50 protein-coding genes, 2 pseudogenes and 2 riboswitches (1 of these 54 cut by a window edge) are annotated in these 57,378 nt (G+C 72.8%); of the genes and pseudogenes, 30 read left to right on the plus strand and 22 right to left on the minus strand.

From position 1 onward, the window contains the following. The 8 genes from LJB74_RS10705 to LJB74_RS10740 all read left to right on the plus strand — a co-directional run. On the plus strand, positions 1-30 hold the 3' end of the coding sequence (locus LJB74_RS10705; protein WP_259308517.1) for an alpha-glucosidase. It extends 1,731 nt beyond the left edge of the window; the window shows 30 of its 1,761 coding nt (coding positions 1,732-1,761); its start codon lies beyond the left edge, outside the window; it ends in the stop codon at positions 28-30. Between the two features lie 17 nt (positions 31-47). After that, positions 48-1,178 (plus strand): lactate/malate family dehydrogenase, encoded by a 1,131-nt coding sequence (locus tag LJB74_RS10710; protein ID WP_259308518.1) that lies wholly within the window; start codon positions 48-50, stop codon positions 1,176-1,178. Beyond that, positions 1,175-1,747 carry an ACT domain-containing protein gene (locus LJB74_RS10715; protein ID WP_259308519.1) on the plus strand — a complete coding sequence of 191 codons (573 nt, stop codon included), beginning with the start codon at positions 1,175-1,177 and terminating at the stop codon, positions 1,745-1,747. The genes LJB74_RS10710 and LJB74_RS10715 overlap by 4 nt, the downstream gene beginning before the upstream one ends. 66 nt (positions 1,748-1,813) lie before the next feature. Continuing rightward, a riboswitch (glycine riboswitch) is annotated at positions 1,814-1,906 on the plus strand. Positions 1,907-2,126: 220 nt separating this feature from the next. Next, positions 2,127-5,006 (plus strand): aminomethyl-transferring glycine dehydrogenase, encoded by a 2,880-nt coding sequence (gene gcvP / locus LJB74_RS10720; RefSeq protein ID WP_259310339.1) that lies wholly within the window; start codon positions 2,127-2,129, stop codon positions 5,004-5,006. Positions 5,007-5,049: 43 nt separating this feature from the next. Beyond that, positions 5,050-6,228, plus strand: a complete 1,179-nt coding sequence (gene gcvT / locus LJB74_RS10725; protein WP_259308520.1) for a glycine cleavage system aminomethyltransferase GcvT — start codon at positions 5,050-5,052, stop codon at positions 6,226-6,228. Between the two features lie 154 nt (positions 6,229-6,382). Next, on the plus strand, positions 6,383-6,757 hold the full coding sequence (gene gcvH, locus LJB74_RS10730) for a glycine cleavage system protein GcvH (RefSeq protein ID WP_259308521.1): 375 nt from the start codon (positions 6,383-6,385) through the stop codon (positions 6,755-6,757). Positions 6,758-7,002: 245 nt separating this feature from the next. Further along, a complete protein-coding gene (locus tag LJB74_RS10735; RefSeq protein ID WP_259308522.1) occupies positions 7,003-7,230 on the plus strand; it encodes a helix-turn-helix transcriptional regulator in 228 nt (75 codons plus the stop codon). 147 nt (positions 7,231-7,377) lie between these two features. After that, positions 7,378-7,845 carry a (deoxy)nucleoside triphosphate pyrophosphohydrolase gene (locus LJB74_RS10740; RefSeq protein ID WP_259308523.1) on the plus strand — a complete coding sequence of 156 codons (468 nt, stop codon included), beginning with the start codon at positions 7,378-7,380 and terminating at the stop codon, positions 7,843-7,845. Between the two features lie 123 nt (positions 7,846-7,968). On the opposite strand, the gene LJB74_RS10745 is transcribed toward LJB74_RS10740, so the two are convergent. After that, positions 7,969-8,793 carry a hypothetical protein gene (locus LJB74_RS10745; protein WP_259308524.1) on the minus strand — a complete coding sequence of 275 codons (825 nt, stop codon included), beginning with the start codon at positions 8,791-8,793 and terminating at the stop codon, positions 7,969-7,971. Beyond that, positions 8,790-9,356: an RNA polymerase sigma factor gene (locus LJB74_RS10750; RefSeq protein WP_259308525.1), complete on the minus strand. Its 567-nt coding sequence runs from the start codon at positions 9,354-9,356 to the stop codon at positions 8,790-8,792. Before LJB74_RS10750 ends, LJB74_RS10745 begins: the two co-directional genes overlap by 4 nt. Positions 9,357-9,836: 480 nt before the next feature. On the opposite strand from LJB74_RS10750, the gene LJB74_RS10755 reads away from it, so the two are divergent. Further along, on the plus strand, positions 9,837-10,286 hold the full coding sequence (locus LJB74_RS10755; RefSeq protein WP_259308526.1) for an Hsp20/alpha crystallin family protein: 450 nt from the start codon (positions 9,837-9,839) through the stop codon (positions 10,284-10,286). Between the two features lie 89 nt (positions 10,287-10,375). Here the strand turns inward: LJB74_RS10755 and metE are convergent, their stop codons facing one another. The 8 genes and pseudogenes from metE to LJB74_RS10790 form a co-directional block, all read right to left on the minus strand. Continuing rightward, entirely contained in the window at positions 10,376-12,727 is a 2,352-nt protein-coding gene (metE, locus tag LJB74_RS10760; RefSeq protein WP_259308527.1) for a 5-methyltetrahydropteroyltriglutamate--homocysteine S-methyltransferase, read from the minus strand. Position 12,728: 1 nt separating this feature from the next. Continuing rightward, positions 12,729-13,712, minus strand: coding sequence for a methylenetetrahydrofolate reductase (locus LJB74_RS10765; protein ID WP_259308528.1), 984 nt, complete (start codon positions 13,710-13,712; stop codon positions 12,729-12,731). 79 nt (positions 13,713-13,791) lie between these two features. Next, positions 13,792-13,885, minus strand: a riboswitch (SAM riboswitch). Positions 13,886-14,134: 249 nt separating this feature from the next. Further along, positions 14,135-14,737, minus strand: coding sequence for a DNA-3-methyladenine glycosylase I (locus LJB74_RS10770; protein ID WP_259310340.1), 603 nt, complete (start codon positions 14,735-14,737; stop codon positions 14,135-14,137). A gap of 17 nt (positions 14,738-14,754) precedes the next feature. Continuing rightward, the gene (locus LJB74_RS10775) at positions 14,755-14,949 is read right to left on the minus strand and encodes a hypothetical protein (protein WP_259308529.1); all 195 of its coding nucleotides are present in this window, start codon (positions 14,947-14,949) and stop codon (positions 14,755-14,757) included. A 78-nt stretch (positions 14,950-15,027) separates the two neighbouring features. Further along, positions 15,028-15,240, minus strand: a complete 213-nt coding sequence (locus LJB74_RS10780; protein WP_259308530.1) for a hypothetical protein — start codon at positions 15,238-15,240, stop codon at positions 15,028-15,030. An 85-nt stretch (positions 15,241-15,325) separates the two neighbouring features. Further along, positions 15,326-18,324: pseudogene (locus LJB74_RS20860) on the minus strand (DUF3418 domain-containing protein); the annotation flags it as partial. Between the two features lie 313 nt (positions 18,325-18,637). After that, positions 18,638-19,966, minus strand: coding sequence for a helicase-related protein (locus LJB74_RS20865; protein ID WP_396125228.1), 1,329 nt, complete (start codon positions 19,964-19,966; stop codon positions 18,638-18,640). A 661-nt stretch (positions 19,967-20,627) separates the two neighbouring features. Continuing rightward, entirely contained in the window at positions 20,628-21,479 is an 852-nt protein-coding gene (locus LJB74_RS10790) for a class I SAM-dependent methyltransferase (RefSeq protein WP_259308531.1), read from the minus strand. Between the two features lie 533 nt (positions 21,480-22,012). On the opposite strand from LJB74_RS10790, the gene LJB74_RS10795 reads away from it, so the two are divergent. After that, entirely contained in the window at positions 22,013-22,534 is a 522-nt protein-coding gene (locus tag LJB74_RS10795; protein WP_259308532.1) for a hypothetical protein, read from the plus strand. 118 nt (positions 22,535-22,652) lie between these two features. Here LJB74_RS10795 and LJB74_RS10800 read toward each other — a convergent pair whose 3' ends face one another. The 3 genes from LJB74_RS10800 to LJB74_RS10810 all read right to left on the minus strand — a co-directional run bounded on the left by LJB74_RS10800 (position 22,653) and on the right by LJB74_RS10810 (position 24,772). Continuing rightward, positions 22,653-22,991, minus strand: a complete 339-nt coding sequence (locus LJB74_RS10800; RefSeq protein ID WP_259308533.1) for a P-II family nitrogen regulator — start codon at positions 22,989-22,991, stop codon at positions 22,653-22,655. Continuing rightward, positions 22,991-24,286: an ammonium transporter gene (locus LJB74_RS10805; RefSeq protein WP_259308534.1), complete on the minus strand. Its 1,296-nt coding sequence runs from the start codon at positions 24,284-24,286 to the stop codon at positions 22,991-22,993. Before LJB74_RS10805 ends, LJB74_RS10800 begins: the two co-directional genes overlap by 1 nt. A 180-nt stretch (positions 24,287-24,466) precedes the next feature. Next, positions 24,467-24,772 (minus strand): hypothetical protein, encoded by a 306-nt coding sequence (locus tag LJB74_RS10810; protein ID WP_259308535.1) that lies wholly within the window; start codon positions 24,770-24,772, stop codon positions 24,467-24,469. 295 nt (positions 24,773-25,067) lie between these two features. On the opposite strand from LJB74_RS10810, the gene LJB74_RS10815 reads away from it, so the two are divergent. The 5 genes from LJB74_RS10815 to LJB74_RS10835 all read left to right on the plus strand — a co-directional run bounded on the left by LJB74_RS10815 (position 25,068) and on the right by LJB74_RS10835 (position 31,565). Beyond that, positions 25,068-25,913 carry a universal stress protein gene (locus LJB74_RS10815; protein WP_259308536.1) on the plus strand — a complete coding sequence of 282 codons (846 nt, stop codon included), beginning with the start codon at positions 25,068-25,070 and terminating at the stop codon, positions 25,911-25,913. Positions 25,914-26,013: 100 nt separating this feature from the next. Beyond that, entirely contained in the window at positions 26,014-26,508 is a 495-nt protein-coding gene (locus LJB74_RS10820) for an aminoacyl-tRNA deacylase (protein WP_259308537.1), read from the plus strand. Then, entirely contained in the window at positions 26,501-26,857 is a 357-nt protein-coding gene (locus tag LJB74_RS10825) for an STAS domain-containing protein (RefSeq protein WP_259308538.1), read from the plus strand. The genes LJB74_RS10820 and LJB74_RS10825 overlap by 8 nt, the downstream gene beginning before the upstream one ends. Before the next feature lie 242 nt (positions 26,858-27,099). After that, entirely contained in the window at positions 27,100-28,362 is a 1,263-nt protein-coding gene (locus LJB74_RS10830; protein ID WP_259308539.1) for an exonuclease SbcCD subunit D, read from the plus strand. Next, positions 28,362-31,565: an SMC family ATPase gene (locus tag LJB74_RS10835; RefSeq protein ID WP_259308540.1), complete on the plus strand. Its 3,204-nt coding sequence runs from the start codon at positions 28,362-28,364 to the stop codon at positions 31,563-31,565. Before LJB74_RS10830 ends, LJB74_RS10835 begins: the two co-directional genes overlap by 1 nt. Before the next feature lie 107 nt (positions 31,566-31,672). Here the strand turns inward: LJB74_RS10835 and LJB74_RS10840 are convergent, their stop codons facing one another. Together LJB74_RS10840 and LJB74_RS10845 are read right to left on the minus strand one after the other, a co-directional pair. Continuing rightward, entirely contained in the window at positions 31,673-32,092 is a 420-nt protein-coding gene (locus tag LJB74_RS10840; protein WP_259308541.1) for a hypothetical protein, read from the minus strand. Positions 32,093-32,124: 32 nt separating this feature from the next. Next, on the minus strand, positions 32,125-33,582 hold the full coding sequence (locus tag LJB74_RS10845; protein WP_259308542.1) for an MFS transporter: 1,458 nt from the start codon (positions 33,580-33,582) through the stop codon (positions 32,125-32,127). 82 nt (positions 33,583-33,664) lie between these two features. Between LJB74_RS10845 and soxR the strand changes: the two genes are divergently transcribed. The 7 genes and pseudogenes from soxR to LJB74_RS10880 all read left to right on the plus strand — a co-directional run bounded on the left by soxR (position 33,665) and on the right by LJB74_RS10880 (position 43,073). Continuing rightward, a complete protein-coding gene (gene soxR, locus LJB74_RS10850) occupies positions 33,665-34,123 on the plus strand; it encodes a redox-sensitive transcriptional activator SoxR (protein WP_259308543.1) in 459 nt (152 codons plus the stop codon). Positions 34,124-34,308: 185 nt separating this feature from the next. Then, positions 34,309-34,650 carry a hypothetical protein gene (locus LJB74_RS10855; protein ID WP_259308544.1) on the plus strand — a complete coding sequence of 114 codons (342 nt, stop codon included), beginning with the start codon at positions 34,309-34,311 and terminating at the stop codon, positions 34,648-34,650. A gap of 9 nt (positions 34,651-34,659) precedes the next feature. Further along, positions 34,660-35,409, plus strand: a complete 750-nt coding sequence (locus LJB74_RS10860; RefSeq protein WP_259308545.1) for a M50 family metallopeptidase — start codon at positions 34,660-34,662, stop codon at positions 35,407-35,409. Between the two features lie 117 nt (positions 35,410-35,526). After that, the gene (locus LJB74_RS10865) at positions 35,527-36,264 is read left to right on the plus strand and encodes an MIP/aquaporin family protein (protein WP_259308546.1); all 738 of its coding nucleotides are present in this window, start codon (positions 35,527-35,529) and stop codon (positions 36,262-36,264) included. A gap of 1,230 nt (positions 36,265-37,494) precedes the next feature. Further along, positions 37,495-38,658 (plus strand): annotated as a pseudogene (locus LJB74_RS10870) (DUF4011 domain-containing protein); the annotation flags it as partial. Between the two features lie 2,338 nt (positions 38,659-40,996). After that, positions 40,997-41,974 carry an AAA domain-containing protein gene (locus LJB74_RS10875; RefSeq protein ID WP_259310341.1) on the plus strand — a complete coding sequence of 326 codons (978 nt, stop codon included), beginning with the start codon at positions 40,997-40,999 and terminating at the stop codon, positions 41,972-41,974. A gap of 7 nt (positions 41,975-41,981) precedes the next feature. Continuing rightward, the gene (locus tag LJB74_RS10880) at positions 41,982-43,073 is read left to right on the plus strand and encodes a diguanylate cyclase (RefSeq protein ID WP_259308547.1); all 1,092 of its coding nucleotides are present in this window, start codon (positions 41,982-41,984) and stop codon (positions 43,071-43,073) included. 98 nt (positions 43,074-43,171) lie between these two features. On the opposite strand, the gene LJB74_RS10885 is transcribed toward LJB74_RS10880, so the two are convergent. Together LJB74_RS10885 and LJB74_RS10890 are read right to left on the minus strand one after the other, a co-directional pair. Then, complete coding sequence (locus tag LJB74_RS10885) at positions 43,172-44,113, minus strand: FKBP-type peptidyl-prolyl cis-trans isomerase (RefSeq protein WP_259308548.1); 942 nt, start codon at positions 44,111-44,113, stop codon at positions 43,172-43,174. 104 nt (positions 44,114-44,217) lie between these two features. Then, positions 44,218-44,577 (minus strand): helix-turn-helix domain-containing protein, encoded by a 360-nt coding sequence (locus tag LJB74_RS10890; protein WP_259308549.1) that lies wholly within the window; start codon positions 44,575-44,577, stop codon positions 44,218-44,220. 103 nt (positions 44,578-44,680) lie between these two features. On the opposite strand from LJB74_RS10890, the gene LJB74_RS10895 reads away from it, so the two are divergent. Together LJB74_RS10895 and LJB74_RS10900 are read left to right on the plus strand one after the other, a co-directional pair. Then, positions 44,681-45,544 carry an SDR family oxidoreductase gene (locus tag LJB74_RS10895; protein WP_259308550.1) on the plus strand — a complete coding sequence of 288 codons (864 nt, stop codon included), beginning with the start codon at positions 44,681-44,683 and terminating at the stop codon, positions 45,542-45,544. A gap of 62 nt (positions 45,545-45,606) precedes the next feature. Then, positions 45,607-46,728 carry a VIT1/CCC1 family protein gene (locus LJB74_RS10900; RefSeq protein WP_259308551.1) on the plus strand — a complete coding sequence of 374 codons (1,122 nt, stop codon included), beginning with the start codon at positions 45,607-45,609 and terminating at the stop codon, positions 46,726-46,728. A gap of 133 nt (positions 46,729-46,861) precedes the next feature. Here LJB74_RS10900 and LJB74_RS10905 read toward each other — a convergent pair whose 3' ends face one another. Further along, entirely contained in the window at positions 46,862-47,848 is a 987-nt protein-coding gene (locus LJB74_RS10905; RefSeq protein ID WP_259308552.1) for an alpha/beta hydrolase, read from the minus strand. Between the two features lie 201 nt (positions 47,849-48,049). Between LJB74_RS10905 and LJB74_RS10910 the strand changes: the two genes are divergently transcribed. Then, complete coding sequence (locus tag LJB74_RS10910; RefSeq protein WP_259308553.1) at positions 48,050-48,355, plus strand: YtxH domain-containing protein; 306 nt, start codon at positions 48,050-48,052, stop codon at positions 48,353-48,355. A gap of 6 nt (positions 48,356-48,361) precedes the next feature. Further along, positions 48,362-49,642 carry an MFS transporter gene (locus LJB74_RS10915; protein ID WP_259308554.1) on the plus strand — a complete coding sequence of 427 codons (1,281 nt, stop codon included), beginning with the start codon at positions 48,362-48,364 and terminating at the stop codon, positions 49,640-49,642. Positions 49,643-49,729: 87 nt separating this feature from the next. Here the strand turns inward: LJB74_RS10915 and LJB74_RS10920 are convergent, their stop codons facing one another. Next, positions 49,730-51,139, minus strand: coding sequence for a GntP family permease (locus LJB74_RS10920; RefSeq protein ID WP_259308555.1), 1,410 nt, complete (start codon positions 51,137-51,139; stop codon positions 49,730-49,732). Positions 51,140-51,176: 37 nt separating this feature from the next. After that, on the minus strand, positions 51,177-51,716 hold the full coding sequence (locus tag LJB74_RS10925; protein ID WP_259308556.1) for a gluconokinase: 540 nt from the start codon (positions 51,714-51,716) through the stop codon (positions 51,177-51,179). A gap of 251 nt (positions 51,717-51,967) precedes the next feature. Between LJB74_RS10925 and LJB74_RS10930 the strand changes: the two genes are divergently transcribed. Further along, on the plus strand, positions 51,968-52,675 hold the full coding sequence (locus LJB74_RS10930; protein ID WP_259308557.1) for a FadR/GntR family transcriptional regulator: 708 nt from the start codon (positions 51,968-51,970) through the stop codon (positions 52,673-52,675). Between the two features lie 59 nt (positions 52,676-52,734). On the opposite strand, the gene LJB74_RS10935 is transcribed toward LJB74_RS10930, so the two are convergent. Then, positions 52,735-53,037, minus strand: a complete 303-nt coding sequence (locus tag LJB74_RS10935) for a hypothetical protein (RefSeq protein ID WP_259308558.1) — start codon at positions 53,035-53,037, stop codon at positions 52,735-52,737. 281 nt (positions 53,038-53,318) lie between these two features. Here LJB74_RS10935 and LJB74_RS10940 point away from each other — a divergent pair, with 281 nt between their 5' ends. From LJB74_RS10940 to LJB74_RS10950, 3 genes are all read left to right on the plus strand, one after another. Next, positions 53,319-53,978, plus strand: a complete 660-nt coding sequence (locus tag LJB74_RS10940) for an AbiV family abortive infection protein (RefSeq protein ID WP_259308559.1) — start codon at positions 53,319-53,321, stop codon at positions 53,976-53,978. Positions 53,979-54,185: 207 nt separating this feature from the next. Continuing rightward, the gene (locus LJB74_RS10945) at positions 54,186-54,695 is read left to right on the plus strand and encodes a DUF6334 family protein (protein WP_259310342.1); all 510 of its coding nucleotides are present in this window, start codon (positions 54,186-54,188) and stop codon (positions 54,693-54,695) included. A 240-nt stretch (positions 54,696-54,935) separates the two neighbouring features. Continuing rightward, on the plus strand, positions 54,936-55,700 hold the full coding sequence (locus LJB74_RS10950; RefSeq protein ID WP_259308560.1) for a class I SAM-dependent methyltransferase: 765 nt from the start codon (positions 54,936-54,938) through the stop codon (positions 55,698-55,700). 389 nt (positions 55,701-56,089) lie between these two features. On the opposite strand, the gene LJB74_RS10955 is transcribed toward LJB74_RS10950, so the two are convergent. Continuing rightward, positions 56,090-57,355, minus strand: coding sequence for an MFS transporter (locus LJB74_RS10955; protein ID WP_259308561.1), 1,266 nt, complete (start codon positions 57,353-57,355; stop codon positions 56,090-56,092). Positions 57,356-57,378: the final 23 nt, after the last annotated feature.

Consider the following 57,378-nt stretch of genomic DNA (forward strand, 5'->3'; position numbering starts at 1 on the left):
CTCCGTCGGCAACATTCCCGTCACGCATAACCCGTACGCTCCGCTGCATGGACGTCGCAGTGCTCGGTGCCACAGGTGATGTCGGGCGGCAGGTCTGCACGCAGCTGATCGAGCGTCGGGTGCTCCCGACGTCGTCGCGCCTGCAGCTCGTCGGCCGTCCCGACGGCGGGTCGGCGCGTGCGACGCACGGGCTGCGCGCGGACCTCGTCGACGCGTACGACGAGCACGCGCCGCTGATCGACGTCGCCCTCAGCCCGGACGACGTCGTCGCGGACGTCGTCGTGGTCGCCGCGGGGCGCACCTCGCCGCCGAGACCCGGGGTGACCACCGATCGGGCCGCGCTCGCGGCGGACAACCATGCGGTGTTCGCGGCCTACGCGGAGGCGCTCGCGCGCAACGGTTCGGGCCACGAGGTGGTCGTCGTGGTCTCCAACCCGGTCGAGCTCGGGGTCGCCGTGCTCGCCGAGGCGCTCGGCCGGCACCGGGTGATCGGCATGGGCGCGTGGCTCGACACGCTGCGGTTCCGGCGCGAGGTCGCGGTGTCACTCGGGGTCCGACGGCACCGGGTCGGCGGGTTCGTCGCCGGGCAGCACGGTGACGACCTGGTGCCGCTGTGGTCGACCGTGCGGGTCAGCGGACTCGACGCGGACGAGCGTCGTCGTGCGGTCGCGGGCCTGCGTCGCGGGCGCTCGCTCGACGGGTTCGCTGCCGAGATCGACGCCGCGAAGGCCACCCTCGGCGAGCTCGTGGTCACCGACATCGCCGCGGCGTTCCAGCTGATCGAGACCTGGCCGCCGGACCTGCGCGTCCTCGCGCGGCCGTGGCTCACCCACCAGAGCGGCGCCAAGACCGCGGCCGGCAGCGCCAACGCGACGGTCGACCTCGTCGACACGGTGCTCGACGGGCGGGACATCGTCGTCGCCGGTCAGGTCGCGCTCGACGGCGAGGCGAGCATCGGTGGTCGACCCCTGCACGGGGTGCTCGGGGTGCCTGTGGTGCTCGGGCCGGAGGGGTGGACGCGCGTGCTGCTCGACGAGCCCGACCCGGACGAGGCACGGCGGCTCGCGACGACGGCCGGACGCATCGACGCGATGCTCGCACCGTGGGGTCTGGGCGCCGGGGCAGGCGCCGGGGCAGGCGCCGACATTCGCACGAGCGCGGACGGGAGCGCGTCATGACCGGCTCGACCGACCTGACCGGCTCGACCGACCTGACCGGCTCGACCGACCGGACCGGCTCGACCGACCTGACGGGCGTGACGGGCGTGACGGGCACTGATCCCCGCTGGGTCGCGTTCGTGACCGGCGCCGACCGCGCGGGCACCCTCACGGCGCTGACGAACGTGTTCTCGACCCGCGGCGTGAACTTCGAGTCGCTCTCGGCCGCCAGCGTCGAGGGGGACGCCGGGCTGATCGTCGTGACGTTCGTCGCCAGCGAGCGGCGCCGACGCCTGCTCATCCGGACCGTCGAGCGGCTCGCCGTCGTGCGGTCGGTCGAGGCCTATGCCGCGGACGACGTGACCGTGCGGGCTGCGGGAGTGGTGCAGCTGCCGCGTGGCGTCGCCTTCGCGCCGCCGACCGGGGTCGACGTGCGCTGGTCGGGAGACTCGGCGGCCGGGCGACCGGTGCTGGTCGAGGGCACGCTGGCGGACGTCGAGCGCGTCGTCGCCGATGTGCGCGCCCACGGGGCGCTGGCCGCCGCGATGGTGATCCTGCCGCCGGTCCCGGACGCCGCGCCGCCCACGTGACGAGCACCACTCTTGCCGTGGCCGCGGTGCGGCTACGCTGTCCCCACAACTGAAGACCATGCTGCTCGAACTGCGGCGGGAGAGCTCCCGCACGTTGCGCGACGCCGAAGGAGCAACCCTCCCCGGGAAACTCTCAGGCCCCCGTACCGCCGCGGCGAGGCAACTCTGAAAAGCAGCCGTCCCGCATCACCTCGAGGGACGGCTCACCGACGGTGCAAGTCGGCGCGCCCCGGGCCTCCAGGCCGAAGCGGACCGGCAAAACTCTCAGGTCGGCGCGCGCCCGCACGGGTGCTCGACGCCGGATGACAGAGCGGGGAGGCCACCTGCCCGTCCCGGGTGTCCCCGGGCGACTGCATCCAGGAGCCGGACCGTGACAGATCTGACCGCGAGCGAGCTCGCCACGCACACCTCGGTCGCCGAGGACTTCTCGGACCGGCACATCGGGCCGCGCGCGGGTGAGTTCTCCCGCATGCTCGACGTCCTCGGGTACGAGTCCCTCGACGCCCTGGTCGACGCGGCCGTGCCGCAGTCGATCCGCACCGCGACCCCCCTCGACCTCCCGGCCGAGCGGTCCGAGGAGGAGGTCACTGCGGAGCTGCGCGCGATCGCGGCCAAGAACACCGTGATGACCCAGATGATCGGACTGGGCTACTCGGACACGTTCACGCCGGCGGTGATCCGGCGCAACGTGCTCGAGTCCCCCGCCTGGTACACGTCGTACACGCCGTACCAGCCGGAGATCTCGCAGGGCCGGCTCGAGGCGCTGCTGAACTTCCAGACGGTCGTCTCCGACCTCACCGCCCTCCCGGTCGCGAACGCGTCGCTGCTCGACGAGGCCACCGCCGTCGCCGAGGCGGCCGCGCTCATGCGCCGCGCGGTCAAGGGCCGGCCGGACGGCGTCGTGGTCCTCGACGCGGAGTGCCTGCCGCAGACGATCGCCGTGACGCGTGGCCGCGCGGACGCCCTCGGGTTGCCGATCGTCGTCGCGGACCTCAGCGGCGGTCTGGCGGCGGGTCTGCCGACGGGCACGGACGTGATCGGCGTCGTGCTGCAGCAGCCCGGGGTCTCCGGCGTCGTCCGTGACCTGCGTCCGGTGATCGCCGAGGCCAAGGCGGCCGGTGCCCTCGTCACGGTCGCCGCGGACCTGCTCGCCCTCACCCTGCTGACGCCCCCCGGCGAGCTCGGGGCGGACGTCGCCGTCGGGAGCGCGCAGCGCTTCGGGGTCCCCTTGTTCTACGGTGGCCCGCACGCCGCGTTCATGGCCGTCCGCGAGGGCCTCGAGCGGATGATCCCCGGCCGCCTGGTCGGGGTGTCGGTCGACGCCGACGGCGCGCAGGCCTACCGCCTCGCGCTGCAGACCCGTGAGCAGCACATCCGCCGCGAGAAGGCCACCAGCAACATCTGCACGGCCCAGGCGCTGCTCGCGATCGTCGCCTCGATGTACGCGGTCTACCACGGGCCCGACGGGCTGCGGGCGATCGCCGAGCGGACCCACGCCCGTGCGGTCGACGTCGCGGCCGGGCTCCGCGCCGCGGGCGTCGAGGTGGTGCACGACGTCTTCTTCGACACCGTGCGCGCCCACGTGCCGGGACGTGCCGAGGCCGTCCTGGCCGCTGCAGTCGATCGGGGCATCAACCTCTATGCGGCCGACGCCGACCACGTGCAGGTTGCGTGCGACGAGACGACGACCCCGGAGATCGTCGCCGAGGTGCTCGCGGCGTTCGGCGCCGAGCCGGTCCCGGGTGCACCTGCCGGAGCCCTCCCGGCCGACCTCCGCCGGACGAGCACGTACCTCACGCACCCGGTGTTCCACGTGAACCGGTCCGAGACCTCGATGCTGCGGTACCTGCGGCGGCTGTCGGACAAGGACCTCGCGCTGGACCGCACGATGATCCCGCTCGGCTCGTGCACCATGAAGCTCAACGCGACCGTGGAGATGGAGCCGATCTCCTGGCCGGAGTTCACGGGCATCCACCCGTACGCCCCGCGCGGGCAGGCCGTCGGGTACGCGGAGCTGATCGAGACCCTCCAGGCATGGCTCGCGGAGATCACCGGGTACGCGGCGGTGTCGGTGCAGCCGAACGCCGGTGCCCAGGGGGAGTTCGCCGGCCTGCTCGCGATCCGCGGCTTCCACGAGGCGAACCGTGGTGAGGGTGACCCGGTCCGTGACGTCTGCCTGATCCCCGCGTCCGCGCACGGCACCAACGCGGCGTCGGCAGCGCTGGCCGGGATGCGCGTCGTCGTCGTGGCGACGGCTGCGGACGGGTCGGTGGACCTCGACGACCTCCGGGCCAAGCTCGCGCAGCACGGTCCGCAGGTCGCGGCGATCATGATCACCTACCCGTCGACCCACGGGGTCTTCGAGGAGGACGTGCGCACCGTCTGCGATCTCGTACATGAGGTCGGCGGTCAGGTGTACATCGATGGGGCGAACCTCAACGCCCTCGTCGGCCTGGCCCGCCCCGGCGAGTTCGGTGGCGACGTCTCGCACCTCAACCTCCACAAGACCTTCTGCATCCCGCACGGCGGCGGTGGCCCCGGCGTCGGGCCCATCGGCGTCGGCGCGCACCTGATCCCCTACCTGCCGGGCGACATCACCAGCCCGACCCCGCAGGCCGCACCGGTCTCCGCCGCGCCGTTCGGCTCCGCCGGGATCCTGCCGATCTCGTGGGCGTACGTCGCCCTCATGGGCGGTGAGGGGCTGCGCCGCGCGAGCGAGACCGCGATCCTCAGCGCCAACTACCTCGCCGCGCGCCTCACCGAGCACTTCCCCGTGCTGTACACCGGGCCCGGCGGGCTCGTCGCGCACGAGTGCATCCTCGACCTGCGCCAGATCACCAAAGAGACCGGGGTCACCGCCGAGGACGTCGCCAAGCGCCTCATGGACTACGGCTTCCACGCCCCGACCCTCGCGTTCCCGGTGCCCGGCACGCTCATGGTCGAGCCGACCGAGAGCGAGGACGTCGCCGAGCTCGACCGGTTCATCGACGCGATGATCGCGATCAAGGCCGAGATCGACGAGGTCGCGGCCGGCACCTGGACGGCGGCCGAGTCCCCGCTGCGCGGGGCACCGCACACCGCCCTCTCGCTGACCACGGACGACTGGTCGCACGCCTACCGCCGCGAGGTCGCCGCGTTCCCGCTGCCGAGCCTGCGCGCCGGGAAGTACTGGCCGCCGGTCCGCCGCATCGACGGCGCCGCGGGTGACCGGCACCTCGTGTGCTCGTGCCCCCCGATCGACTCCTACCTCGACGCATGATCACCCCGCTCACGACCCAGCCCTCCTCAGGACGGATGCGACCATGACCGACACGACCGGAGTGACCGAAGCGGCCGAGACGCCCCGCCGATCCCCGCTGCACGACGAGCACGTCGCCCTCGGCGCCGCCCTGACCCCGTTCGCGGGCTGGCAGATGCCGCTGCGGTACACCGGCGACCTCGCCGAGCACCAGGCGGTGCGCACCGCCGCGGGGCTGTTCGACCTCTCCCACATGGGCGAGATCGAGATCGAAGGGCCGCAGGCCGCCGCCGCGCTCGACTACGCCCTCGTCGGGAACCTCACGGCCCTCGCCGTCGGTCGGGCCCGCTACACGATGATCTGCGAGGAGAGCGGCGGCGTCATCGACGACCTCGTGGTCTACCGGCTCGCTGACGAGCGCTACATGATCGTCGCGAACGCGTCGAACGTCGGCGTCGTCGTCCCCGCGCTCCGGGAGCGGTTCGTCGGCTTCGACGTGACGCTGACCGACGCGTCGCTCACGACCGCGCTCATCGCGGTCCAGGGGCCCGCCGCCGAGGCGATCGTCGTCTCGGTGGCCGAGCCGCGCGACGTCGGCGCCGTGAAGGACCTCAAGTACTACGCCTCGACCAACGCGACGGTCTCCGAGGTCCCCGCCCTCGTCGCGCGGACCGGGTACACCGGGGAGGACGGCTTCGAGCTGTTCGTCCCCGCCGAGCTCGCCCCGGCGCTGTGGCGTGACCTCCTCGCCGCCGGCGCCCCGTCGGGCCTCGTCCCCGCGGGTCTCTCCGCACGCGACAGCCTGCGCCTCGAGGCCGGCATGCCGCTGTACGGGAACGAGCTCGACCGCACGACGACCCCGTACGACGCCGGACTGGGCAGGGTCGTCCGGCTCGACAAGACCGGGCCCGACGGTGCACCGGTCGCGTTCGTCGGCCGCGCCGCCCTCGAGGCCCGGCACCAGTCCGAGCCCGCACGCGTGCTCGTCGGGCTGCAGGGGCTCGGCCGTCGGGCCGCGCGGCACGGCTACCCGGTGCTCGGCGGCACGGCGCACGACGCGCCGCACGTCGGGCACGTGACGTCCGGGGCGCCGTCGCCCACGCTCGGCTACCCGGTCGCGATGGCCTACGTGACGCCCGAGGTCAGCGCCGTCGGGACGGAGCTCGCGGTGGACGTGCGCGGGCGCCAGGAGCCGGTGCGCGTGGTCGCCCTTCCGTTCTACCGTCGGGCCGACAAGAACTGACCGGGCCCGGACCGCTCGGCCCGCTCCTTCCGACCCGCTGCTCTCGACACACTGCTCTCGACACGCCGCTCCTGATACCGCACGCTCGACCCGCACGTCGCAACCTGCTGCTCGACCCACTCGTCGCTCGACCGACCCGCCCGAGGAGAACCCCATGGCGCAGTTCCCGGAGAACCTGAAGTACACCGCCGAGCACGAGTGGGTCGGCGGCGACTCCCCCGTGACCGTCGGCATCACCGACACCGCGCAGGACGCGCTCGGCGACATCGTCTACCTCGAGCTCCCGGCCGTCGGCGACGAGGTCACGGCCGGTGCGGTGATCGGCGAGATCGAGTCGACGAAGTCCGTCTCCGAGCTGTTCTCGCCGGTCTCGGGCACCGTCGTCGAGGTCAACCAGACCGCCGTCGACGACCCCGCACTCGTGAACTCCGACCCGTACGGCGACGGGTGGCTTGTCAAGGTCGACGTCACGGAGTCCGGCCCGCTGCTGACGGCTGCCGAGTACCAGGCGCAGGTCGGAGAGGCCTGACTCGGCCGTCCGAGTGAACCTCGTGCGATGGCCCGCAGCCCATCGCACGCCTCTGACCTGCACAGACGTGTTCGAGCGGGGTAGTCTGACGGGCCGGATGAGAGGCGCATGAGAAGTCGCGGGTGAAATTCGCGTCATGTACCGCCGGGTGCCCTGTCTCATCCAGTGACAGAGCAAGACATGGGAACGGCCAGCACTCCCCATCAGGGGGACCGATCCCGGATTTCCCCTTTCGGAGGTACCCCGTGAGCACTCTCGAACTCTCCCGCCCCGGCCTGTCGGAGCAGCTGACCCGCCGTGAGCGCGTCGTGCTGTCGAACCTGACCGAGGACGTCACGCTCGAGGAGATCGCCTCCAGGCTCTTCGTGACCCGCAACACGGTCAAGTCGCAGGTGCGCAGCGTCTACCGCAAGCTCGGCGTCTCGACCCGGGCCGACGCGGTCGCCTGCGCCCACGCGTTCGGGCTCCGCTGACCCGTCGTCGTCGGCCGGACCCCGGATACCTCCGGACCGTCTGACGTCGGGCCTGATGCCGTCGGTGGAGTCGACCCGTCGCTCAGGCGGTCCGGTCCTGCACCATCTGCGCCCCGACCCTCCGTGCGGCTCTGAGAGAATCGCCGCATGACCTCCGACGTGCCGATGCCGCGCCGACCCCGCCGTGCGCTCGTCGTCGCGGCCGCGCTGGTCGACGACCTCGCGGCACCGACGTCCCTCCTGGCAGCCCGGCGGTCGGCACCCGTGAGCCTCGCCGGACGGTGGGAGTTCCCCGGCGGCAAGGTCGATCCGGGCGAGACCCCCGAGGAGGCGCTGCACCGGGAGCTGCGCGAGGAGCTCGGCGTCGCCGTCCGCCTCGGTGCTGAGGTGCACGCGCCTGCCGGGGCGGGCCGCGACGACATCGGATGGATCCTCAACGAGACCTACGTGATGCGCGTGTGGTTCGCCGAGGTGATCCACGGCACCCCTGAACCCCTGATCGAGCACGACCGTCTCACGTGGCTGCCCCGCGGGGAGTGGCACACGGTCCCCTGGCTCGACGCGGACGTCCCGATCGTCGACTCCCTCGTCGCCCGGACCGCCGGGTTGCGCTGAGCGGCGTCCCCATCCGGCGGATCAGGGCTCAGTCGTCGCGGTCCCGTCGGTGGTCGCCCTCGCGCGATGTGGACCGGGGGGCGGACGCCACAGCGGAGGCGCGGAGGGACAGCGCGCACCGCTTCATCGGAGCGTGAGCCGGCTGGTGGTCGTGGTGCCGTCGCGGTAGGTCACGGCGAGCTCGACTCCGTCGCTCGACGCGTTCATGAGCTCATCGCCGGGGAACCAGAGCGCGAAGTGCCCTCCGTTCACGGTCGCGGTCACGTCCCCGTGCGTCCGGCTGTGATAGACGACGCCCACGACATCGGAACCGGCGGCGCCGGCGATCAGGGAGATGTCGCCCGCGCCCATGGTGCCCGTGCCGAGGTCCGTGGCGACCAGCTCACGGGGCTTGGGAGCGGCGTAGTCGGCAGGTGTTCCGATCGAGCCGATCATGCCGCTCGTGAACAGGCCCGCGGTGCTGTCGGTGATGCACATCGCCGAGAACCCGTCGGCGCCGGCGAGCACCACCGTGGTCCACACGCCTCGGCGCTCAGCGACGACCGGGTCGGCGCTGCGAAGTGCGGTGGCGTAGTCGCCCGCGTGCGTCTGGCCCCGGCAGTCGGTGACCGCCTCTGCCTGTTCCTGCGCCGACATGCCTGCAGGGGCCGCCGTCCAGGTGGCGAAGGCGTGGTCGCCGCCGGTGAGGGACGGCAGCACGACCAAGCCGGCAGTGACCGCGGCCACCATGCCGGCGGCCAGGACGACCCGGCGGACCGTTCTGACGGGACGCCGCGGTCGGTCTGTGGCGGTGGACGGTGACGAGGGCTGTTGGCGCCCGTGCGGCGTCGGGTCGGTGGCCAGGATGGCCTGCAGGTCGGCGCGGGCGCGAGCAGTGGTGGGATCGACGTGGCGGTCCGCCGGGTCCAGCGATCGCAGCGTGGCGACGACGTCGTCGTTGCGGTTCATGGGGTGGTCATCCTCTCCGCGACGGCAGCCGGCGTTCCGGTCGCCTGTGGCAGGTGATCGAGATGGAGTCGGAGTGCTCGCCGGGCACGGCTCAACCGCAGCCGGAACGCCACCGGCGAGATGCCGAGCACAGCGGCGGCCTGTGGTGCGCTGAGCTCTTCGAAGGCAGAGAGGGCAAGAGCCTCTTGATGCATCTCGGAGAGACGACGCCACGCGTTGGCGAGGTCCACCGCGCTCACGACCCTGTCGGTGTCCGCGTCGGTGGTGGGGAAGGTCGTGGCGTCAGCGAGGCGCACGCCCAGCGCGCGGCGACGACGCTCGCCGCGGTGGTTGTTGAGCAGGACATTCCGGGTGATGCCGAAGATCCACGCCCGCGCGTCATCGTGGGAGCGCGGCACCTCGTCGAGGCGACGCCACACGACCAGGAACACGTCCGCGACGACATCCTCGGCATGGTCTGCATGTCCCCGCCGCTGAACGAATCGCAGCAGGTCCGGGTAGACCGCCTCGTACAGCGATCTGAAGGTGCGCTCTCGGTCAGGAGCGCGCGACTCGTGGCTCATACCTCGTACCTGTCCACCACCCGAGCACGTGTGTCGCGGTCCGCCAGAGTACAGCGAGGGCCGCACCTCGGGTGCCGATGTCGAGACCGTCCAGGCGGTCGCGTCATGGTGAGCTGCTGTGACGCGCCGATGTCGGGACGGGCTCGGACAGTCTGGTGCGGTCCGGCTTCGACGGGCGGGCCCATCACCTGCGGGGGCTGCGGGCGACGGCATCCAGCAAGGTGTCGCGGCGTGGTCCATCGGTTCTCCCGAGGTCCGTCTGCCCCGGCGCGCTTGTCCGGGCGCGGGCCCGTGGCGGAACGCGCGCACCCGTGGTCGCGCGTTCGCCCGTCGCGAACGATGCCCCGTCGAACACGGAACCCCTCTGGCACTCAGGGCCATCGAGTGCTAATCATGGGGGTGTAGCCACCCGGTCGGGGCCCCTGACCGGATGGGCCGGGGTCCCGAGGGCCGGGGCCCCTGAACGAGGAGGTGAGGTTCGTGGCTACGCGGTACGACCCGTTCTTCGACATGGACCGGTTGGTCGGCCAGATGTTCGGCAGCGTCAGCGCAGCGGCAGTGATGCCGATGGACCTGTACCGGGCCGGTGACCACTTCGTGATGCACGTCGACCTGCCCGGGGCCGACCCCGGCACGATCGACGTCAACGTCGAGGACCGCACGATGACCGTCCGCGCGCAGCGCACGCCGCGCACCGAGGACGACGTCCAGTGGCTGGCCCACGAGAGGCCGAGCGGCACGTACGCCCGTCAGGTCACGCTCGGACGTGGTCTCGCTCTCGACGCCATCTCGGCGACGTACGCCGACGGCGTGCTCACGCTGACGATCCCGGTGGCCGAGGACGCCAAGCCCCGCAAGGTCGAGATCCAGCACGCCTCGACCCCGGCGGCCATCAACGCGACCACCCACGAGGACGCTCCGACCACCTGATCCCACCGACCGCCGAGTGGAGCGAAACGCCACGACACGCCCGCGTGTCTGTGGCGTTTCGCTCCACTCGGCGAGAGGGGTGGGGCTGGCTACGCGAGCGTCGCGCGGACGGCTCGGGTGGCCTCGATGATGTGCTCGAGCGAGGGCGTGACCTCCTCGTACCGGCGGGTCTTGAGGCCGCAGTCCGGGTTCACCCACACCTGGCGCACGTCGATCGACCCGACGGCCGAGCGCAGGAGCTCCTCGACCTCGCCCTCGGACGGCACGCGCGGCGAGTGGATGTCATAGACCCCCGGGCCGATCCCGCGCGGGTAGCCCGCCCCGGCGATGTCCCCGAGGATCTCCATCTTCGAGCGGGCCGCCTCGATCGAGGTGACGTCCGCGTCCAGACCGTCGATCGCGCCGATGATCTCGCCGAACTCCGAGTAGCACAGGTGCGTGTGGATCTGCAGGTCCTCCCGCACGCCGGCCGTCGCGAGCCGGAACGACGCCACCGACCAGTCGAGGTACGCCGGCTGGTCCGCCGCGCGCAACGGCAGCAGCTCACGCAGCGCCGGCTCGTCGACCTGGATCACCGGGATGCCCGCGGCCTCGAGGTCGCCGATCTCGTCCCGCAGCGCGAGCGCCACCTGGTTGGCGGTGTCCCCGAGCGGCTGGTCGTTCCGCACGAACGACCACGCCAGGATCGTCACCGGACCCGTGAGCATGCCCTTGACCGGCTTGTCCGTGAGCGACGCCGTGTAGGTGGTCCAGTCGACGGTGATCGGCGCCGGGCGCGACACGTCGCCCCACAGGATCGGCGGGCGCACGCAGCGCGACCCGTAGGACTGCACCCAGCCGTTCTGCGTGACGGCGAACCCGTCGAGGTTCTCCGCGAAGTACTGCACCATGTCGTTGCGCTCGGGCTCGCCGTGCACGAGGACGTCGAGGCCGATCTCCTCCTGGAGCTCGACCACGCGCTTGATCTCGGCGCGCATCTCGGCCTCGTACTGCTCGGTCGTGATCTCGCCCTTGGCGTGCGCGGCGCGTGCCTTGCGGATCTCCGGGGTCTGGGGGAACGAGCCGATCGTCGTCGTCGGCAGCGGCGGCAGGTGCAGCCGCTCCTGCTGTGCCGCCGCACGGGCCGCGTAGTCGCCGCGGTGGAAGTCCGCGTCGGTCAGGCCCGCAAGGCGTGCCCGCACCTCCGGACGCACGACGCCCGGCGCGGTCGTCCGGTTCGCGAGCGAAGCAGCCGACGCGGCGAGCTCGGCGGCCACCACCGCACGACCCTCCGCGAGCCCCTTCGCGAGCACCGCGACCTCAGCAACCTTCTGGTCGGCGAAGGCGAGCCAGCCGCGCAGGGTCGGGTCGAGGTTCGGCTCGTCCTCGACGTCGTGCGGGACGTGCAGCAGCGACGTCGACGTCCCGGCGAGGATGCGGGACTCCGGGCCGGCCAGCGCCTGCAGCGCCTCCAGGGTGTCGAGAGCGGCCCCGAGGTCGGCGCGCCAGACGTTGTGGCCGTCGATCACGCCGCCGACCACGGTCTTGCCGGCCAGACCGGCGACGGGACCGGTGGGAAGCGTGCCGCGCACCAGGTCGAGCGTGAGGCCCTCGACGTCGGTCGCCGCGAGCACCGGGAGCGCGTCGCCGAGACCGCCGTACGGCGCGCCGACGAGGATCGCCGGTCGGGCCGGACGCGCGAGGTCCGTCGCCAGCGCGGCGTACGCCTCGGTGAGTGCGGCGTAGACGCGGTCGGCGGGCACGTCGATCGCGTCCGAGACCAGCGCGGGCTCGTCGAGCTGCACCCACGTGGCACCGGCCGCAGCGAACGCCTCGAGGAGCTGGGCGTACACGGGCAGCAGGTCCGCGAGGCGGTCGAGCGGGACGAAGCCCTCCGGGGATCCCTCGGCGGCCTTCGCGAGGGCGAGGAAGGTCACCGGGCCGACGAGCACCGGTCGGGTCAGCACGCCCTCGGCCAGCGCCTCCGCGAACTCCCGCACCGGGCGGTCGTCGGCGAAGCGGAACACGGTGCCCGGGCCGATCTCCGGCACGAGGTAGTGGTAGTTCGTGTCGAACCACTTGGTCATCTCGGCGGGGAGGTCGTCGCCCGCGCCGCGCGCCACCGTCGAGTACCCGGCGAGGTCGAGGCGGCCGTCGGCGTCGGCCAGGCCGGCGAAGCGCGCCGGGATCGCGCCGACGACCGTCGCGGCGTCGAGCATGTGGTCGTAGAACGAGAAGGCCGACGGGATCGCCGGGACGTCGGTCCGCAGCCCGAGCTCGGCCAGGCGCGTGCGCGTCCGGCGACGCAGCTCGGTCGCGGTCGCCTCGACGTCGGCGGCCGTCGCCCTGCCGGCCCAGAAGGCCTCGATGGACTTCTTGAGCTCGCGCCGGGGCCCGACGCGCGGGTACCCGAGGACGGTGCCGGAACCCAGGTCGGGAACGGCGGTGGTGGTGTCGGTCATGTCAGCCCCTTGAAGGAATGGACGTGGACGGTGGTGCCTGGACCCGCGGCGCATCGGCCACGTCGGGAGCCGTCGGGGCCCCTCCGCCGAGGTGTGCACCCTCGAGCAGGTCAAGTGCGGCTTGGTGCGTGTTGAACGTGTAGATGTGGACGCCCGGGGCGCCACCGTCCAGCACGCGGGTGACGAGCTCCACGCTGGCACGGATGCCGACGCGGTGCCGGGCGACGGGGTCGTCCTCGGCGGCGAGCGTGGCGAGGAGGTCACGGGGGACCTCGACGCCGGTCAGCTCCTGAACCCGCAGCAGGCGGGCCGGGTCGGTGGTGGGGATGATCCCCGGGATGATCGGGATCGTCACGCCGGCCTCGCGAGCGGCCGCGACCATGTCCAGGTAGCACTCGGCGTCGAAGAACACCTGCGTGATCGCGAAGTCCGCCCCCGAGGCCTGCTTGTCGAGCAGGGCCTGGATGTCCTGGTCGCGCGTGCTCCCGGCGCCGGCGTTGCCCCGCGGGAAGGCCGCGACGGCAACGGACAGTGGGCGGACGGCGCCTCGCACCTTCTGGGACGGCGACCCGGCGGCGCGGCGCGACTCGATCTTGCGGAGCAGGGACACCAGGTCGCTCGCGGTGTGCAGGCCGTCCGGGTGCGGGTGCCAGTCGGGCTGACCGACGGGCGGGTCGCCGCGCAGGGCGAGGAAGGACCGCACCCCCTCGTCGAGGAACTCCTCGACGACCTGGGTGATCTCCGCGCGCGAGACCCCGACGCAGGTCAGGTGGGCGATCGGGTTGAGCGACGTCTCGCGGAGCAGGCGGCGGACGAGCGCGCGCGTGGTGTACCGGGTGGCGCCGGACGCGCCGTAGGTGACGGAGACGAAGTCGGGGCGTGCGGTCGCGAGGGCCTCGATGGTGGCCCAGAGCTTCGGCGCCGCGTCCGGGTTGCGGGGCGGGAACAGCTCGAAGGAGACGGTGGGCCGGTCGACGGCGGTCACGGAGCTGCCACGGGCCGTGCCGGACGGCGGCCGGTGACCTGAGGGTCGCGGTCGTCGCGGGTAGCGCTGGACATGGTGCACTCCATCGGTCCTGGCGGAAGCACCCACGCCCGCGGGGAAGGGGGTTGCTGCGACGTCACCGAGCCAGGTCTCTCGGTCGCTCTGGATGGTGCCGGAATCATAGGCAGCCGTATCAGCATGTGACAACGCGTGCCCATATGGTGGACGTGCCGTCTCGACCTGCGGTCACGCCGCAGACTCCCCGGCGACCGTTCGACCCGGACCGTCGCCGGACATGCGTCGGGCGCAGGTCGGGCCCGGGTCAAGTGGAGCGAACTGCCACGACACGCCCGCGTGTCGGTGGCAGTTCGCTCCACTTGACAGGTGTCGGGACGGGGTCGGACGGGGTTGGGCCGGGAGGGCTACGGCGTGGCAGCGGGGCAGCCGACGAGGTGGTCGTCGACCAACCCGCACGCCTGCATCGCCGCGTACGCGGTCGTGGGGCCGACGAACTGGAACCCGGCGACCTTGAGGGCCCGGGCGAGGGCCGCCGACTCGGTCGTCTTCGCGGGGACGTTCGCCCACGTGACCGGGCGCGCGCGGGGGCCCGCCGGGGCGAAGGACCAGAACAGCTCGTCGAGCGTGCGCCCGGAGTCCCAGAGTGCGACCAGCGCGCGGGCGTTGGCGATCGTCGCCGCGACCTTGGCGCGATTCCGCACGATCCGGGCGTCCGACAGCAGCCGGGCGACGTCGTCGTCCCCGAACGTCGCGACGACGCGCGGGTCGAAGCCCGCGAAGGCCTCGCGGAAGGCCGGACGCTTGCGCAGGATCGTGATCCACGCGAGCCCCGACTGGAACGCCTCCAGGCTCATCCGCTCGAACAGCTCGTGCTCGCCGTGCACAGCGCGACCCCACTCGTGGTCGTGGTACGCCGCGTAGAGCGGGTCGCCGTCGCCGAAGCACCGACCGGTCGGGAGCGTGCCGGCGGCGCCGGGTGCATCCGGTGCGCTGGGCGCGCCCGGCATGTCCGAGGTGCCGGCTGTCACGAGACGCGCCGGGCCGTGATGCGGCCGGCCGCCACCGCCTCGTCGGACAGCGTGAGATCGCCGTCGTCCGCCGGTGCGGCGAGATCGAGCAGAGCGGCGTGGACAGCCATGAGGACCTCGGCGCTCGGGGGACCGGCCGGTGCGCCGGGAGTGACACGCACCGCTCCCGTGCGGCTGTCCAGCAGATCCATGACCCGGATATTACGACGCATGACGGACGAATCGGCCGTCCGACGCACGTCGATCACGCGATCAGCCGGCCCGACCGATCACGTCGTGCCGCGCCGCCGCAACGGTGTGCGGAGCCTGCGCGGACGGGTCCACTGCCTGGGGATGCCGAAGAACGGGGTCGGCGGCGGCACCGGGACACGGTCGAGCCCCTCGCGCACGGCCTCGAGGACCTCCTCGTTGGGGGGCTCCAGGGGTCCCTCGAGCGCACGCGCCGCCATGGCCACGTCGTCGGGCTCGGGGATGGAGGTCATACGCCACTGTAGGTCTCGGCGACCGGGACGCGAGCGGTGGACGAGGGAAATTCATCCACTCGGCTGAGGCGTCGTGCGGCAGGCGTCAGGACAGGGCGGTCAACGCTGTCCGGATCCGCTTCTCCGACACCGGGACGGGTGTCCCGAGCTGCTGGGCGAAGAAGCTGACGCGCAGCTCCTCGAGCATCCACCGGATCTCCGCCAGCCCGGCCGTCCGTGCGGCATCCGGTGCGGCCGCTGCCGCGGCAGCCCTCGCGTCGTCGTAGGCGTCCTGGAGCTCGTGCACGCGCCAGGCGAGCTCCGCGTCCCGGTTCGGGTTCTCGGTCGCCTTCGCCAGTCGCAGCCGCGCGGCGCGGAGGTAGCGGGCAAGGTGGGGGAGCCGTGCGGCGCCGACCTCGCTCACGAACCCCGCGTGGACGAGCGCCGCCGACTGGTCACGGATGTCGGTGAGGGTGTTGAGGAGGGCCAGGCTCGTCGCGGCGCGGACCTCACCGTCCAGCTCACGTGCGACGCCGAGCACCGTGACGACGTCGCCGACCACGCGGTGCACCGCGTCCTCGAGCCCCGCGCGGACGGCCGTGCGTGCGGCGGTCCACGTCGCCAGGTCGCGCGGGTCGATGGGCGACCCTCCCGGTCCGGGCGCCGAGCCGGCGCCGAGCAGGACGTCGATCGCGGCGAGCTGGACGTCGGCCACGAGGTCGTCGGTGGTGCGGTACGGGCTCGCGGCGAGCGTGAGCGCCTGCGTCCCGGACCAGCGGGTCGTGACGCGTGGCGTCGACAGCCCGACGTCGAGCAGGAGGAGCCGGCGCACGCCGCGGTGGTGCTCGGCGGACGCCCGCACCTCGTCACCGAGGACCCGGAGAGCGACGGTGGCGGAGCCGTCGCGCGCCGGCTCCTCGACGAGCGCGGGGTACCCGTGGATCCGGTGTCCCGACGCGCCGGTCGTGGTGACCAGCGTCGGCAGCTCCGCGAGGTCCGGCGGCCACGTCCGCAGTCCCGTCCTCTCGATGATCCCCGTTCCCGCGCCCGCCTCCGCCTCTGCCTCCGCGACCGCGCCCGTCGAGTGGAGCGAACTGTCACCGACACGCGGGCGTGTCGTGACAGTTCGCTCCACTCGACCGGTTGGGGAGGGGGTGGTGGGCGACGGCGGCGCGGCCTCGGTGGAGGAGCGGACCGCCGACCGCACGGCCGAGCGGACCGCGACCCGCACCGCGTCCTCGTTGCGCGCAGCGAGCTGCCGCTGCAGCGCGAGGAGGCTCTTGCCCTCCTCGACGACGACCGACGTCCCGGCGCGCTCCTGCTCGACGCGGAACGTCATGCGCAGGTGCGCCGGCAGCCGCTCGTCGTCCCACGCGTCGGCGGGGATCTCGACCCCGCGCAGAGCGCGCACGGCCGCCGCGACGTCGTCGTGCAGGGACGTCGCCATGTCCCCGGCACGGACGGTGTCCACCCACGACGGCAGGTTCGCGGACATCCACGCGACGATCTCGCGGGCGACGTCGGGCGCCGGCACGAGCTGCACGCGGACGGACTTCGGGAGCGACCGGATCAGCGCCGTGACGAGCTCGGCCTGCAGACCGGGCACCATCCGGTCGAAGCCCTCGGGCCGGACCCGGTTCAGGACGACCAGCGGGACGTGGACCGTCACACCGTCGGCGTCGGTCCCAGGCTGGAACTGGTAGCTGAGCGGCAGCTCGAGATCACCCTGCGGCCACAGCGACGGGAACTGCGACTCGTCGACCTCCTCGACCTCCTCCGGCAGGAGCAGGTCGAGGGTGAACGACAGCAGCGACGGGTCGCTGCGGCGTGCGGTCTTCCACCACGTGTCGAAGTGCCGGGCCGAGACGACGTCGGCCGGGATCCGCTCGTCGTAGAAGTCGAACAGCACCTCGTCGTCGACCACGAGGCCGCGTCGTCGGGCCTTGGCCTCGAGCCGCTCCGCCTCGGCGAGCAGCTCGAGGTTGTCGTGGAAGAACGCGTGGTGCGTCGTCCACTCGCCCTCGACCAGCGCGTGCCGGATGAACAGCTCCCGCGCGTGGGCCGGGCCGACCTTCGCGTACAGGACCCGCCGCTGCGTGACGATCGGCACGCCGTACAGCAGCACCTTCTCGTAGGCCATCGCGGCCCCCTGCTTGGTGGACCACGCCGGCTCCGAGTACGTGCGCTTGACCAGGTGCGACGCGAGCTCCTCGGCCCACTCCGGCTGGATCCGCGCGACGTCGCGCCCCCACAGCCGTGACGTCTCCACGAGCTCCCCCGCCATCACCCACGCCGGGGGCTTCCGGGCGAGACCGGACCCGGGGAAGATCGCGAACCTGGCACCCCGCGCGCCCAGGTACTCGTTGCGCGTCTGCCGCCTGGCCGCCCCCTTGGCGTCCGGCGCCGAACCGCCCCGCGCACCGACGCGCACCTCGGTGACCTCCTGCATGCCGATCTGCGAGAGGAGACCGGCGAGCAGGGACTGGTGGATGCGGTCGGAGTCCCACGACAGGCGGCGGTCCGGCTCGGCATCGGTGCCCCGCGGCCGCTTGCCACCGGGCGCCGCGGGCGACGTGCCGGTGCCGGCGGGCGTGCCGCGCGTCGTCGCGGAGGCGGCCGCCTGCTCGGCGGTGAACGCGGCGGCCCCCGGCGCCGAGCGACGGACCGTGCCCGACGCCGGCCCGCTCGACACGGTCGCGCGGGCCCCCGGGGGCGCACCGTGATCCCGAGCGGCTTGGCCATCTCGCGCAGCTGCGTGACGACGTCCTGCCACTCGCGCAACCGCAGGTAGTTGAGGAACTCCGCCCGGCACATCCGACGGAACGCGCTGCCGGAGAGCTCGCGCTGCTGCTCCTTCACGTACTCCCAGAGATTCAGGTAGCTCAGGAAGTCCGACGTCGGGTCGTTGAAGCGGGCATGGGCCTGGTCCGCCTGCGCGCGCTGCTCGGCCGGGCGTTCGCGCGGGTCCTGGATCGACAGCGCAGCCGCGATGATCATGACCTCGCGGGCGACGTCCCTCCGCCCGCCCTCGACGATCATCCGGCCCAACCGTGGATCCATCGGGAGCTGGGCGAGGGCACGGCCGACGTCGGTGAGCCTGCTGCGGCTGCCGTGGCGGGCGTCGTCGCGTTCGTCCGGGCCGCCGGTCTCTCCGCGGTGGCCCTCGGGTCTCGTCGAGCTGTCGGCGGGTGCTGCTCCGGTCGCCGTCGCGGGCTCGGTCGCCGTCGTGGGTCCGGTTGTCGTCGTGGCCGCTGCTGCGGAGGCGTCGGCCGTCGCGGGTTCGGAGGCCGCGGGCACGACCGTCGTGCTGGGCTCGTCGGCCGGAGAGGTCCCGAGCGCGCCGAGCTCGGTGAGCAGCTGCACCCCGTCGCGGATCGCGCGGGTGTCGGGTGGGTCGACGAACGGGAACCGGGCGACGTCACCCGGCGACGACGCCACCCCCCACCGCGACCATCTGCAGGATCACCGACGCGAGCGACGTCCGCAGGATCTCCGGCTCGGTGTACTCCGGTCGTGAGGCGAAGTCCGACTCGGAGTACAGGCGGATCGCGATGCCGTCGGCCACCCGCCCGCACCGACCGGACCGTTGGTTGGCGGAGGCCTGGGACACGGGTTCGATCGGGAGGCGCTGGACCTTGGTGGCCTTCGAGTAGCGCGAGATGCGCGCGGTCCCCGGGTCGATCACGTAGCGGATCCCCGGGACGGTGAGGGAGGTCTCGGCGACGTTGGTGGCCAGGACGACACGACGGGTCGCGTGCGGCTCGAACACCCGGTGCTGGTCGGCCGAGGACAGTCGCGCGTACAGCGGCAGGATCTCGACGGCATTCGCCGGCGCCGCCCGTCCTGCGCCTGCGACGCGGGGTCCGAGGTGTCCGACGAGCGCCTCTTCCGTGTCGCGGATGTCCCGCTCGCCGGCCAGGAAGACGAGGATGTCCCCCGGTCCTTCGGCGCACAGCTCGTCGACGGCCTCGCAGATGGCGGTGAGCACGTCCCGCTCCTCGCCGCGCCTCTCCCCACCCTTCGCTCGAGTGGAGCGATCTGCGACGACACGCCCGCGTGTCGGTCGCAGATCGCTCCACTCGGCGGGGGTGGTGGGGGTGGCGGAGGTGGGGTCGGGTGGTGGGGGGTCGGGGACCAGCGGGCGGTAGCGGATGTCGACCGGGAACGTCCGGCCGGTGACCTCGATGACGGGGGCGGGCGTGCCGTCGGGGTGCCCGGGGCTCGGTGGGGACGCGAAGTGCGCGGCGAACCGCTCGGAGTCGATCGTCGCCGAGGTGATGACGACCTTCAGGTCCGGACGTCGAGGGAGCAGCTGCGTCAGGTACCCGAGGATGAAGTCGATGTTGAGCGACCGCTCGTGGGCCTCGTCGATGATCAGGGTGTCGTAGGCGAGCAGCATCGGGTCGCGCTGGATCTGCGCGAGCAGGATGCCGTCGGTCATGACCTTCACGAGCGTGTTCTCGCCCGAGGTGTCGGTGAACCGGACCTGGTACCCGACCGTCTCGCCGAGCGTCGTGCCGAGCTCCTCCGCGATGCGCTCCGCGACGGTTCGCGCGGCGATGCGGCGCGGCTGCGTGTGACCGATCTGCCCGTCCCGCCCGCGGCCGAGGTCCAGCGCGATCTTCGGGATCTGGGTGGTCTTCCCCGAGCCGGTCTCGCCCGCGACGATCACGACCTGGTGATCGCGGATCGCCGCGGCGATGTCCTCCCGGCGTGCCGAGACGGGGAGCTGCTCGGGATACGTGATCGGCGGGAGCTCGACCGCGCGGCGCGCCTCGGCCCGTGCCGTGCGGGCACGTGAGCCCGAGGAGCGGCGTGCGGTGGGTGCGCTCGTCCGGCCCGCAGGGCGATCGGTGCGGGGGCGGCCGCTCCGGCGCTGGTCGGGATGGCGGGTCTGGTGCGGGGGTGTCGGACCGGCGGCGGGGGTGGCGTCGGCGTCGCCGGGTGCGGGGACGGTGCCGCGGGCGGGCCCGTCCAGGTGGGCGGACTCGTTCGGGCGAACGGTGCGATCTGGGTCCGTGGAGCCGACGTGGGAGTCCGGCGAGTCCGACGGCCCCCGACGTCTCCGGCCGGAGCCGCCGCGACGCCGTCGGGGCGGCCGGGGCGCGTCCGACGCCTGCCCCTGGTCCGGTCCTGTGCTCACAACACACCATTGTCGCCGTTGCCCTGCGCGGATCGCGCCGTGTTTTCCCCACAGCCCCCGTCCGCCCCCGCCGCGCCCGAGCCCACGACCCCGATCCGGGAGCGTCCGGGGAGCGGCCCCGTCCGCGCTGGGCGCCGCACGTGGTGACAGTGGGGCGCGTGTGGCTGGTGAGGTGGCGCACGCGTCACAGGCACATCAATCGTCACGGCCGCGGCGCGGAGCGTGCAGCGACGGAGCGCGCAGCGATGGGGTGCGGAGCGCGGGGTTACCGGGTGGCGTGGAGCAGGGCGGAGAGGCGCATCGGGGCGAGGGCGTCGGTGCGGTGCCACAGGCTCGGGTCGATGGAGCTCTCGTAGGGGACGTGGCGGACCGTCGTGAAACCGTCCCCGACGACGATCGACGTCAGGTCCTCAGGGGCGTAGAAGCTCAGCCAGGGCTCGCCGTCCTCGGCCACTGCGGCGCCGACGGCCTCCGCGTAAGCCTGTCCTGCCTCGTCGCGCAGGGAGGGGACGAGCATGTAGTCCAGAACGACCTGGGACCCGGTGGGAAGCGTGCCGAGCTCGGCGGCGACCCGTGCGAGCGCGGAGCCGGTCAGGTACATCGAGACGCCGAGGAGGCTGACGAACGAGGGTCGTGCCAGGTCGAAGCCCGCTGCGACCAGCGCGTCGAGGAGCGAGTCGTGCTCGAGGTCGGCCGGGGCGAACGTCGGCGCGGAGTGCGGGACGATCCCGGCGGCCTCGATCGCGTGGCGCTTCCACTCCTGGCTCGCTGGGCGGTCGACCTCGTAGACCGTCCGAGGGGCGTCCGCGTCGCGGTGCATGCGAAGTGCGAACGTGTCGAGGCCGGCGCCGACGATCACGTATTGCGCGAGCCCGCTCTCGGCGAGGAGTCCCTCGGTGAACCGGCTGCGGCAGAGGACCTCGGTGCGGGCGCCGGCGAGGACCGGGTGGTCGCCGAACTTCCGGTGGTAGTCGATCAGCTCGTCGGCGCGCTCACCGAGGAGTGCCTGTGCGAGGGTGTCGGTGAAGATCAGGGGCTCGTGGTCGACGAGCAGGTGCGCGGCGCGGGCGGCCGCGGAGGTCAGGGCGGTGCGGCTGATCTCGGATGAAGAATTCACGTCGACAATGCTACATATCAATGCGCGAACTATAGCACAGAAATGCGATTTCCGCAAGGGCGCAAGAGGGCGAACAATGCCTTTGTCCGGAGTTCGGCGCGTATTCGTCGAGGTGCGCGCTCTGGTGAACGATGGCGATTGCGGACCGGCACGGGCGGAGACTCGACGACCCGACCTCCGTGCGACGGTGTCGTTCGATCACGAGGTGCCGAGCGGTCTGCGCGACGAAGCGCACCGATCGCGACGGGACCGGCCGTCGCGTGACCTCGTCCGCGTTCGTCGCTCGGATCCGGCGTGCGTCGATGGGGAGGACGCCGAGGCGGGGGTTCACGAAGACGGGATCGATCGTGCATTGTGGTCGGTGGTCGGTGGTCGGTGGTCGGTGGTCGGTGGTCGGTGGTCGGTGGTCGGTGGTCGGCCGACTGCGGACCGACGTGCCCCACCGACGGCGGCGTAGCGTCGGACGCAGCGGACGGGCGCCGTCGTCGATGCGACGGTCGAGACGCGGCACGAGCGGGTTGGGGGTCGACGTGGTGGCACGGGCACGGCGGACGACGCTGCGCGTCGCGCGGGTGGTGCTCGGGGCAGTGGCCGTGGTGACGCTCGCGACCGGTTGCGGCTCGGTGGCGGCGAACGGGGGAACGGCCGGCGAGTCGACCCCGACTCCGATTCACGCGACGATGCCGACCGATCCGTCGGGCATCACTCCCGAGTCGACGATCACGGACTTCATCGCCGGCGTCAACGCTCACGACATGGTGCGGGCGGAGGGGTTGGTCGCGCCGAAGCACGTGAGCGCGATCCTCGACCGGCCCGACGGATGGTTCACGAACACGGTGAACATCACGGGGCTCTCCCTGGGCGCGCCCGTTGCCAAGGACGGCCACGGGACCGCTGCCGACGGGTACGCCCAGGTCCTCTATGTCCCCGCGCGGTTCACGCTGGCCGAGCAGAAGTCGGGCGGGACGTCGACCTCACGCGTGAGCTGGGGATTCCTGCTCGCGCGCCAGAGCATGGTCGCGCGCTGGATCATCGTCGACGAGGGCCCGGCGTAGACCGCCATCGCCCGGCCAGCCCGCACCTGGCCAGCCTCGCGAGACCAGCCATCGCTCGGTCGGGCCGCACCCGGCCAGCCAGCACCCGGCCAGCCCCGCGAGACCAGCCAGCACCCGGTCAGACGGCTGCGGGGCCGCGCTCGCCGGTCCGGACGCGGACGACCTCGTCGACGGTCAGGACCCACGCCTTGCCGTCGCCGATCTTGCCCGTCTGGGCCGCGCGGACGATCGTGTCGAGCACGCGGTCCGCGTCGGCGTCGTCCACGACGACCTCGATGCGGACCTTCGGCACGAAGTCGACCTGGTACTCGGCACCGCGGTAGACCTCGGTGTGACCGCCCTGGCGGCCGTAGCCCTGCGCGTCGGAGACCGTCATCCCGCGCACGTCGAGCTCGCCGAGGGCGTCGCGCACGTCGCCGATCTTGAACGGCTTGATGATGGCCGTGATGAGCTTCATCAGTGGGTCCTTCCGATGCTGGAGGTCGCGGTGAACTCGTAGGCCGTCTCGGCGTGCTGGCTGGAGTCGAGGCCTTCGGTCTCCTCGTCGGGCCCGACGCGCAACCCGATCGTGGCACGCAGCACGCGCGCGATCAGGTAGGTCGCGGCGAAGGCGAACGCGCTGGCCGCGAGCACGCCGAGGGCCTGGTGGCCGAGCTGGACGAGTCCGCCGCCGAGCAGCAGGCCCTGGTGCCGCACGGCGGGGTTGACGGCCGCCGCGGCGAACAGGCCGATGAACAGCGTGCCGATCACCCCGCCGACGTAGTGGACGGCGACGACGTCGAGCGAGTCGTCGTAGCGGAACCGGAACTTCAGCCGGATCGCGAACAGGCACACGACGCCGGCGATCGCCCCGACGAGGAGAGCGGGCATCGGTGAGATGAACCCGGCCGCGGGAGTGATCGCCACCAGGCCGGCCACCGCGCCGGAGGCGCCGCCCAGGGTCGTCGCCTTGCCGGTGAGCTTCTTCTCGAGGGCGAGCCACCCGATCATGCCGCCGACGCCGGAGAGGTGCGTCGCGAGGGCCGCGCTCGCCGCAAGGGTCCCGGCCGTCAGTGCCGACCCGGCGTTGAAGCCGATCCACCCGAACCAGAGCAGACCCGCGCCGAGCAGGGTCAGGGGCAGGTTGTGGGGCGCCATCATCTCCCGCGGCCACCCCCGTCGCGGTCCGAGCACGAGGGCGAGCGCGAGGGCCGACGCGCCGGAGCAGATCTCGACGACGGTGCCGCCGGCGAAGTCGAGCAGGCCGGCCTTGTTGAGCCACCCGTCGGGCGACCAGGTCCAGTGCGCGAGCGGTGCGTACACGAGCACGGACCAGACGGCGATGAAGGTCACGAACGCACCGAACCGCATGCGGTCGGCCGACGCGCCGCTGATCAGGGCAGCGGTCAGGATCGCGAACATCAGCTGGAACGCCACGAAGGCCAGCGGGGGGACGGTGAGGTTCATCCCGGGGACGGCGACCTCGGCGTGGGTCAGTCCCACCAGGTGCAGGCCGCCCACGAGGCCACCGCCGGCGTCCCGGTCGAACGCGAGCGAGTAGCCCACGACGGACCACGTCACCGAGACGACCGCGATCGTCACGAAGCTCTGCATGATCATGCCGAGGGCGTGCTTGGACCGGACCATGCCGGCGTAGAAGAACGCGAGCCCGGGGGTCATGAGCAGCACCAACGCGGTGCACACGATGATCCACGCGGTGTTCCCGGTGTCGATCGGTGCGGGGTCGGACAGCAGGAGCATCGTCGTCGTCATCCCTCTCGCGGTGGCAGAACGTCGTCGTCTGCGGCGTGGCCGCGCGTCAGGGTACTGGCTGCGCGGAGCGGGTCGTCCCGACGCTCCACCTGACGGCCACCTGACCGCCACAGCGACGCGACCGGCGACGCGACCGGCGATCGCCCAGCTCAGCGCGGGTGCCGACGGTGCCGATCGCCGTCAGATGCTGCGTGACCCGTTCCGCCCGCGGAGCTCGGTGTCGCCGATCGAGGACCGGTGCCGGAGGTCGGGCGAGTCCTCGATGAGCGTGTACGACGGGATGTACGGCGTCGGGGCGTCGAGCGCTGACGGGAGCAGCTCGCGGAGCGTGCGGACGAGGGCCTCGAGGGAGGCGTCGCGGGTCCGGAGGCTGACGATGCGGGCCTCGAGGGTCGCGATCTCGGCCTGGATCTCCCGGCGCTCCGTGGCCGCGGCGTCGGTCGCCCGCCGGTACACGTCGGCGTTGGCACTGCTCTGCGTGTCCATCTCGCGTCCTTCCTCACCATTTGGCCTGGGGTCAGCATGGTCCTCGCGGGTGCGCAGCGCAGTAGACCATCAAGGTGACAGTGTGCGCCGCCCTGTCCTCCTGGCGGTCGGTTTCGGCGGCAGCAGTGGTATCCGACGACGTCAGACGCCTGGGCAGGACCAAGGCCCCTTGACGGCTTCGCGGCATGGTTCAACGGTGGAGGTATCAGCACGTCCCGGGTGCGTGTGACTCCGATCGGCCCTCGGGTCGCTCGACCTCGCTCGTCGCCCTGGGCGTTCGAGGGAGGAGCACGCCATGGCACGCACCGTCGTCGTCGGGGTCGAAGGCACCGACTCGAGTCACGACGCTCTGGTCTGGGCGGCGCATGCCGCCGCCGCACGGCGCGACGACCTCGAGATCGTGTACGCCGTGGGTGTCCCGTACTCCAGCATGGAGCTGCTGTACGACGACGCGATCACGCAGGGTTCCGAGGCGCTCCTGGACGACGAGAAGAAGCGCGCCCTCGAGGCCGAGCCGGACCTGGTCGTCCGCACCACGCTGTCGCGGAGCACACCGGCACGCGCCCTCACCGAGCTCTCCGAGGACGCGGCGCTCGTCGTCGTCGGCTCGCACCCGCTCGGCTTCATGGAACGGGTCTTCGCCGGGTCGCTCAGCTACCAGGTGGTGGCCGGCGCGCACTCGCCGGTCGTCGTCGTCCCGGCGGGGACGGGGACCACGGGAGACGGCGTGGTCGTCGGGTCCGACGGCTCACCGGACTCCGTGAAGGCCGTCGCGCTCGCGGCCGAGGAGGCCGACCGCCTCGGTGGAGAGCTCACCGTGGTGCACGCCTGGCTGTCACCGGTGACGTACCTGTCCGTCGACGTCATCTCCGGCTCGAACGACGCGCTCGTCGAAGAGGGCGAGCGCGTGGTGCTCGCCGAGTCGCTGGCCGGCCTCGGTGATCGTTACCCCGACCTCACCATCAACCGGCGGCTCGTCCACGACAACCCCGCCCAGGCCCTCCTGGAGGCGGCCGTCGGTGCGCGGCTCCTCGTGGTGGGCAGCCGGGGGCTGCACGGGGTCTCGCGCATGCTCCTCGGGTCCGTGAGCCACACGGTCGTGATGCACGCGCCGTGCCCGGTGCTCGTCGCCCGGAGCTGACCGAGCGCCGGCCGCTCCCCGACCGGGAGCGGACCGACGGCTCCAGCGAGATCCGGCGCTACCCGTGACCTGGTGGGTGCCGGATGGCATGGTGGTCCCCATGGACGCACCAGAGTCAGGTGAGGCCCGGGCCGTCGGTGCGCTCGAAGCCGCCGGGATCCACTACGTGCTGACGCGCCACGACCGGGTGTCCTCGTTGGCCGAGGCCGCCGCCGCGCGGGGTCTCGAACCCTCGGGTGTCATCAAGACGATCGTCGTGCGACGTGGCGACGACGACTACCTGTTCGTCCTCGTCCCGGGCGACCGCACGATCTCGTGGCCCAAGCTGCGCACTTTGCTCGACGTCAGCCGCCTGTCGATGCCCGACGCGGCAGTCGCCCTCGAGGTCACCGGCTACGAGCGCGGGACGATCACGCCGTTCGGGTCGACGCATCCCTGGCCGGTCGTGGCCGACGAGCGCGTCGTGGGCCGGCCGGTGTCGATCGGTGCCGGCGCGCACGGGGTGGCCGCCACCGTCGGCGGCGACGACCTCGTGGCCGCGCTGCACGCGACCGTGGCCGACGTGACCGAGCCGGAGGCCCGGATCGATGACTGACGGCGACCACGGTCCGGCCGGGGCCGTCGGGTCCATCCAGGTCGAGTGCGGCTCCCCGCACACCGTCGTCCACCTCCGGGGCGATGTCGACGCGACGCTCCGCGAGGAGGCGAGCACGGCGATGGGGCAGGCGCTCGGGGCGTCGGCGCCCGTGGTCTGCGACGCGTCCGACCTGCGGTTCATCGACTCCACCGGGGTCGCGTTCCTGCTCCAGCTCCGGATGGCCACGCGCGAGGCGGGCCTCGCCATGAGCCTGTGGGACCCCCGGCACGTCGTCGGTGAGCTGCTCGACGCGATCGGCATGGCCGACGAGATCCCGCTGGCCGAGGCCGCGCCGGACGCCGTCTGAGCCGTGCGCCGCGCACCACGGTGTCGCCCCCGCCTGAGCAGGAGCGACACCGTCCAAGGGGGCCGTTCATGACGGTGCTGTCGATGTCCCACCTCCTCCCGGGTGCCCCGGCGCTGCACCGGGGTGGTCTGACGTCCACACTGCCGCCGGCCCCCCTGCGTGGGGCGAGATCCCGCTGTGCGCGCCCTGTGCAGTGGTGCGACGCGTCGGCGGATGTCCGGGCGCACCGCTAGGTTCACGGCATGCGGCTCCTGCACACCTCCGACTGGCACCTCGGCCGCAGCCTCCACGGCGTGGACCTCCTGGAGCACCAGGCCGCGTACCTCGACCACCTGGTCGACCTCGCACGCTCGGAGCGCGTGGACGCGGTGCTCGTGGCCGGCGACGTGTACGACCGCGCCGTCCCCCCGGTCGAGGCCGTCACCCTCCTGTCCGAGACGCTCACCCGCCTCGCCGAGGTCACGACGGTCGTCGTCACGCCCGGCAACCACGACTCCGCGGCGCGCCTGGGCTTCGGCGCGGGGCTCATGCGCCCCGAGCTGCACGTGCGGGCGCGCGTCGACGGGATCGCGACGCCGGTCGTCGTGACGGGCTCCGACGGCGTGGCCGTGCTCGTGTACGCGCTGCCGTACCTCGACCCCGATGTCGTCCGCCGGGAGCTGGGCGGCACGGCGGACGCTGGCGGATCGGTGACCGTCGCGCGGGAGGGTGTCGAGCGAGGCGATCTCGCGACGGGCGAGGCGCCGGGTGAGGAGGGTGACGCCGACGACGCGCGCGCCCCGGCCCTGGCACGGTCGCACGAGGCCGTGCTCGGAGCGGCGATGGCGCGGGTGCGGGCGGACCTGGCGCAACGAGCAGCCGCCGGTCCCGTGCGGAGCGTCGTCATGGCGCACGCGTTCGTCGTCGGTGGCGAGCCGAGCGACTCGGAGCGGGACATCCGCGTGGGCGGGGTCGACCACGTCCCTGCCGGGGTCTTCGCGGGGGTGGACTACGTGGCCCTCGGTCACCTGCACGGGCCGCAACGGGTGGCCGACGGGGTGCGGTACTCCGGGTCGCCGCTCGCGTACTCGTTCTCCGAGCAGCACCAGCGCAAGTCGACCGTCCTCGTCGAGGTGACCGATGCGGGGCTGGTCGGCGAGGTGCTCGTCGCGGCGCCCGTACCGCGCCGCCTCGCCGACCTGACCGGCACGCTGGACGACCTGCTCGGTCCGGCGGGCGACGCGCACCTGGACGACTGGCTGCGGATCACCGTGACCGATGCGGCCCGCCCGCCCGGCATGTACGTGCGGCTCAAGGAACGGTTCCCGCACGCGCTCGTCATGCAGCACCGGTCGTCCGCGGCGAGCGGGATCGGCGGTGCCGTCGCGATCAGCGCGACCCGTGACCCGCTGGAGGTCGCCGGCGAGTTCGTCGAGCACGTCACGGGGACGCCGGCGACGCCCGGTGAGCTGGCCGCGCTGCGCCGCGCCTGGAAGCGCGTCACCGCGGCGGAGCGGAGCGCCTGATGCACCTGCACTCGATGACGCTGCAGGCCATCGGACCTTTCGCCGGTCGGCACACGATCGACTTCGAGGCGCTCGGGGCCTCCGGGATCTTCCTGCTCGAGGGCCCGACCGGCGCCGGCAAGTCGACGCTCATCGACGCGATCGTCTTCGCGCTGTACGGCAAGGTCGCCTCGGCCGAGGCGAGCGAGGACCGGTTGCGGTCGGGCCATGCGGCCGACGGCGTCGAGAGCGTCGTGGACCTCGTCCTCGAGACCGGCAACGGGATCTACCGGGTCCGCCGCACCCCGCAGTACGACCGGCCGAAGAAGCGCGGCGAGGGGACCGTGCGTCAGCAGGCGACCGTCAAGCTCTGGCGGCTCACGAGCCTGCCCGACGGCCCGGTCGACGACCTCGACGAGCTCGACGGGGACATCGTCTCGACCCGGCTCGACGAGGCGGGACTGGAGCTCCGGCGGGCCATCGGACTCGACCGGGAGCAGTTCGTCCAGACGATCGTGCTGCCGCAGGGCGAGTTCGCGAGCTTCCTCCGGGCCGACCCCGAGGCGCGCAGCGGGCTGCTGCAGAAGATCTTCGGCACCCAGGCGTACGAGCAGCTGCAGAGGCAGCTCGAGGAGATGCGACGCGAGGTCGGGCGCGCGGTCGCGGAGGCCCGTGCGGACGTCGGACGCGCGGCGGCGCACTTCATCGGGGCCGCGTCGTTGACGGACGACGATCCGGTGGGCGACGTCGAGGGTGGCGACGATGCGGTCGGCGACGTCGAGGGTGACGACGTCGTGGCTGGTGACGAGCGGGGCGATGCCGAGTCGGATGTCGTCGCGTCGGACGTGGCCGTGCCGAGAGCGATCGCGCCGGATGCCGGTGGGCCCGAGGAGCGGACGGGGCCGGCCTCGGAGATCCGTTCCGCCGCGGAGGGCGTCGCGGCCGACCTGGTCGACCTGGTCGACGCTCAGGTCGTGCGACTGCGGCAGGCCACCGAGCGCGCGTCGGCCGACGCCGCCCGGGCGCGTGCCGAGCACCTGACCGCGCGCGAGGCGCTGGACGCGGCGACCGCCCAAGCCTCCGCGGTCGCGCGCCGTGACGCGCTCCGCTCCGAGCAGGCGGCGCTCGACGCGCGGTCGGCCGACCACGCGACCCGGCGCGCGAGGCTCGGCGAGGCCAGACGAGCCGCCGTGGTGCGACCGCTCCTCGACGGCGCCGACCGTGCCGAGGCCGTCTGGAGCACGGCGGCGGAGTCCTGGCGTGCCGCCGTGGCTGCGGCGCCCGCCGAACTCGTCGCACTGCTCAGCGACCTGGACGTGGACGCGCTGGATGCCTCCCGGGCGCGTGATCGTGAGGTCGTCGCGACGCTCGAGCGGGTCGTCGCGATCGAGGACGGGCTTCCGGCGCTGCGAGCATCGCGGGAGCAGCTCGCGGCCGAGCTCGTCAGGATCGACGACGACCTCGTGGCCGTCGAGCAGGATCTCCTCGCCCGGCCTGAGGAGCGGCGACGGATCGTCGCGCAGCAGGCCGGTGCCGCCACCCTCGCCGGTCAGGTCGGGTCGCGGCAGGAACGCGCGCGCGCCGTCCGCGCCGTCCTGACGCACGCCCAGGACGCCGAGCGCACCCGGACCGAGCTGGCGACCGCCTCCGATCGGCACCGCGCCGCGGTGGAGACGGCGCGCGCCGCCCTTCGGGCCGAGACGCACCTGCGTGCCGCACGGATCGAGGGCATGGCCGGGGAGCTCGCCGCCGCGCTGCGGACCGGCGAGCCCTGCCCGGTCTGCGGTGCGGTCGAGCACCCGGCACCGGCCCAGGTCGGTGCCGACCACCCCGACCCGCAGGAGATCGAGGACGCCGCGCAGGCGCGCGCCGTCGCAGACGGGGAGCTCGCGCGACTCGCGGCTGCGACTGCCGCACTCGCGGAGCGGCTGACCGCTCACCTCGCAGCGACGGGCGGCCTCGAGGTCGCCGAGGCGGAGTCGCAGCTCGCCGAGGCCGAGGCCGGAGTGACCGAGGCGGAGGCCGCCCAGGAGGACGTCGCACGCCTGCAGCGCGAGCTCGACGAGCACGATGCCGCGACCGAGGCCGCGCGGGCTCAGGCCGACACGCTGCGGACGACGCGCGCGTCGTCGTCGCGGCTGACGGCGCTGGATGCGACGCTCGCCGACCACGAGCGCGAGATCGCGACGGCACGCGGCGCCGCGTCGTCCGTGCGCGAGCGCCGCGCGGCGCTGAAGGAGCGCATCGCCGGTGCGGACCGCCTCGTGACCGCGTCGCGCGCCGTCCAGGAGGCCGAGCGTGCCCGTGAGCTCCGCCGGCTGGAGCTCGACGACGGGCTGCGCGCGCACGGCTTCGCCGAGGTGGCCGAGGCCCGGGGTGCGCTCGTGGAGCCCGCCGCCCTTGCCGCGCTCGAGGACGCGGTGACCGCGCACGAGGCCGCCGTGGTTCGCGTCACCGCCGGCCTCCGTGCACCGGAGCTGGCGGACCTCCCCGAGGTGGTCGAGCTCGACCTCGCCGGGGTGCGGGTGCGGGCCGAGGTGGCCGAGCGACGGTCGGACGCCGCCGCGAGCGCGCTCGCCGTCGCGGGCCGTCGCGCGGCCGACGCCTACGCTGCGTCCGTCGAGGTGGCCGCGACCGTCGCACGTCACGCAGCAGCGGCGCGCGACGCCGCTCCCGTGATCCGCATGGCCAACCTGGCGACCGGTGCGGGGTCGGACAACGCGCGTGCGCTGAGCCTGGCGACGTTCGTGCTCGTGCGCCGCTTCGAGGACGTCGTCGCCGCGGCGAACGAGCGCCTGCTGCTGATGTCCGACGGACGGTTCGAGCTCGTGCGGAGCGACGAGCGAGAGGACACGCGCGCACGGCGCACCGGCCTCGCGATGAAGGTCGTCGACCACCGGATCGAGGCCGCGCGCGACCCGCGGACGCTCTCGGGCGGCGAGACCTTCTACGTGTCGTTGTGCCTGGCGCTCGGCATGGCGGACGTCGTGACCGCCGAGGCCGGGGGCATCGACCTGGGGACGCTGTTCGTCGACGAGGGTTTCGGCTCGCTGGACCCGCACACGCTGGACGCCGTGCTGGCCGAGCTCGGCAAGCTCCGTGCCGGCGGGCGGGTGGTCGGCGTCGTGTCGCACGTCGAGGCGATGAAGCAGCAGCTCGCCGACCGGATCGAGGTGCGCCGGCTCCCGGACGGGTCAAGCACGCTCACGGTGCGCGCGGGCTGAGGAGAGCCCCGGGGCCTTCGCCGGCTCGTCGAGACCGCGCCACACGCCCGACGCGATCGGGCCGACGCGACTGACTCGCGCAACCTCTCGGTCTCACCGGCCGGTCGTCACCAGGTCCAGCCGAGGGCGGTGAGCTCGACCTCCTCGCGGAGCCGCTCGTCGAACCTCTTCTCCTCCGGCACCGAGAAACTCATGCGCGGTCCGGGCTCGAGCCCCGCGAGCCGGCACGCCTCGGCGAGGAGGTCGTCGTAGGCGACGCGCGCCGCGTGCAGGTGGTGCGCCCGGGCGTACAGGTGGGGCTCGTCCTCGATCGCCCGGATGTCCGCCGCGATCACGGAGAGACGCATCTGGACCGACAGCACCTCGAACGGATCGGCTTCCTTGGGCTTGTGGCGCAGGTGCTTCGCCAGGCGCTCGAGGCGTTCGGCGGCACGCGTCCGCCAACGGGTGGTCCGTCCCGCCGAGGGCACTGTGAAGGAGGCGATACCGAAGACCACCGCGGGAACCATGATGCGAACCCACGTCATGACAGGCTCCTCGCCATTGAGGTAGTACCAGGCTAAGGCGTCCGGAGCGCCTTGTCTCCCCTGTGGATCCGCTCCGTCGTGCGGCCGGAGAGCGCGAGGGCGAGCATGCCGGTGGCCGCTGCGACGGCGAAGCACGTCACGAACGCGACGGGCCGTCCGGGACCTCCGAGGACGACGAACAGCCCACCGCTGAGCGCCAGCATCGAGGCGCTGGTGACGGCGTCCACGACCTGCAGGGCGGAGCTGTTCACGCCCTGCTCCGCGGGGGACGACAGCCGCAGGGTCAGCAGCGACAGCGTCGGGATCGTCACGCCCATCCCGAACCCGGCGAGGCACCAGCCGACGAACGCGGCCGCGAGCGGGAAGGCCGGCACGAGCATCAGCCCGGCGGTCCCGATCCCCGCGAGGACGCTGATCGTGCCGATGCGCAGGAGCGCCGCGTCGGACCACCCGGAGGCGCGTCCGCGGAGTGCCGACCCGGCCGCCCAGGCGACCGCCGTCGCCGTGAGGAATGTCCCGGCCGCGGCGGCGCTCAGGCCACGGTGGGTGGTGAGCAGCAGCGGGACGAAGATCTCGGTGCCGAAGTACGCGGCGCTCAGCAGCCCCCGCAGGCCGATCGCGGTCGGCAGCCCGCGCCGCGACCGCAGGGTGCCCGCGGGGACGAGCTGCGGGACGGAGACGGCCAGGGCCGCAAGACCGCCGACCACCCAGATCGCCATCGCGGTCCCTCGCTGCTGCCCGCCGTGGTGCAGCGCGAGCACCCCGGCCGCGGCCACCACCGACAGCACGGTGCGGCGACGGGCGGCGTCCTGCGACGGGTCGTGCGCCGACGCGTCGGACGTGGCACCGCCGCTCGGCATCGCCCGCAGCGCCGGGCGGAGCACCAGGAGCGCCGGGACCGCGAGCATCGGCACGCCGAGGAACACCCATCGCCACCCGAGGTGCTCGACGATCAGCCCGGCGATGCCCGGGCCGACGATGCCGGGCACCACCCACGCGGCCGCGAACGACGCGAAGACGCGCGGCCGCACCGGTTCGGGGTACACGCGGGCGACGACGACGTAGAGCGCGACGATCAGCATGCCGGAGCCGATGCCCTGGACGATCCGCCCGACGACGAGCACGAGCATCGTCGGCGCGAGTCCGGCGACGAGCAGACCGATCACGAACAGGCCGACCCCGACGAGCAGCGGCGACGTCGGGCCGCGACGGTCCGTCCACGTGCCCGCCACGGTCATCCCGATCACTCCGGACGCGAGGGGGCCCGCGAAGGCCGTCGCGTAGAGGGCCATGCCGTGCAGGGCCGTCGCGACCCAGGGCATCGCGGTGGCGACCGCGAGCGACTCGAACGCGGACAGGCCGATCAGCGCGACCATGCCGATCGAGAGCGTGCGGTACCGACCGGTGAAGGGGCTGAGGCTCGTGCGCCCGGGTCCGTCCGTCGGGGAGTCCGCCGTGGTGGTCGCGTCCTGGCGGGCGGCGTCGGTCACAGCTGGCTCCTGATCGTCTGCGGGTGCGGGCCTCAGCCTGCAACCTCAACCAGGGTTGAGGTCAACCGCCTATTCTCGCCCCGTGACAGTCTCCTCCACCGCGAACGTGCTCACGCCCGGTCAGGTCGCGGAACGGAGCGGGGTCGCCGTCTCGACGCTCCACTTCTACGAGCGTGAAGGGCTGATCCACGCGCACCGTACCGCGGGCAACCAGCGGCGGTACGCGCGCGAGGTCGTCCGCCGGGTCGCCTTCATCCGGGTGTCCCAACGCGTCGGAATCCCGCTCGGCGAGATTCGCGACGCTCTGGCGACCTTGCCGGACAACCGGACCCCGACCGTTCGTGACTGGGCGCGCCTGTCGCGCCGGTGGCAGGACGACCTGGACCGTCGCATCGCCGACCTGACGAGCCTGCGGGACGACCTCACGAGCTGCATCGGCTGCGGCTGCCTCTCGTTGCGCTCGTGCCGGCTCACGAACCCCGACGACGTGCTCGGGGCACAGGGGCCCGGGCCGCGACGACTCCGGGGCGCCGACGGCTGAGGGGGTCACAGCTGTGCGGGTCACGGCTGAGCAAGCCGGCGGCTGCGCGGCACGGCGGCTGCGCGGCACGACGGGCTCGATGTCGGGGCGTGGTCGCATGACGACGGGCCGCACCCCGACAGGGCGCGCCGACCGCCGCGGTACTGTCGCCCCAGGAGCGCGGACCGCACGGAAGGACGGCAGCCGTGATCACGTACCTGCTCGTCGCCGGGCTCGGTCTGGTGTTCCTGCTGGTGTCCCTGGTCGTCCGGGTGCTCCTGGACGAGGTCCGGATCGGCCGCGTGGGCGTCTCCGGGCCGACGATCGGCAACGCCGCCGTCGTGCTCGGCCTCGTCGGCGCCCTGGCGGTCGCGAACGATGCCTCGACCGGCGTCGCCAACGGCGTCGCAGTCGCCGGGGCTCTGACCGCTGCCGTCCTCACCCAGGTTGGCGTCGACCGTCTCGCCGCCCGGCCGGGCGAACCCGCTGGAGACGGCGAACCCGCTGCGGACCATGAACCCGCTGCGGACCGCGAGGCACGTCCGTAGGGTGGGCGCATGGTCGCGGCGGAGCTCATCGGTGTCGTCGGCCCGCACCTCTTGTCCCCGGTCGTCCCTCTGTGGGAGCGGGCCAGCGCCGTCCAGCCCCCACCGTCGGGCCAGGTCATCGCGGCGACCGCCGCCGTGGCGTTCCTGCTCGTCGCGGTCCCCGGGCTCTGGGCCCGCACGCGGCACGCGGTGACGATCGTCCACGAGGGTGCGCACGCCACGGCCGCGGTCCTCACCGGGCGGCGGCTCACCGGGATCCGCCTGCACTCCGACACGTCGGGGCTCACGGTGTCCGTCGGGCGCCCGACCGGGGCAGGCATGGTGACCACGGTGCTCGTCGGGTACATCGGGCCGGCACTGCTCGGTCTGGGGTCGGCGGCGCTGCTCCGGGCAGGTCATGCGGTCGGGCTCCTGTGGTTGCTGCTCGTCGCGCTCCTCGTGCTGATCGTCCAGGTGCGCAACTGGTTCGGGCTGTGGTCGATGCTCGTCTTCGGTGCGCTGATCGTCGCGGTCACCTGGTGGGCCTCGGCGGAGGTCCAGGTGGCGTTTGCCTACCTCGTGACGTGGTTCCTGCTGATCGCTGCGCCACGGCCCGTGATCGAGCTGCAGCGGCTGCGGCGACGCCGGCGCACCAGCGGGTCCGACGCCGACGTCCTCGCACGGCTCACCCACCTCCCCGGGCTCGTCTGGGTCGGGTTCTTCCTGGTGGTGGACGTGGGGGCGCTCGGGCTCGGCGGGTGGTGGTTGCTCGGGCTGTAGGGGACACTGGCGCCCGACAGGTGCAGCGGCGGTCGTCGAGGTGATCCCTCCGTGACCGGGCAGGTCGGCCCCGGTCAGTGCGTGCGCACGCCCTCCCGCGAAACGGAGCCCGACGCCATGAACGACCAGTACCCGCTCGCCGTCAGGCTCACGTGCGAGCTCCTCGGCACCGCGATCCTCATCGTCCTGGGCAACGGTGCGGTGGCGAACGTCCACCTCAAGGGCGCGAAGGGCTACCGCGGCGGCTGGGGGCTGATCGCGATGGGCTACGGGTTCGGCGTCATGATCCCGGTGCTCATGTTCGGGGGGATCAGCGGGGCGCACATCAACCCCGCGATGACGATCGGGCAGGCGATCTCGGGCATGTTCCCGTGGAGCCTCGTCCCGGCGTACGTCGGCGCGCAGCTGCTCGGCGCGATGCTCGGCCAGCTCGCGATCGTCGCGACGCACAAGCCGTACTACGACCTCACCACCGACACCGACGACGTCCTCGCGACGTTCGCCACGGTCAACGCCGCGCACAGCAGGCTGAACGGGTTCGCCAACGAGGTCCTCGGCACGTTCGTCCTGATGTTCGCGGCACTCGCGATCCTGCACTCGCCGGTCACGGCCGCGGAGCCGGGCGTGGCGCACCTCGCGATCGGGTTCCTCGTCTGGGCCCTCGTCGTCGGCCTCGGCGGACCGACCGGCCCCGCGCTCAACCCCGCCCGCGACCTCGGCCCGCGGCTCGTCCACGCGATGCTGCCCCTGCGGCACAAGGGCAGCTCCGATTGGCACTACTCCTGGGTCCCGGTCGCGGCCCCGCTGCTCGGCGGGGCCGCGGGCGTCGCCGCCTGGCAGGGGCTCCTCGGCTGACCCCGTCACCCGGCACGGAGGCGGCGACACGTCGTGCGGAGGCGGCGACACGTCGTGCGGAGGCGGCGACACGTCGTGCGGAGGCGGCGACACGTCGTGCGGAGGCGGCGTGCGGTGCGATGACACGCGTGCGCAGCCGGGCCTTGTACCCTGCGCGTTGACGCACGCGTGGTGCACGCGGACGGGAGGGCGACGCGGATGGCCGGTGGGGAGACGTCGTCACGTGCGCAGCCGGACGTGATCCTCGACGTCGACGTCGTGCCCGTCGTCTCGTACCCGATGGTCCACAGCCGGCTCCCGGTGGTCAGCCGGATCGACCTCCGGCTCGCATCGCCCGAGGGCGAGCCGGTCGACCGCGGTCCGCTGACCGGTGTGGTGGTGCACGTCGAGCTCCGGGACGTCGAAGGCCGGGTCGGGTCGCCGTGGGAGCGGGTCGTCGACCTGTGGCCGGGTGCCACGACGGAGCTCGAGGACGTCGACCTCCAGCTCGACCCGGCGACGATGCTCCAGCTCCCGGGGAGACGACCGGGCAGCGTGCACCTCACCGTCCACGGCGACGGCCGGCTCCTCGCCGAGCGGACGGTGCGGGTCGTGCTGCTCGCGCCGCACGAGTGGACCGCGGACCCGCCCGTCCTGGCCCTGGAGCTCCTGCCCGCCTACGTGAGGCCGCACGACCCCGTCGTCGTCGAGCTCGCCGCGGAGGCCAGGAGACGTGTCCCGGCGGACGTCGGGACCGATGTGCTCGTCGACGCCGTCGTCCGCGCCCTCGCGGCGCACCGGATCCGGACCGTGAGCGTGCCGCCGGCCGCCGCCGGGACCGGTCAGCAGCTCCGCACCCCCTCGGAGGTCGTGGCCGACGGTGCGGGGTCCGACCTCGAGGTGACGCTCGTCCTCGCCGGGGCGCTGGAGGCCCTGGGCGTCGCACCACTCGTCTGGGTGCTCGGGGACAGCGCCCGGCTCGGGTACTGGCGCACCGAGGCCGCGCTCGGTCCGGTCGCGCAGACCGACGTCGCGGAGGTCGTCAACCTCGTCGACCTGGAGCTGCTCGGGACGGTCGACCCTGCGGTGGTCTCCGGCACCGTCCGCAGCAGCGGTGTGAACCTGGCGGACGCTCTCGGCGTCGTCGACGTGCGGCGCGCACGGCAGGCCGGGGTGCGCGCGCTCCCGGTCGTCGTGACCGCGGCCGACGGCTCCGAGGAGGTGCGGGAGAGCCCCGACTCGCCGCTCCTCATGCGGCCGTCCGACCCGCACCGGGCGGGCGCTCACGAGGCCGTCGACGGCGCACCTGGCCCGGTGGGTGCGACGGTGCCACCCGTCGAGGCCGGGCCGCCGCTGCGGGTGCGGCGGTGGAAGACGGCCCTGCTCGACCTCAGCCTGCGCAACCGGCTGCTGAACTTCTCCGCCCGTTCCGCCGTCACCCTCACCGTGACCCCGGGCAGCCTCGGCACGATCGAGGACGCGCTGCACCTGCACGAGGCACTGACGCTGATCCCCGCCGACGAGCTCGACGAGGTCACCCGGGCCCGTGGGGCGACCACCGGCGCCGACGTCCCGACGGACGTCCTCGACGACCTCTTCGAGCGCCGCCGGGTCCTGTTCACCGACCTGCGGGCCGTGACCTACCCGGCACGGATGCGCGCCCTCGCGTACAAGGCGCGCACCGTGGTCGAGGAGACCGGGGCGAACAACCTCTACCTGACGCTCGGGACGCTCGTCTGGTCGCTCGACGGCCGTGAGCTGCGGTCGCCGCTGATCCTCGTCCCGGTGCGTCTGGTCACGTACGGCCGCTCCGGCGAGTACCGGGTCGAGCTCGACGACGCGGGTGCGACCACCCCGAACCTCAGCCTGCTCGAGAAGCTGCGCCAGGTGCACGGGCTGCAGATCCCGGGCCTCGCGGCACCGGTCGACGACGGTGCCGGCATCGACGTCGACACCGCGCTGCTGTCGGTGCGCACCGCGCTCGCGGGCCGCGGGCTGCCGTTCCACGTCGAGGAGACCGCGCACCTGGCCGTGCTGCAGTTCGCGAAGTTCCGGCTGTGGAAGGACCTCGACGACAGCTGGCAGGAGCTCCTGGCCAACCCGCTCGTCCACCACCTGGTGCACGCGCCGACCGAGGCGTTCGTCGACCCCGTCGCCGCCCCCGACGGTGTCGACCTCGACGAGCTCGGTGCCGCGTGCCCCGTCCCGGCCGACGCCTCGCAGCTCGACGCGATCGCCCAGGCCGTCGCCGGGCGCACGTTCGTGCTCGAGGGGCCGCCGGGCACCGGCAAGTCGCAGACCATCACGAACCTCCTGACCCGCGCCGTCGCGGAGGGGCTGCGGGTGCTGTTCGTCGCCGAGAAGCGAGCTGCGCTCGACGTGGTCCAGTCGCGGCTCGACGCCGTCGGGATGGGACCGCTCGCGCTGGACCTGCACGATGCCGGGTCACGTCCGGCGGCGGTACGCGCGCAGCTGAGAGCGGCGCTGGAGCACACCGTCGACGTGGACGACCAGGGCTACGGCGCCGATCTCGAGCAGCTCGCGACCGCACGCGGGACCCTGGCCCGGTACGCGGCACGGCTGCACGAGCCGAACGGCGCGGGGTTCTCGTTCTACTCGGCCCGGACCGGGCTCCTGGCACTCGGCGAGACCGGGCCGGGCGCTCCCGTCCTCCCGGTGCCGCTCGACCTGCTGACCGATCCGGGCGGTGCGCGGCTCCTCGAGGTCCGGCGGCTGCTCGCGGCCCTGCCGGACGTCGCCGACCTCGCCCACCCCGGCCCGGAGAACCCGTGGGGGTTCGTCGGGATCACGACGCCGGGCAGCCTCGACGTCGCGGGTCTGCGCCGCGCGGTCGAGGAGGTCGACGCCGCGCTGCGCGACTTCACCGGGCTGGTCGGCGCCGCCCGGCCGGGGACGCTCGCGGACCCGATCTCGGCGGCGCGCTCCCACGAGGACCTGGGGGTCCTGGCCGCGCTCGTGGACGCCGCTGCCGGTGACCCGCTGACCGGCGAGACCACCCTGCCGACCGACCTCGTGACGCTCGACGCGTCGCGCGACGCGCGCTGGCGCGAGGCGGCCGCAGCGGCGGTCGCCGAGGTCGACGCGTTCGCCGCCGAGGCGCACCCCGGGCTCGAGGTGCTCCGCCCCGAGGCGCTCGACCTTCCGGTGGCCGACCTGCACCGGCGGGCGCGCGAGGCGGCGACGTCCGGGCTGCTGGGCCGCAAGGGTCGGCTGGAGGACGTCCTGCTGGACCTCCAGCCCGTGCTGCACCCGGGCGCGACGGTCAAGGCGCGCGACGTGCCTCTGCTCACCACGCAGCTGCTCGCGCTGCAGGCGGGTTCCGCGGCGCTCGCATCGCGGGTCCTCACCGTCCCGGGACTGCGGCTCCCCGACGGCTGGAACCCGCTGACCCCGGCCGGTCGTGACCTGCTCCGGGAGCAGGTCGAGTGGGTGGTCCGCGCCGGTGAGCTCGTCGACCCGGACGGTCCGGACCTGCGTCGCGACGCGTTCGTGCTCGCGCTGCGCCGCTACCTCGACGCACCGGGGGCCGGGATCCTCGCCCCGCAGGTCGCCGCCGCGATCGACCGCGCGGCACGTGCGACGGCTGCGCTGGCGCAGGTCGCGCGGGCCGAGGCCGGTCAGATGTCGACGTGGTCGGGGGACGTCGGGTTCGTGGCCCGGTGGGCGAGCACCGCCGCCGGTCGCGCCGACGGCGAGGAGTCGACGCTCGGGCTCCGGCGATGGGTGGCGTTCGTCGCTGCGCTCGAGCCGGTGCGCGCGGCCGGGATGCCGGATGCGCGCGAGCTCCTCCTCGCCGGGACGGTTGCGGCGGAGGACGCCGTGCGTGCCCTCGACCGCGGTGTCGCGTCGGCGTCGGGGCGTGAGCGTCGGGCCGCGACGGGGCTGGACGGTTTCGACCCGCAGGCCCACGACCGCGCGGTGCGGCGTTTCGCGGAGGCGTCCGACGCGGTGCGCGAGCACCTGCGCAGCGCGATCCCCGCCGAGGTGCTGGCCGCGCGCCGTGCTCCGGACCGCGCCGCCGCCGAGGAACAGGACCGCCGCGACGACCAGGAGCTCGGCGCGTTGCAGCGGGAGCTCGCCCGGCAGCGCGGGGGCAAGGGCGTGCGCGCCCTGATGACCGCCTACGGCGACCTCATCACCCGGGTGACGCCGTGCGTGCTCGTGAGCCCCGACTCGCTCGCGAGGTTCTTCCCCGTGCGGGCCGGGATGTTCGACCTCGTCGTGTTCGACGAGGCGTCGCAGATCCGGGTCGCCGACGCCGTCGGGGCGATGGGCCGGTCCCGCGCGGTGGTCGTGGTGGGCGACAGCAAGCAGCTGCCGCCGACGTCGTTCGCCGAGGCGACCGGGGACGCGTCGGGCGACGACCTCGACGCGGACGGCGTCGAGGTGGCCCGACCGGACGCCGGTGCCGCAGGTGCGGTGCAGGACGAGGAGAGCATCCTGTCGGAGTGCGTCCAGGCGCGCGTCCCGCGGCTGTGGCTGTCGTGGCACTACCGCAGCCAGGACGAGTCGCTCATCGCGTTCAGCAACCAGCACTACTACGACGGCCGGCTCTCCACCTTCCCGGCGCCGTCGGTGCCCGGTCGGCCAGGGCACGGCGTCCGGCTCGAGCGCGTCGACGGCCACTTCCACCGAGCCGTCCCCCCCCGGACCGCGGTCGCTGAGGTCCGGGACCCGCGACGCCGGCCCGTTGCGTACCAACCCCGTCGAGGCCGAGGCCGTCGTGCGCGACGTGCTGCGCCGGTTCGGTGCGTCGGAGCACACCGTGCCGAGCCTGGGGGTCGTGACGCTCAACGCCCCCCAGCGCACCCTCGTCGAGCAGCTGCTGCGCGACTCCGGCGACGACCGCGTCCTGCAGGCACTCGACGGGGGCGTCGACGGTGACGGGCTGTTCGTCAAGAACCTCGAGAACGTCCAGGGGGACGAGCGCGACACGATCCTGCTCTCGACCGCGTTCTCGGCCGACGGGTCCGGGCGCTTGCCGCTCAACTTCGGTCCGCTCAACCGTGAGGGCGGGGAACGGCGGCTCAACGTGGCCGTGACGCGGGCCCGGCGCGAGGTCGTCGTGTTCTCGTCGTTCGACCCGGCGGACCTCCGCGCCGACGAGACCACGAGCGTCGGTGTCAAGCACCTGCGCGACTACCTCGACCTCGCGGCCGCCGGTTCCGCGCCGCACGTCGGCGCAGCGGGGACCGCCAGGGTCGGTTCCGCACCGGGCGGTGGTCCGGCCACCGCGACGCGTACCGGCGCGGGAGCCACCGCGGCGAGCCGGCGCCTGGCCACCGCCGTCGACCGGCACCGCGAGCAGATCGCCGACGGGTTGCGGACCCGTGGCCTGAGCGTGCGGACCGACGTCGGGCTCTCGGAGTTCCGGATCGACCTCGTCGTGTCGTTCCCCGACGAGCCGTCGCGTTCGATCCTGGCCGTGCTGCTCGACGGACCCGCGTGGGCGGCGCGCCGCACGGTCGCGGATCGCGACGGGCTCCCGGTCGAGGTGCTCGTCCGCTCCCTGAGGTGGCCCGCCGTCGAGCGCGTCTGGCTCCCGGAGTGGTTGAGCTCGCCCGGGGTGGTGCTCGACCGCCTCGACGAGGTGGCGCGTCTGATCCGGTCCGGTCACTCGTCCGGCCCAGCACGTCCGAGGGTGAAACGTCCGGATGGGGAGGATTTCGCCCGGTCGGACCAGGGGTTTTCGGGCAGTCGACCGTCATGATGGACGGGTGACAGGCGAGAGGGGCGGCAGACCGTCATGGTCGCGGACCCTTGCGCCCGGTGATCGCGCCGCACCGCTGTCGAGCGTCGTCCCGGCTCGCGCGCTCGGATTCATCCTGCTGGCAGGAGCTGCGCTCGGGGCGTTGAACCTCGGCGTGGACGGGGTGCTGCGACCGGGGGTCGGCCGGATCGTCTACGGCACGATGATGGCCCTGCTCGTGGTGATGGGGATCTACTTCCTCCGGCTGCCGCGGCTGAGCTACCGCGCGGTCGCGCTGCTGATCGCGTACGGCAACGCGGTGTACGTCGTCGTCGCGCTCACGACGCTGAACGCGCACCTGTACGCCGGACCGCTGATGCTCCTGCTCGCCCTCACGGCGGGGGCGAGCTTCCTGGAGGCGCGAGGGTTCGTCGTCCAGCTGCTGGTGGTGCCGCCGATCTGCTGGGTCGGGCTCTCGAACTCCGAGCTCAACGGTCGCGCGCTGATGATCCAGGTCGTCGTGCAGAGCGGGGTGCTGATCCTCGCGGCGCTGCTCGTCTACGGCCTGCGCATGCGCAGCGAACGGCTCCTCCATGAGACCGAGCTGATGTCGACGACGGACCCGTTGACCGGGCTGTCGAACCGCCGGGCGGTCGAGATCGAGGCGGAGCGGCTCTGGCGTGAGGTCGACGAGGAGCGGGTGCTCCTCGCGGCGTTCGTCCTCGACCTGGACAGCTTCAAGGTCCTGAACGACAGCCACGGCCACGCGGCAGGCGACGAGGCGTTGCGGCTCGTCTCACGCGCGATCCGGGACTCGGCCGGGTCGGACGCCGTCGTCGCACGGATCGGTGGCGAGGAGATCCTGGTGCTCCGTCCGGTCGCGAGCGTCGCCGAGGTCCTCCTGCGCGGCGAGCAGCTGCGGTGCGCGGTCGCCGAGGCGCCGCTCCCGTACCCGCTGACCGCGTCGATCGGTGTCGCGACCTCCGCGACCCCCGACGCGGGGGCAGCGGTCGAGGGGCTCTGGCGTCTGGTGGACACCGCCGACATGGCGATGTACGAGGCCAAGCGTGGCGGCGGGAACCGGGTCGTGACCGCCGGGGAGCTCGACCTCGCGCCCTGACGCACCGGGGAGCCCCGGCGGCTCCTGACCCCTGACGCACCGCGGCCCCCGGCTCCGCGCGGGGCGGGGACGGGGGCCGCGGTCGGCGATGCCGTCGGTCAGGAGGCGTCGAGGATGTCGACGACGAAGACCAGGGTCGACCCCGCCGGGATGGAGCCCTGCGCGGTGTCCCCGTAGCCGAGCGACGGCGGGATGACCAGCAGGACCTGGCTCCCGACGGTCTGGCCGACGAGCCCCTCGTCCCAGCCCTTGATGACCTTGCCGGCGCCGATCTGCGTCGACAGGGGCGATCCCTTCCAGGACGTGTCGAACTCGGTGCCGTCCCAGAGCCAGCCGCTGTAGTTCACGGTGATCGTCTGGCCCGACTGGACGGCGACGCCGGTGCCCTTGATGAGCACCTGGCTCACCAGCGAGGTCGGGGCCGTCGTGGTCGGCTTCGTGAGGGTGGGTTCGCCGTTCGCGGCGAGCGTCACCTTCGGAAGGTCAGCAGGGGGCGTGACGGCCGTGCCCGAGGCGCGGGTCGGGATGACCTTGGCGCCGACGACCTCGATCGCCATGACCGTCGTCGTGCCGTCCGACCCGGGCACGGCGAGCAGGAACCTGACGCCGACCTTCTGGCCAGCGAGCACCTCGTTCATCGCGGGGACGAGGCCCGTGTCGCCGAGCTTGATGGTCTCCGGCACGGAGCCGTAGTTGGTGCCGGACTCGGTGCCGTCCTTGCCGCTGACCGCGACGTAGTTGATCTGGAGCGACTCGCCCTCGGTCAGGGCCGCACCGGTTCCCGGGGTCTCGATGCGCGCGACGGGCGCGGTGACGGTGAACGGCTGGGTGAAGGTCAGCGTGGGCTTGGCGCCGGCAGCGCCCTCGACCTTGACGGCCGCGAGGGCCGCCACGTCGGCGGCGGTCGCGGTGGCCGCTGCGGTCGGTGCCGTCGTCGCCGCGGTCGTTGCCGAGTCGGTCGGCGAAGTGCTGCCCGACCCCGAGCACGCAGCGAGCAGGAACAGGGGAGCGAGCAGAGCTGCGGCCATTCGTCGGCGCACGGGTCACGTCCTTCATCGTCGGCAGTCCGCCGTCACGTGGGTGCTCTCGAGTCATCGATCGCACGACGGACGGGCCTACGGTACGGGGTCACACTGTGTGCACGCTAAGAGAGGATCGCCTCGGCGTTGGCGGTGATCCAGTCCATGAGCGGGAGCAGGCGTGCGGTGAGCTCATGCCCGCGCTCCGTCAGGGCGTAGTCGACGCGGGGCGGGATCGTCGGCCGGGCGTCGCGCGAGACGAACCCGTCGGCCACGAGCACCCGGAGCGTCTGGGCGAGCATCTTCTCGCTGATGCCCTCCACGACCCGCCGGAGCTCGCCCCACCGCAGCGACTCCTCGGACAGGGCGACCAGGACCAGCACACCCCACTTGCTCGTGACGTGGTCGAGGACGATGCGGGACGGGCACTGCGCAGGCAGCACCCCGTCCGTGAGGAGTCGGGAGAGCGGGTGGCTGTCGGCCATCTCAGCAACTTACCTGAAAGTGGGTACTGCGTCTGAGGAAGTATTGGCGCCGCCGCACGGTTCTTCCGTCGTCAGCACCGTGCCACCGAACGGAAGGACCCCCATGTCAGTCGTCGTCACCGGAGCCACCGGGCACCTGGGCCGCCTGGTCGTCGAGAACCTGCTCTCCGGCGGGACGGCCCCGGGCGACGTGGTCGCGACCGGTCGCCGCGTCGACGCGCTCACCGACCTCGCCGCGCGCGGCGTCCAGGTGCGGCGCGCGGACTTCACCGAGCCGGCCTCCCTCGTCGCCGCGTTCGACGGGGCCGACGACGTCCTGCTCGTCTCGGGCAGCGAGGTCGGCCGCCGCGTCGAGCAGCACGCGAACGTCCTCGAGGCGATCCGGACGGTCGGCGCGCGACGCGTGGTGTACACGAGCGCGCCGAAGGCCGACACCTCGCCGCTCGTCCTCGCACCGGAGCACAAGGCCACCGAGGAGCTGATCCGCGCGTCGGGGCTCGCGTTCACGATCCTGCGCAACAACTGGTACACGGAGAACTACCTCGGCGACCTCGCCCAGGCGCGCGCCACCGGCGAGCTCGTCTCGAGCGTCGGCGACGGCAGGGTCGCGAGCGCGCCCCGCTCGGACTACGCGGCCGCCGCGGCGACCGTCCTGGCGACCGGCGGCCACGACGGCGCGGTGTACGAGCTCTCCGGCGACGTGGCGTGGGACTTCGACGACCTCGCGGCGGCCTTCGCGACGGTCATCGGCCGGCCGGTCGTGCACCGCAGGGTGACGCCGGAGGAGCGGCTCCAGGGCCTGCTCGCGGCGGGACTCGACGAGGGGACGGCGGGGTTCGTCGTCGCCCTCGAGGCGAACACGCGCGACGGGCTCCTCGCCGGCACGAGCGGTGAGCTCGGACGGCTCCTCGGACGCCCGACGGTGGGACTGGTCGAGGCGCTCACGGCTGCGGCCCGGGAGGCCTGAGCCACCTGCGGCTGTCCCGGACGGCGCGACCCGGCGAGGCGGACCCCTGCGAGACTGTGCGCATGGCGACCTCCTCCACGCCCCACAGCGGTGCGGCTCAGGCACCACCCGGACCGCCGCGTCGTCGGCCCAGCCGCGCCGAGCTGCGCCGGTGGCGGCAGTACCTCGCCGACGAGCAGGCCGAGGCGGCGGTGTACCGGGACCTCGCGGGGCGGCGGACCGGCGAGGAGCGGGAGATCCTGCTCGCGCTCGCGGACGCCGAGGGGCGGCACGAGGCCCACTGGCGTGAGCTGCTCGGCGAGGACGTCGGACGCCCGCGTCGCGGTGACATCCGGACGCTCGCGCTCGGCTTCCTCGCGCGGCGGTTCGGCTCGGTGTTCGTGCTGGCCCTCGCCCAGCAGGCGGAGTCGCGGTCGGCGTACGAGAAGGACGCCGACGCGACCCCGACGATGGCAGCCGACGAGCGCATCCACGAGGAGGTCGTCCGCAGCCTTGCCGCGCGGGGCCGGAGCCGGATCTCGGGCTCGTTCCGGGCAGCGGTGTTCGGGGCCAACGACGGGCTCGTCAGCAACCTGGCCCTCGTGCTCGGCATCGGCGCGAGCGGGGCCACGACGCGCGTGGTGCTGCTGACCGGGCTCGCGGGGCTGCTCGCCGGTGCGCTGTCGATGGGTGCAGGCGAGTACGTGTCGGTCCGCTCCCAGCGTGAGCTGCTCGAGGCCTCGGCTCCGAGCGTCCGGGCGAACGCCGCGGTCCCGTACCTGGACGTCGACGCGAACGAGCTTGAGCTGGTCTACCGTGCGCGCGGCATGTCCCCGGAGGAGGCGCGCGAGCGTGCCGCGCACGTCCTCCGGGCGGACTCCGGCGAGGAGGTCCACTCCGCGACGGACATCGACCACCACGAGGCGATCGGCACCGGGCTGGGTGCGGCGCTGTCGAGCTTCTGCTTCTTCGCGTCGGGCGCGGCCATCCCGGTGGTCCCCTACCTGGTCGGGCTCGCCGGTACCCCCGCGGTGCTGGTGTCCGCGGGGCTCGTCGGCATCGCCCTGCTCGGGACGGGTGCGGTGGTAGGGGTGCTCTCCGGGGCCTCGCCCCTCAGCCGCGCACTGCGTCAGCTCGCGATCGGCTACGGAGCCGCCGGCACCACCTACGTGCTCGGCCTGATCTTCGGCGCCACCACCAGCTGACCCCCTCGTCAAGTGGAGCGACCTGCCACCGACACGCGGGCGTGTCGTGGCAGGTCGCTCCACTTGACGGTCCCGGGGTGGTGGTCGAGGTGGCGGTCGGGGCGATGGCTGGGGGCGGGGCCAGGTCGACGGGTCAGGTCGGCAGGGTCGCGAGCAGGGTGCGGATGTCGGCGGTCAGCCGGTCGGTGGCTGCTGCGGCGGCCGGCGACGTCGCGGCGTACCCGAGGAACCCGTGGACGAGTCCGCGCTCCCGCCGTGCGTGCACCGGGACGCCGGCCTCGGCGAGCCGCGCGGCGTACGCCTCGCCCTCGTCCCGCAGGGGGTCATGCTCCGCGGTGATGGCGATCGCCGGGGGGAGGCCGGTGAGGTCGGGCTCCCGCAGCGGGCTCACGCGAGGATCCGCTCGCAGGCGAGGGTCCGGCACCCACTGCTCCGCGAACCAGAGGGCGTCGTCGGCGTCCAGACCCCAGCCGGTGGCCTTCTCCCGCACGCTGGGGAGCGAGAACGTGAGGTCGGTGTTCGGGTACACCAGCACCTGCGCGGCCGGCGCCCGGCCCGGGGCGTCGCGGAGCCGCAGGCAGACGAGGGCGGCAAGGTTGCCCCCGGAGCTGTCCCCGCCGACGACCACGACGTCCGTACCGGCGACCTCCTGACCCTGCTCGACGGCCCAGCGGGTCACCGCGACGGCGTCGTCCACCGCTGCCGGCCACGGCGCCTCGGGAGCGCGCCGGTGGTCGACGGCGAGGACGGCGACGCCCGCGTCGCGTGCGAGCGTGCGGCACAGCGCGTCGTGCGACGTCAGGTCGCCGATCGTCCAACCGCCGCCGTGGATGAAGACCAGCAGCGCCGCGGGTGACGGTGCCGGCCGGTACAGGCGCACCGCGACCGGAGGATCGGCCGGGACGACGAGGTCCGTCACCCGCCACAGTGCCGGGCCGGGTGGCCGGGCCGCCGATCGTCGCCGCGACCCGGCCCGCAGGGCCTCGACGCCGACCTGACGTGCGCTCGGCCCGGGATCTGCACGTACCCCACGGAGGATCTCGGCGATCACGGCGTCCGCCACGTCGAGATCGCCCGTCACCGGGGTGGGCGCGGCGGGGTCGTCGCCTTCGCGGGCCATGGCTACCTCCGCGGCGGGGCATCGGGCACGGCAGGGCGTCGTGCGCGGCACGGGAACGGGTCGACACACGGTACCTGCGCGTGACCAGGGGGCTCGAGGCCCACGGGCGCGACATGCAGCGACGCCGCCGTCCCCGATCTCGTGGTCGTCGTCGCGCGCGGGCGCCTAGGCTCTGCGGAGGTGCGAACCGAAGGAGCAGGGATGAGAGCCAAGGCAGCATTCGTCGTCGGAGCCGGGGTCGGGTACGTGCTCGGGACGCGTGCCGGACGGCCGCAGTACGAGCGGATCGTCCGGGCGTCCCGCGCGGTGTGGTCGCACCCCCTCGTGCACAAGCCGATCAGCGGCCTCGAGAGCAGGGCCGCCGAGCTCGCGCGGGAGCAGAGCGCCGCGATGATCGACCACCTGGCCGAGGCGGCGAAGAACCTGCTGCGGCAGGACGCCGCGTCGACGTCCCGCAGCACCGCGCGGACCGTGGAGGTGCCCGCCGACGGGCAGCGGCTAGCCTGAGCGGTCGTGCCCCGACTCCTCGCCGACACGACCCCGCTGCGGGTCAGCCCGGAGTTCCGGCGGCTGTGGTGGGGCCTCGGGCTGAGCAACCTCGGCTCCCAGCTCACGGTGGTCGCCGTCGGCCTCGAGGTCTACGACCTGAGCGGCTCGACGCTGTCGGTCGGCATCCTCGGGATCTGCGCGCTCGTGCCGCTCGTCGTCCTCGGGCTGTACGGCGGGTCGTTGGTCGACGCGCACGACCGGCGGCGGGTCGCGATCGTCTCCGCGACCGCGGCCTGGGTCGTGACGTGCCTGCTCGCGCTGCAGGCGTGGCGGCACGTCGGCTCGGTCCCCCTGCTGTACGCGCTGGTCGCGCTGCAGTCCGCCGCGTTCGCGGTGAACAACCCCGCGCGCTCGGCGATCGTCCCGCAGCTCCTGCCCGCGCGGCTGCTCCCGGCGGCGAACTCGCTCCAGACCATCGCGTGGAACCTCGCGGTCACGATCGGGCCGCTGCTCGGGGCGACGCTCGTGGCCGTCTGGGACTACTCGGTCGCGTACGCGCTCGACGCGGTCACGTTCGCGGCGGCCCTGTGGGCGCTCGTCCACCTGCCGCCGCAACGGGAGGACGGCTCCACGCATCGCGCCGGTCTCGCGTCCGTCCTCGAGGGCCTGCGGTTCCTGACGACGCGACCGAACGTGCGGATGACGTTCCTGGTCGACCTCGCCGCGATGGTGCTCGCGCAGCCCCGCGTGCTGTTCCCCGCCGTCGGTGCCGTGGTCATCGGCGGCGGTGCCCAGACGACCGGTGCGATGACCGCCGCGGCGGCGGTCGGTTCGCTGCTGGCCGGGGTGTTCTCCGGGCCGCTGGGGCGCGTGCACGCGCAGGGGCGGGCGATCGCGTGGGCCGTGGCCGGGTGGGGTGTGGCGATCAGTGCGTTCGGCGGCGTGCTCGTGATGGCCACCCGGGTGACCGGTCCGCGACCGTCGGTGCTGTGGCCGGCGCTCGCGGCCGCCGCGGTGTGCCTCGCCGTGGCCGGTGCGGCCGACGCGGTCAGTGCGGTGTTCCGCACGACGATCCTGCAGAGCGCCACGCCGGACGCGATGCGCGGGCGGCTGCAGGGGGTGTTCCTGGTGGTCGTGGCTGGCGGTCCCCGGCTGGGAGACCTGCTCGGCGGTGCCGGTGCGACGTGGTGGGGCGAGGGTGTCGCCGCGGTCGTCGGCGGAATCGCGTGCGTCGGTGCGGTCGCGGTGCTGATGCGTCGGCAGCCGCGGTTCCTGGCCTACGACGCACGTGACCCGCAGCCCTGAGGGTGGGGTGCGGGTCACGTGCGTCGTGCGGTCCCGGGGAGTCCGACGGTGGCACCCGGGGTGCGGGGATCCTGCCGGACGACCCGGCTAGATCACCAGGCTGAGCAGCATGATCGAGCCGAGCGCCGTCACCGACAGCACCGTCTCCATCAATGACCAGGTCTTGAAGGTCTGGCCGACGCTCATCTTGAAGTACTCCTTGACCATCCAGAACCCGGCGTCGTTCACGTGGCTGAGGAACACCGAGCCGGCGCCGACGGCGAGCACGAGCAGCGCCGTGTGCGTCGGGCTGAGACCCGCGGCGAGCGGGGCGACGATGCCGGACGCGGTGATCGTCGCGACCGTGGCGGACCCGGTCGCGAGCCGGATGAGCACCGCGACGAGCCAGCCGGCGATGAGGGGCGAGATCGACGTGTGCTGGAGCGAGCGGGCGACGACGTCGCCGACGCCGGAGTCGACGAGAGTCTGCTTGAACCCGCCACCGGCACCGACGATCAGCAGGATGCCGGCGATCGGGGCGAACGAGGAGTCGACGAGCGAGCTGACGGTCGAGCGGGTCCGGCCGAGCGCGGTGCCGAGTGCGACGAGCGCGACGAGCGTCGTGAGGAGCAGGGCCTCGAGTGGGGTCCCGACGAAGACGAGCGCCTTGCCCAGCGAGCTCTTCTGGTTCCCGGTCGCCGTGATGACGGTGCTCATGAGCATCAGCACGACCGGCAGGAGGACGACACCGAGGGCGACGGCGAACCGCGGACGGGGGGCGTTCTCGTCCTTCGGCGACTCGCCGAGGATCGACGTCGGAGGAGCGAGCTGGACCCACCGCGCCATCGGCTTGGCGAGCAGCGGGCCGGCGATCGCGACGGTGGGGATTGCGACGAGCAGGCCGAGACCGAGCGTCAGGCCCAGGTTCGCGCCGAGCGCGCTGATCGCGATCAGGGGTCCGGGGTGCGGCGGGATCAGGCCGTGCAGGGCCGAGAGCCCGGCGAGGGCGGGGATCCCGACGAGGATCATCGACACCTTGGCCCGACGCGCCACGAGCATGATGACGGGGATCAGCAGCACGAGCCCGATCTCGAAGAACAGCGGGATCGCGACGACGAACGCGATCAGGGCCATCGCCCACGGGAGCCGGTTCGCGGACGTCCGCTTGAGGATCGTGTCGACGATCTCGTCGGCGCCGCCGCTGTCGATCAGCATCTTGCCGATGATCGCGCCGAGCGCGATCAGGATGCCGACGCTGCCGACCGTCGCGCCGAGGCCGTTCGCGAAGCTCGTGAAGGCACTCGTGTAGGGGATGCCGGCGACGACCGCGAGGAGAGCGGCCCCGATCGTGAGGGACAGGAACGGGTGCAGCTTGAGCCAGACGATCAGGAGGACGATCGCGGCGATCCCGACGAGGGCGGCGACGACGAGCTGGGTGTCACCGGCGTTCGTCGGTCGTGCGGCAGCGGCGACGGCTGTCGTCGCCACGGAGTGGAGAAAGGGCAGGGTGGGCATCATTGCTCCTGTCGAGGTGGGCGGTGTGGTGCTGGTTCGGTCATGGCGCCGAGGTCGTGGAGGGGTCGGCGGCCAGGCCCAGAGCGGCGAGGGCGGCTTCGGCGACGACATCGGGTGAACCCTCGGCGTCGACCGTGACCCCGTCCTCGGTCGAGAGCAGGGGCTGCAGGGTCTCGAACTGGGACGGGAGCAGCGAGACGGGCATGAAGTGACCGCTGCGGTGCCCGAGGCGGTCGCCGATGACGGCGGCGGGCGCGGCCAGGTGGACGAACCGCACGCGCCCGGTGGCGCCGCGCAGGACGTCGCGGTAGGCGCGCTTGAGCGCAGAGCAGGTCACGACCGTGGAGCGTCCGGCCTCCGCCTGGCTCGTGAGCCAGTCCCGCATCGCCTCGAGCCATGGCCAGCGGTCGTCGTCGGTCAGCGGAATGCCGGCGCTCATCTTGTCGATGTTCGCCTGCGGGTGGAACTCGTCCGCCTCGGCGAACGTCCAGCCGAGGCGCGCCGCGAGCAGCGTGGCGACCGTCGTCTTCCCCGATCCGGCAACGCCCATCACGACGAGGTGCTGCGGTTCTCGATCCACGGTGTCCTCCTCGACATCGCCCGCCCCGGTGGGTACCGGTCGCGTTCACCACGAAAGGTGTCACCTTTCAGTGGTTCGCCGGAAAAGGTAGCACCTTTCGGTCGAGGGCGAAACCTCCGCCCCCGGACGTGCGTCCGGGTCCCGTCCTGACCTGGGATGAGACGATGTCGGCACCCGCGCGAGGCACACACGTGCCGCACACGAGCGGCAGACGAGCGGCACGAACTCGGGAAGGTCAGGGCAGAGGAGCGATGGTGACCGTCCTGCACAGCTCGGTGCTCGAGACCCTCGGCCAGGAGATCGTCGCGGGAGAGCTGCCCGCAGGTGCCGTCATGACCCTCGAACAGCTTCAGGCACGGTTCCAGGTCTCCCGGACGGTCATGCGCGAGTGCATGCGCATCCTGGAGTCGATGAACCTCGTGGAGTCGCGCCGTCGCGTCGGAGTCGTCGTGCGACCGTCGGCCGAGTGGACCGTCCTCGACTCACGCGTGATCCGCTGGCGGCTCGACGGGCCGGGCCGCGGCGCACAGCTCCGAGACCTGACGGAGCTGCGCATCGCGATCGAACCTGCTGCGGCGGCCGGTGCGGCACGTCGGGCGATGGCGGAGCAGCGCGACGAGCTGGTCGAGCTGGCCGGTCGGCTCCGCGCGCTCGGTGAGGCGGGGATGCTCGCGGAGTTCCTCGAGGTCGACATCGCGTTCCACAGCCTGCTGCTCCGCGCGAGCGGCAACAGCATGTTCGGTGCGCTCGAGGACTTCGTCGCCGAGGTCCTCGCCGGGCGCACGCACCACGGCCTCATGCCGGCCCACCCGGTCCCCGCGGCTCTCGACGCGCACGAGGGCGTCGCCCACGCGGTGCACGCCCACGACCCGGCCGGGGCAGAACGATGGATGCGCGAGCTCGTCACCGAGGTGCGGGAAGCGATCGCCGACACCGCGGGCGACGCGGCCACCGACTGAGCGGCCCCTCGCACGGCGGTGTGAGGCGGTCCGCCCGGATCGCGGCAGTTCCAGATGGTTCAGCGGCGTCGAGTGCCGTCGTTGTATGGGTCTGGAGCGCCGGCGGGCATGCGGTCAGCCAACGGCACCCCGACTGCCTCTCGACGACGTGCCAGCATGCGGTCAAGAGTGTCGGCTGCTTCAGGAGTGACCGGGTTGGTGTTGCCGTCCATCCCGACCAGCCACACCACACCTCGACCGGATCCTGGATGCATCTGGCCCCGTGCCGGGTCGTCATGAACCAAGGCCACGGCATACGTGAGCGAATCCCCGGCCTGCCGCTGCGCCCAGTCGATGACCTGGAGAACGTCAGCTCCGGTCACGTCGTAGGTGTCAGTCCACCCAAAGGTGGAGTTTGGGCCACTGCCGTGCAAGTAGACCCTGAATCTGGGGCGAGAGTCTTCCCATCCGGAATCACGTTCATTGACTTGTACAACTTGAATCTCGCCCATGGAACGCAGTCTTGCAGTCGCCGACCGAAGCCACCGCACATCGGCAGGAGCGCGAATTGCGGCAGATCCGGGCGAGCTTAGCCACCCTAAGCGCGGCAGGACCGGGCGAGCGTAGCCGCCCTCGGTGCGGTCCAGAGCTCTAGCCTGGCGACATGACGACGATGACTCCAGCGGCCGCCCGCGCGTTCTGGCTGGCGCTCTTGGACAACGCGGCGCGGATCGTCGTTGAGGCGGACATGTTGTTCCCATCCCCGCGCGCGCAGTCTCTGGTTGTCCTCGCGCAGGAAGAAGTCGGTAAGGCGATCTGGGTCCACAACGCATTCCGGAGCGCCTGGGGCGACGGAGACGCGACGCCCAGCGAAGTGCCTGAACTGCGCCAGCATGCGCGTCGTCACATCCCGAAGTTGATGCAGGCCACCGACTTCTGGACCGCGATGATCGACGTCCCGGACGGTACCGGGGCCAGCTCGTCCAGCACGGGCTTCAGCTCGTCGGGGCCTATCGAAGTTGAAGTGGTGAGGGAGCACGCCCCTGAGTTCCTCGTTGCCTACCACCAGAAGTTGGCCCACGTGAACAACCAGGCGAAGCAAAGGGGTTTCTACGTCGACCTCGACGATGACGGCACCTTCACGGTGCCCCACGAGATCGACAGGCCAGAGCTGAGGGGCCAGATCTGGGAGGTAGCAGACATGGTCCAGTGGTGCCTCGACGACGACGCTATGCGGGCCAGTCTGTGCCACGAACCGAGGCCTCCAACCGAGGCGGTGGCCGCCCTGATCAAAGCCGTCCTGGCGCGCGGCCCGGACGGCTAGGCCGGCCTCGCCCGCACGGACGGGCGATGGGGGCGACCCTCCGGGGAGGGATGGACTTCTCGGCGATCAAGGCCGTGCTTCCGGGGCGCGGTGATCCCGACACTCTCACCCGGTGCCTCTATGCGGGTTGAGCGAGACACTGTGCCGCCGTGCCGGACAGCGGACCGTGCGAACGGTGGTGTGATGTGGCGGCGTCGTCGCGGGCTGATGAAGGCGTGCGCGGTGGGAAAACGCGTAGCGTCTTCCGCGGTGGCGTGCCCGACTCAAACGGAAGGGATCGACGTGACGGGATCAGGTCTGTCTGACATCGACGAGTTCGGTCAACTGGTCTCTGCAGTCGGGGCGTGGGCCCTCCGAGCCGACGACCGTGGAAACGGGCACCGATTCGATGAGTACTGCCTGAACTTCGAACGAGCATCGGTCGTGATCACCGCGGAGCCGGACGACGACACGATCAGCATCCACGTCGGGCAACCAACCTCGCCGTATCAGGAGGACATCAGCGCGCGCGAACCGTGGCAGACCCTGGTCGGATGCGGGGCGATCTGGGCCTGGTCGATGACGAATCAACGCGGCTTCCGTGACGGCTATCAGATCGAGTTCGGGCGACCTGGCGAGTGTTGGGCGGTGCAGTTCATGAGTGAAGGGAGTGCGCTCAGCCTGAGGGCGATCGCTCCCGGTGGCCAACTCTGGAACCAGTTCGATCCACTCCAGTAGCCGGACCCGACGCCGCCTGCCGCCGACGAACCCGCGCAGAGGCATGACCGGGCGAGCGTAGCCGCCCCGACAGCGGCATGACCGTGTAGCGGTGGGCCTGGATCAGGGCGGCACTGTTCCGCGGGGGGAAGGGCATCTGGGATCGAGGTGGGCGGCAGATGTGAGGAATCTCGCCACCAGGTCTGGGCGGGACCATGCGCGCCCCCGGGGCCGATGGTCCGGCCCGGCATACTGTCAGCCATGGTGGAGGAACACGCGGAGCAAGCGGCGTACTTCAGTCGGTGGTACGCCGAGATGGCGGGGGCGTCGCTCAAGGACGAGATTCAGCAGCGTCACCTGGGGCTGCCTTCGGAACTGCTCTCGACGAGCTTGCTGACCTGGGACGGGATCGCTGAAGTCGCCGAAGCGCTCGATCTCAACTCGGGTGAGCTGCTGGTCGACCTGGCCTGCGGCCGTGGTGGCTATGGTCTCGAGATCGCGTCGCGTGCGCGGGCTCGCGTACTGGGCATCGACTTCGCCCCGACCGCCCTTGCGCCGGCACGAGCCCAAGCCGCCAGGCGGGGGATCGACGCTGAGTATCGGGTCGGTGACCTCGTCGCCACCGATCTGGCCGGTGGCGCCGCTGACGCCGTTCTTGTCGTCGACGCAATCCACTTCCCCCACGCGCCGGCGGCGGCGTACGCGGAGATCGCACGGATCCTGCGCCCGGGCGGTCGCGTCGTACTGACCTGCTGGGAACCAGTCGATCCCGATGACGCCGCCGTGCCGGATCGCTTGCGGAAGGTCGATCTCCGCGGGGGGCTGGAGGGGGCCGGCTTCGTCGACGTCGACGTGCGAGAACGCGCCGACTGGCGCGAAGCGGAACGGGCGATGTGGACGGAGGCCACTGCGCTCGACCCGCGCGATGACCCGGCACTGGTGTCATTCCACGACGAGGGAGTGCGCTCCATCGCGGGGTTCGACCGCGTCCGACGCGTCATGGCTTCTGCTGCCCGTCCCTCCTGAATGCCGGCGGTTGGATCTGGAAGACATCAGTCGGACGTACTGCCGCTGTGAATCTGGGGCGCCCACGATGAGCCCCGTAGGGAGGACGTCCTTCGGGAACGGGATAGGTCAGCGGGCGCGCGCGTCTCCTGACGTCCCGCAACACCCACCCGGTGAGCAGTCTCGCCGGGAGCTTTCCCCGGTACAGGTTCAGGCACGCGACCGCGAAGGAGCACGGCACGGTCGAAGGACTACCTGAGCATCCCGGATGGCCGCCCGCTCATCGGCATGACAGCGCATTCCCGAGGCGCCCGCACAACCGGTCTGGCCGCGATTCTCACACCTCGACGCAAAGGGAGGAACGGCCACCCCCACCACCGGCTCGACGGGCGCTGCACCCGCCGTCCGGCTCAGGCGGTTGCGGCGTCGCCGGTCGGCACAGCCTCGTCGACCGTGCCCCGCCGGTCCAGATCGTGGGTGCGGAGCTCGGCCGTCCCCGCGCGCAACGTCCGCAGCGAGACCAGCGTCGCCAGGACGGCGAACACCGCTGAGGCCACGACGACGAGGAATCCGCCGTGCGAGCCCCGCGCGTCGATCAAGTTGCCGGCGATCGACGACCCGACCGACACCCCGAGGCCGAGCGCGGTCCCGATCCAGGTCAGCCCCTCGGTCAGGCGTTCCGCGCCGACGAAGTACTGGACCAGGCCGTTGCCGTTGATGATGGTCGGCGCGATCGAGAAGCCGGTCACGAACATGACCGCGGCCAGCGCCGGGAGGCTTGCCACGAGGAAGAACAGCGAGACGCCGACGGCGAGGAGCACGATCCCCAGTGCGAACCGCTTCCACAGCGGCGACAACCAGTGCCGCAGGCCGTACCCGAGCCCCGAGATCATCGAGCCGAAGGCGAACACCGCGAGGATCATGCCGGCCGAGGACTTGCTGCCCTGCTCCTCCGCGAACGCGACCGTGGAGACATCCGTCGCACCGAAGATCGACCCCATCCCGACGAACACCAGGACGACCACGGCCATCCCCGGTGACCGCAGCACGCTGCCCGGCCGCGACCCGTGGGCGAGCGCACGCGTCGGCGGCTGCGTCCGGTGCTGCGCGAGGAACCAGTACCCCCCGCCGATCATCGCGACGATCGGCACCACGAGGCCCGCCACCGGACGCACGCCGGTCGCGAGGTACGTGGCGAGCACCGGTCCGATGATGAAGACGAGCTCGTCCAGCGCGGACTCGAGCGAGTAGGCGGTGTGCACGTCGCGCGCGTCGTCGAGCAGGTGCGACCAGCGCGCCCGCACGAGCGCACCGAAGGACCCGATCGTCGCGCCGGTGACGCCGGCGGCGACGTAGAGCGCGAGCGACGGGGCGTGCACGAGGGCGCTGACCACGAGGCCGAGCAGCCCGAGGGCGGAGACCGCGATCGCGGGCCGCATCACCCGGGCCTGGCCGTGCCGGTCGACGAGTCGCGCGAGCTGCGGGGAGGCGACCGCCTGGGTGACGACGTAGAGAGCCGAGACGCGACCGGCCAAGCCGTATGAGCCGTACAGCGACGACACCATCAGCACGATGCCGATGCCCACCATGGAGATGGGGAGCCGGGCGATCACACCTGCGGACGAGAATGCCAGCGCGCCCGGCCGTGACAGGACCTCACGGTAGGGCGTGAACACCCGCCCAGTCTCTCACCCGGTTG

Source organism: Cellulomonas sp. P24 (assembly GCF_024704385.1).
Lineage (GTDB): Bacteria > Actinomycetota > Actinomycetes > Actinomycetales > Cellulomonadaceae > JAJDFX01.

Bases quoted from the DNA above. Each gene is read 5' to 3' on its own strand.
- LJB74_RS10710 (WP_259308518.1), top strand. From the start codon at position 48: ATGGACGTCGCAGTGCTCGGTGCCACAGGTGATGTCGGGCGGCAGGTC.
- LJB74_RS10715 (WP_259308519.1), top strand. From the start codon at position 1,175: ATGACCGGCTCGACCGACCTGACCGGCTCGACCGACCTGACCGGCTCG.
- gcvT (WP_259308520.1), top strand. From the start codon at position 5,050: ATGACCGACACGACCGGAGTGACCGAAGCGGCCGAGACGCCCCGCCGA.
- gcvH (WP_259308521.1), top strand. From the start codon at position 6,383: ATGGCGCAGTTCCCGGAGAACCTGAAGTACACCGCCGAGCACGAGTGG.
- LJB74_RS10740 (WP_259308523.1), top strand. From the start codon at position 7,378: ATGACCTCCGACGTGCCGATGCCGCGCCGACCCCGCCGTGCGCTCGTC.
- LJB74_RS10745 (WP_259308524.1), bottom strand. From the start codon at position 8,793: ATGAACCGCAACGACGACGTCGTCGCCACGCTGCGATCGCTGGACCCG.
- LJB74_RS10750 (WP_259308525.1), bottom strand. From the start codon at position 9,356: ATGAGCCACGAGTCGCGCGCTCCTGACCGAGAGCGCACCTTCAGATCG.
- metE (WP_259308527.1), bottom strand. From the start codon at position 12,727: ATGACCGACACCACCACCGCCGTTCCCGACCTGGGTTCCGGCACCGTC.
- LJB74_RS10770 (WP_259310340.1), bottom strand. From the start codon at position 14,737: ATGCCGGGCGCGCCCAGCGCACCGGATGCACCCGGCGCCGCCGGCACG.
- LJB74_RS10775 (WP_259308529.1), bottom strand. From the start codon at position 14,949: ATGGATCTGCTGGACAGCCGCACGGGAGCGGTGCGTGTCACTCCCGGC.
- LJB74_RS10780 (WP_259308530.1), bottom strand. From the start codon at position 15,240: ATGACCTCCATCCCCGAGCCCGACGACGTGGCCATGGCGGCGCGTGCG.
- LJB74_RS10800 (WP_259308533.1), bottom strand. From the start codon at position 22,991: ATGAAGCTCATCACGGCCATCATCAAGCCGTTCAAGATCGGCGACGTG.
- LJB74_RS10805 (WP_259308534.1), bottom strand. From the start codon at position 24,286: ATGACGACGACGATGCTCCTGCTGTCCGACCCCGCACCGATCGACACC.
- LJB74_RS10810 (WP_259308535.1), bottom strand. From the start codon at position 24,772: ATGGACACGCAGAGCAGTGCCAACGCCGACGTGTACCGGCGGGCGACC.
- LJB74_RS10815 (WP_259308536.1), top strand. From the start codon at position 25,068: ATGGCACGCACCGTCGTCGTCGGGGTCGAAGGCACCGACTCGAGTCAC.
- LJB74_RS10820 (WP_259308537.1), top strand. From the start codon at position 26,014: ATGGACGCACCAGAGTCAGGTGAGGCCCGGGCCGTCGGTGCGCTCGAA.
- LJB74_RS10825 (WP_259308538.1), top strand. From the start codon at position 26,501: ATGACTGACGGCGACCACGGTCCGGCCGGGGCCGTCGGGTCCATCCAG.
- LJB74_RS10830 (WP_259308539.1), top strand. From the start codon at position 27,100: ATGCGGCTCCTGCACACCTCCGACTGGCACCTCGGCCGCAGCCTCCAC.
- LJB74_RS10835 (WP_259308540.1), top strand. From the start codon at position 28,362: ATGCACCTGCACTCGATGACGCTGCAGGCCATCGGACCTTTCGCCGGT.
- LJB74_RS10840 (WP_259308541.1), bottom strand. From the start codon at position 32,092: ATGACGTGGGTTCGCATCATGGTTCCCGCGGTGGTCTTCGGTATCGCC.
- LJB74_RS10860 (WP_259308545.1), top strand. From the start codon at position 34,660: ATGGTCGCGGCGGAGCTCATCGGTGTCGTCGGCCCGCACCTCTTGTCC.
- LJB74_RS10865 (WP_259308546.1), top strand. From the start codon at position 35,527: ATGAACGACCAGTACCCGCTCGCCGTCAGGCTCACGTGCGAGCTCCTC.
- LJB74_RS10890 (WP_259308549.1), bottom strand. From the start codon at position 44,577: ATGGCCGACAGCCACCCGCTCTCCCGACTCCTCACGGACGGGGTGCTG.
- LJB74_RS10895 (WP_259308550.1), top strand. From the start codon at position 44,681: ATGTCAGTCGTCGTCACCGGAGCCACCGGGCACCTGGGCCGCCTGGTC.
- LJB74_RS10900 (WP_259308551.1), top strand. From the start codon at position 45,607: ATGGCGACCTCCTCCACGCCCCACAGCGGTGCGGCTCAGGCACCACCC.
- LJB74_RS10905 (WP_259308552.1), bottom strand. From the start codon at position 47,848: ATGGCCCGCGAAGGCGACGACCCCGCCGCGCCCACCCCGGTGACGGGC.
- LJB74_RS10910 (WP_259308553.1), top strand. From the start codon at position 48,050: ATGAGAGCCAAGGCAGCATTCGTCGTCGGAGCCGGGGTCGGGTACGTG.
- LJB74_RS10920 (WP_259308555.1), bottom strand. From the start codon at position 51,139: ATGATGCCCACCCTGCCCTTTCTCCACTCCGTGGCGACGACAGCCGTC.
- LJB74_RS10930 (WP_259308557.1), top strand. From the start codon at position 51,968: ATGGTGACCGTCCTGCACAGCTCGGTGCTCGAGACCCTCGGCCAGGAG.
- LJB74_RS10940 (WP_259308559.1), top strand. From the start codon at position 53,319: ATGACGACGATGACTCCAGCGGCCGCCCGCGCGTTCTGGCTGGCGCTC.
- LJB74_RS10945 (WP_259310342.1), top strand. From the start codon at position 54,186: ATGAAGGCGTGCGCGGTGGGAAAACGCGTAGCGTCTTCCGCGGTGGCG.
- LJB74_RS10950 (WP_259308560.1), top strand. From the start codon at position 54,936: ATGGTGGAGGAACACGCGGAGCAAGCGGCGTACTTCAGTCGGTGGTAC.